The organism is Burkholderia sp. BCC1996 (genome assembly GCF_905339955.1).
Lineage (GTDB): Bacteria > Pseudomonadota > Gammaproteobacteria > Burkholderiales > Burkholderiaceae > Burkholderia.
Window position 1 is genome coordinate 112,329 of record NZ_CAJPHM010000011.1, and the last position, 55,928, is coordinate 168,256.

Annotated in this window: 51 protein-coding genes and 1 pseudogene (1 of these 52 only partly in view); 35 read left to right on the forward strand and 17 right to left on the reverse strand. The window is 67.9% G+C overall.

Translation table 11 applies throughout. From position 1 onward, the window contains the following. Window positions 1-66: 66 nt before the first annotated feature. Entirely contained in the window at window positions 67-420 is a 354-nt protein-coding gene (locus U4Z64_RS17995) for a DOPA 4,5-dioxygenase family protein (RefSeq protein ID WP_321809928.1), read from the reverse strand. 30 nt (window positions 421-450) lie between these two features. Here U4Z64_RS17995 and U4Z64_RS18000 point away from each other — a divergent pair, with 30 nt between their 5' ends. The 5 genes from U4Z64_RS18000 (at window position 451) to U4Z64_RS18020 (ending at window position 2,436) form a co-directional block, all read left to right on the forward strand. Beyond that, complete coding sequence (locus U4Z64_RS18000; RefSeq protein WP_321809927.1) at window positions 451-738, forward strand: hypothetical protein; 288 nt, start codon at window positions 451-453, stop codon at window positions 736-738. 176 nt (window positions 739-914) lie between these two features. After that, window positions 915-1,292 (forward strand): hypothetical protein, encoded by a 378-nt coding sequence (locus U4Z64_RS18005; RefSeq protein ID WP_321809926.1) that lies wholly within the window; start codon window positions 915-917, stop codon window positions 1,290-1,292. Between the two features lie 14 nt (window positions 1,293-1,306). After that, entirely contained in the window at window positions 1,307-1,519 is a 213-nt protein-coding gene (locus U4Z64_RS18010; protein WP_321809925.1) for a hypothetical protein, read from the forward strand. Then, window positions 1,516-1,995, forward strand: a complete 480-nt coding sequence (locus U4Z64_RS18015; RefSeq protein WP_124520107.1) for a hypothetical protein — start codon at window positions 1,516-1,518, stop codon at window positions 1,993-1,995. The genes U4Z64_RS18010 and U4Z64_RS18015 overlap by 4 nt, the downstream gene beginning before the upstream one ends. Window positions 1,996-2,175: 180 nt before the next feature. Continuing rightward, window positions 2,176-2,436, forward strand: a complete 261-nt coding sequence (locus U4Z64_RS18020) for a hypothetical protein (protein WP_044844978.1) — start codon at window positions 2,176-2,178, stop codon at window positions 2,434-2,436. A gap of 167 nt (window positions 2,437-2,603) precedes the next feature. Here the strand turns inward: U4Z64_RS18020 and hpnH are convergent, their stop codons facing one another. Continuing rightward, entirely contained in the window at window positions 2,604-3,764 is a 1,161-nt protein-coding gene (gene hpnH, locus U4Z64_RS18025; RefSeq protein ID WP_124520106.1) for an adenosyl-hopene transferase HpnH, read from the reverse strand. Between the two features lie 12 nt (window positions 3,765-3,776). Continuing rightward, window positions 3,777-4,718, reverse strand: coding sequence for a 4-hydroxy-3-methylbut-2-enyl diphosphate reductase (gene ispH / locus U4Z64_RS18030; protein ID WP_044844980.1), 942 nt, complete (start codon window positions 4,716-4,718; stop codon window positions 3,777-3,779). Between the two features lie 417 nt (window positions 4,719-5,135). On the opposite strand from ispH, the gene U4Z64_RS18035 reads away from it, so the two are divergent. After that, a complete protein-coding gene (locus U4Z64_RS18035; RefSeq protein WP_321809924.1) occupies window positions 5,136-6,323 on the forward strand; it encodes a glycosyltransferase in 1,188 nt (395 codons plus the stop codon). 124 nt (window positions 6,324-6,447) lie between these two features. On the opposite strand, the gene U4Z64_RS18040 is transcribed toward U4Z64_RS18035, so the two are convergent. Both U4Z64_RS18040 and hpnA read right to left on the reverse strand, forming a co-directional pair. Continuing rightward, window positions 6,448-7,881 (reverse strand): phage tail protein, encoded by a 1,434-nt coding sequence (locus U4Z64_RS18040; RefSeq protein WP_321809923.1) that lies wholly within the window; start codon window positions 7,879-7,881, stop codon window positions 6,448-6,450. A gap of 108 nt (window positions 7,882-7,989) precedes the next feature. Next, window positions 7,990-8,997, reverse strand: a complete 1,008-nt coding sequence (gene hpnA / locus U4Z64_RS18045) for a hopanoid-associated sugar epimerase (protein ID WP_044844982.1) — start codon at window positions 8,995-8,997, stop codon at window positions 7,990-7,992. A gap of 256 nt (window positions 8,998-9,253) precedes the next feature. Here hpnA and U4Z64_RS18050 point away from each other — a divergent pair, with 256 nt between their 5' ends. The 3 genes from U4Z64_RS18050 (at window position 9,254) to U4Z64_RS18060 (ending at window position 11,992) form a co-directional block, all read left to right on the forward strand. Then, window positions 9,254-9,550, forward strand: coding sequence for an acylphosphatase (locus U4Z64_RS18050; RefSeq protein ID WP_124486044.1), 297 nt, complete (start codon window positions 9,254-9,256; stop codon window positions 9,548-9,550). 19 nt (window positions 9,551-9,569) lie between these two features. Beyond that, window positions 9,570-10,469, forward strand: coding sequence for an EamA family transporter RarD (rarD, locus tag U4Z64_RS18055; RefSeq protein ID WP_321809922.1), 900 nt, complete (start codon window positions 9,570-9,572; stop codon window positions 10,467-10,469). A 398-nt stretch (window positions 10,470-10,867) separates the two neighbouring features. Further along, window positions 10,868-11,992 carry an OpgC domain-containing protein gene (locus tag U4Z64_RS18060; RefSeq protein WP_321809921.1) on the forward strand — a complete coding sequence of 375 codons (1,125 nt, stop codon included), beginning with the start codon at window positions 10,868-10,870 and terminating at the stop codon, window positions 11,990-11,992. A 49-nt stretch (window positions 11,993-12,041) separates the two neighbouring features. Here the strand turns inward: U4Z64_RS18060 and U4Z64_RS18065 are convergent, their stop codons facing one another. Both U4Z64_RS18065 and U4Z64_RS18070 read right to left on the reverse strand, forming a co-directional pair. Then, the gene (locus U4Z64_RS18065; protein ID WP_044844987.1) at window positions 12,042-12,248 is read right to left on the reverse strand and encodes a hypothetical protein; all 207 of its coding nucleotides are present in this window, start codon (window positions 12,246-12,248) and stop codon (window positions 12,042-12,044) included. A gap of 120 nt (window positions 12,249-12,368) precedes the next feature. After that, the gene (locus U4Z64_RS18070) at window positions 12,369-13,892 is read right to left on the reverse strand and encodes a peptide MFS transporter (RefSeq protein WP_044844988.1); all 1,524 of its coding nucleotides are present in this window, start codon (window positions 13,890-13,892) and stop codon (window positions 12,369-12,371) included. Window positions 13,893-14,391: 499 nt separating this feature from the next. On the opposite strand from U4Z64_RS18070, the gene U4Z64_RS18075 reads away from it, so the two are divergent. From U4Z64_RS18075 to U4Z64_RS18105, 7 genes are all read left to right on the forward strand, one after another. Further along, a complete protein-coding gene (locus U4Z64_RS18075) occupies window positions 14,392-14,970 on the forward strand; it encodes a cupin domain-containing protein (RefSeq protein WP_044844989.1) in 579 nt (192 codons plus the stop codon). 177 nt (window positions 14,971-15,147) lie between these two features. Then, a complete protein-coding gene (locus tag U4Z64_RS18080; RefSeq protein ID WP_321820588.1) occupies window positions 15,148-16,761 on the forward strand; it encodes a peptide ABC transporter substrate-binding protein in 1,614 nt (537 codons plus the stop codon). An 11-nt stretch (window positions 16,762-16,772) separates the two neighbouring features. Next, window positions 16,773-17,711: an ABC transporter permease subunit gene (locus U4Z64_RS18085; RefSeq protein WP_124486048.1), complete on the forward strand. Its 939-nt coding sequence runs from the start codon at window positions 16,773-16,775 to the stop codon at window positions 17,709-17,711. Between the two features lie 13 nt (window positions 17,712-17,724). After that, on the forward strand, window positions 17,725-18,627 hold the full coding sequence (locus U4Z64_RS18090; protein WP_044844992.1) for an ABC transporter permease: 903 nt from the start codon (window positions 17,725-17,727) through the stop codon (window positions 18,625-18,627). 2 nt (window positions 18,628-18,629) lie between these two features. Further along, the gene (locus tag U4Z64_RS18095; protein WP_044844993.1) at window positions 18,630-19,622 is read left to right on the forward strand and encodes an ABC transporter ATP-binding protein; all 993 of its coding nucleotides are present in this window, start codon (window positions 18,630-18,632) and stop codon (window positions 19,620-19,622) included. Continuing rightward, window positions 19,619-20,650 (forward strand): ABC transporter ATP-binding protein, encoded by a 1,032-nt coding sequence (locus U4Z64_RS18100; RefSeq protein ID WP_044844994.1) that lies wholly within the window; start codon window positions 19,619-19,621, stop codon window positions 20,648-20,650. Before U4Z64_RS18095 ends, U4Z64_RS18100 begins: the two co-directional genes overlap by 4 nt. 160 nt (window positions 20,651-20,810) lie before the next feature. Next, window positions 20,811-22,283, forward strand: a complete 1,473-nt coding sequence (locus U4Z64_RS18105) for an OprD family porin (protein ID WP_044845036.1) — start codon at window positions 20,811-20,813, stop codon at window positions 22,281-22,283. A 67-nt stretch (window positions 22,284-22,350) separates the two neighbouring features. Here U4Z64_RS18105 and U4Z64_RS18110 read toward each other — a convergent pair whose 3' ends face one another. Both U4Z64_RS18110 and U4Z64_RS18115 read right to left on the reverse strand, forming a co-directional pair. Next, window positions 22,351-23,343 carry a DedA family protein/thiosulfate sulfurtransferase GlpE gene (locus tag U4Z64_RS18110; RefSeq protein ID WP_044844995.1) on the reverse strand — a complete coding sequence of 331 codons (993 nt, stop codon included), beginning with the start codon at window positions 23,341-23,343 and terminating at the stop codon, window positions 22,351-22,353. Window positions 23,344-23,506: 163 nt separating this feature from the next. Further along, on the reverse strand, window positions 23,507-23,782 hold the full coding sequence (locus tag U4Z64_RS18115) for a hypothetical protein (protein WP_044844996.1): 276 nt from the start codon (window positions 23,780-23,782) through the stop codon (window positions 23,507-23,509). Window positions 23,783-24,118: 336 nt separating this feature from the next. Here U4Z64_RS18115 and U4Z64_RS18120 point away from each other — a divergent pair. Both U4Z64_RS18120 and U4Z64_RS18125 read left to right on the forward strand, forming a co-directional pair. Beyond that, a pseudogene (locus tag U4Z64_RS18120) lies at window positions 24,119-24,256 on the forward strand (GNAT family N-acetyltransferase); the annotation flags it as partial. A gap of 553 nt (window positions 24,257-24,809) precedes the next feature. Continuing rightward, window positions 24,810-26,405, forward strand: coding sequence for a thioredoxin family protein (locus tag U4Z64_RS18125; protein ID WP_321809919.1), 1,596 nt, complete (start codon window positions 24,810-24,812; stop codon window positions 26,403-26,405). Between the two features lie 48 nt (window positions 26,406-26,453). Here U4Z64_RS18125 and U4Z64_RS18130 read toward each other — a convergent pair whose 3' ends face one another. Next, the gene (locus tag U4Z64_RS18130; protein WP_321809918.1) at window positions 26,454-26,705 is read right to left on the reverse strand and encodes a DUF4148 domain-containing protein; all 252 of its coding nucleotides are present in this window, start codon (window positions 26,703-26,705) and stop codon (window positions 26,454-26,456) included. A gap of 465 nt (window positions 26,706-27,170) precedes the next feature. Beyond that, window positions 27,171-28,574, reverse strand: a complete 1,404-nt coding sequence (locus U4Z64_RS18135) for a GntP family permease (RefSeq protein ID WP_321809917.1) — start codon at window positions 28,572-28,574, stop codon at window positions 27,171-27,173. Window positions 28,575-28,900: 326 nt separating this feature from the next. On the opposite strand from U4Z64_RS18135, the gene U4Z64_RS18140 reads away from it, so the two are divergent. The 5 genes from U4Z64_RS18140 to U4Z64_RS18160 all read left to right on the forward strand — a co-directional run bounded on the left by U4Z64_RS18140 (window position 28,901) and on the right by U4Z64_RS18160 (window position 34,683). Next, window positions 28,901-30,388, forward strand: coding sequence for a sigma-54 interaction domain-containing protein (locus U4Z64_RS18140; RefSeq protein WP_321797890.1), 1,488 nt, complete (start codon window positions 28,901-28,903; stop codon window positions 30,386-30,388). Between the two features lie 66 nt (window positions 30,389-30,454). Further along, window positions 30,455-30,994 (forward strand): BON domain-containing protein, encoded by a 540-nt coding sequence (locus U4Z64_RS18145; protein WP_124486053.1) that lies wholly within the window; start codon window positions 30,455-30,457, stop codon window positions 30,992-30,994. Window positions 30,995-31,055: 61 nt separating this feature from the next. Beyond that, on the forward strand, window positions 31,056-31,340 hold the full coding sequence (locus U4Z64_RS18150) for a hypothetical protein (protein ID WP_235879175.1): 285 nt from the start codon (window positions 31,056-31,058) through the stop codon (window positions 31,338-31,340). Window positions 31,341-31,444: 104 nt separating this feature from the next. Continuing rightward, complete coding sequence (locus tag U4Z64_RS18155; RefSeq protein WP_044845003.1) at window positions 31,445-31,741, forward strand: H-NS family nucleoid-associated regulatory protein; 297 nt, start codon at window positions 31,445-31,447, stop codon at window positions 31,739-31,741. Between the two features lie 572 nt (window positions 31,742-32,313). Beyond that, the gene (locus tag U4Z64_RS18160) at window positions 32,314-34,683 is read left to right on the forward strand and encodes a GNAT family N-acetyltransferase (RefSeq protein ID WP_321809916.1); all 2,370 of its coding nucleotides are present in this window, start codon (window positions 32,314-32,316) and stop codon (window positions 34,681-34,683) included. Window positions 34,684-35,369: 686 nt separating this feature from the next. Here U4Z64_RS18160 and U4Z64_RS18165 read toward each other — a convergent pair. After that, a complete protein-coding gene (locus U4Z64_RS18165) occupies window positions 35,370-35,921 on the reverse strand; it encodes a hypothetical protein (protein ID WP_321809915.1) in 552 nt (183 codons plus the stop codon). A 244-nt stretch (window positions 35,922-36,165) separates the two neighbouring features. Next, window positions 36,166-36,990 carry an IclR family transcriptional regulator gene (locus U4Z64_RS18170; protein WP_185500306.1) on the reverse strand — a complete coding sequence of 275 codons (825 nt, stop codon included), beginning with the start codon at window positions 36,988-36,990 and terminating at the stop codon, window positions 36,166-36,168. Window positions 36,991-37,644: 654 nt separating this feature from the next. Between U4Z64_RS18170 and U4Z64_RS18175 the strand changes: the two genes are divergently transcribed. Then, window positions 37,645-38,493 carry an ureidoglycolate lyase gene (locus U4Z64_RS18175; protein ID WP_044845006.1) on the forward strand — a complete coding sequence of 283 codons (849 nt, stop codon included), beginning with the start codon at window positions 37,645-37,647 and terminating at the stop codon, window positions 38,491-38,493. Window positions 38,494-38,688: 195 nt separating this feature from the next. Here U4Z64_RS18175 and U4Z64_RS18180 read toward each other — a convergent pair whose 3' ends face one another. Further along, window positions 38,689-39,072, reverse strand: a complete 384-nt coding sequence (locus U4Z64_RS18180; RefSeq protein WP_044845007.1) for a VOC family protein — start codon at window positions 39,070-39,072, stop codon at window positions 38,689-38,691. 255 nt (window positions 39,073-39,327) lie between these two features. Here U4Z64_RS18180 and U4Z64_RS18185 point away from each other — a divergent pair, with 255 nt between their 5' ends. Beyond that, window positions 39,328-39,981 carry a CGNR zinc finger domain-containing protein gene (locus U4Z64_RS18185; protein WP_321809914.1) on the forward strand — a complete coding sequence of 218 codons (654 nt, stop codon included), beginning with the start codon at window positions 39,328-39,330 and terminating at the stop codon, window positions 39,979-39,981. A 54-nt stretch (window positions 39,982-40,035) separates the two neighbouring features. On the opposite strand, the gene prpR is transcribed toward U4Z64_RS18185, so the two are convergent. Continuing rightward, on the reverse strand, window positions 40,036-42,024 hold the full coding sequence (gene prpR / locus U4Z64_RS18190) for a propionate catabolism operon regulatory protein PrpR (protein WP_321809913.1): 1,989 nt from the start codon (window positions 42,022-42,024) through the stop codon (window positions 40,036-40,038). Window positions 42,025-42,194: 170 nt separating this feature from the next. Between prpR and prpB the strand changes: the two genes are divergently transcribed. The 7 genes from prpB (at window position 42,195) to U4Z64_RS18225 (ending at window position 50,331) form a co-directional block, all read left to right on the forward strand. Then, window positions 42,195-43,088: a methylisocitrate lyase gene (prpB, locus tag U4Z64_RS18195; protein ID WP_044845010.1), complete on the forward strand. Its 894-nt coding sequence runs from the start codon at window positions 42,195-42,197 to the stop codon at window positions 43,086-43,088. A gap of 116 nt (window positions 43,089-43,204) precedes the next feature. Next, window positions 43,205-44,377, forward strand: coding sequence for a 2-methylcitrate synthase (gene prpC / locus U4Z64_RS18200; protein ID WP_044845011.1), 1,173 nt, complete (start codon window positions 43,205-43,207; stop codon window positions 44,375-44,377). A gap of 81 nt (window positions 44,378-44,458) precedes the next feature. After that, on the forward strand, window positions 44,459-47,053 hold the full coding sequence (gene acnD / locus U4Z64_RS18205; protein WP_321809912.1) for a Fe/S-dependent 2-methylisocitrate dehydratase AcnD: 2,595 nt from the start codon (window positions 44,459-44,461) through the stop codon (window positions 47,051-47,053). Window positions 47,054-47,079: 26 nt separating this feature from the next. Continuing rightward, the gene (gene prpF / locus U4Z64_RS18210; protein WP_124520243.1) at window positions 47,080-48,270 is read left to right on the forward strand and encodes a 2-methylaconitate cis-trans isomerase PrpF; all 1,191 of its coding nucleotides are present in this window, start codon (window positions 47,080-47,082) and stop codon (window positions 48,268-48,270) included. 371 nt (window positions 48,271-48,641) lie between these two features. After that, complete coding sequence (locus tag U4Z64_RS18215; protein ID WP_321809911.1) at window positions 48,642-49,694, forward strand: CaiB/BaiF CoA-transferase family protein; 1,053 nt, start codon at window positions 48,642-48,644, stop codon at window positions 49,692-49,694. Between the two features lie 117 nt (window positions 49,695-49,811). Next, the gene (locus U4Z64_RS18220; protein WP_124529169.1) at window positions 49,812-50,060 is read left to right on the forward strand and encodes a type II toxin-antitoxin system Phd/YefM family antitoxin; all 249 of its coding nucleotides are present in this window, start codon (window positions 49,812-49,814) and stop codon (window positions 50,058-50,060) included. After that, window positions 50,050-50,331, forward strand: a complete 282-nt coding sequence (locus U4Z64_RS18225; RefSeq protein WP_321809910.1) for a type II toxin-antitoxin system RelE/ParE family toxin — start codon at window positions 50,050-50,052, stop codon at window positions 50,329-50,331. The genes U4Z64_RS18220 and U4Z64_RS18225 overlap by 11 nt, the downstream gene beginning before the upstream one ends. Before the next feature lie 64 nt (window positions 50,332-50,395). Here the strand turns inward: U4Z64_RS18225 and U4Z64_RS18230 are convergent, their stop codons facing one another. Continuing rightward, the gene (locus U4Z64_RS18230; protein WP_044845017.1) at window positions 50,396-50,839 is read right to left on the reverse strand and encodes a PaaI family thioesterase; all 444 of its coding nucleotides are present in this window, start codon (window positions 50,837-50,839) and stop codon (window positions 50,396-50,398) included. Between the two features lie 269 nt (window positions 50,840-51,108). Here U4Z64_RS18230 and U4Z64_RS18235 point away from each other — a divergent pair, with 269 nt between their 5' ends. Next, a complete protein-coding gene (locus tag U4Z64_RS18235; RefSeq protein ID WP_321809909.1) occupies window positions 51,109-52,737 on the forward strand; it encodes a methyl-accepting chemotaxis protein in 1,629 nt (542 codons plus the stop codon). Here U4Z64_RS18235 and U4Z64_RS18240 read toward each other — a convergent pair. Then, a complete protein-coding gene (locus U4Z64_RS18240; RefSeq protein WP_321809908.1) occupies window positions 52,710-53,819 on the reverse strand; it encodes an AGE family epimerase/isomerase in 1,110 nt (369 codons plus the stop codon). The two genes, U4Z64_RS18235 and U4Z64_RS18240, sit on opposite strands and share 28 nt — an antisense overlap. A gap of 114 nt (window positions 53,820-53,933) precedes the next feature. Between U4Z64_RS18240 and U4Z64_RS18245 the strand changes: the two genes are divergently transcribed. Continuing rightward, entirely contained in the window at window positions 53,934-54,632 is a 699-nt protein-coding gene (locus U4Z64_RS18245) for an MgtC/SapB family protein (RefSeq protein WP_321809907.1), read from the forward strand. Window positions 54,633-54,736: 104 nt separating this feature from the next. Next, window positions 54,737-55,928 carry the 5' portion of a flagellar hook-length control protein FliK gene (locus U4Z64_RS18250; RefSeq protein ID WP_321809906.1) on the forward strand. 269 nt of this gene lie beyond the right edge of the window, so the window shows 1,192 of its 1,461 coding nt (coding positions 1-1,192); its start codon is at window positions 54,737-54,739; the stop codon falls past the right edge of the window.

Sequence of the window (55,928 nt, forward strand, 5' to 3'; positions counted from 1 at the left end):
GCGTGCGCCGAGCGCAACCGCAGCCGCAACCGCAACCGCAACCGCAACCGCGTTCCGCCGTTCGCGTCAGCCCCCCAGCGCGCCGAGATTCAGTTCATGCGACTTGCCGATCCACACCGCGCTGTCGCGATGATCGCGTAGTTCGTCGTTGGTATTCGGATGCAGGAAGATGTCGAGCGCGCCGTGATTCAGCACGAGCCACGGCACGATGGTCTCGAACCGCGTGGCGTCGAACGCGATCTGGTACGACCAGGCCGGATGCGGGCCGACGAGGCGTTCGTGAAAGCGGCCGAGCTCGATGATCGCGCCGAACCGCTCTTCGACGACGAGGCGAAACGCCCAGGCCGCGTCGCGGCTGGCGGCGTCGAAGTAGACGTGTGCGTGCCAACTGTTGATCGCGGTGGAATCGATATCAGCCATGACGGGACTCGTGAGAGGAATAGGGAAGGCATGAGCGCCGTCACTTGCGGCGCGATGCGCAATTATCGCGCGTCCTTGTCGGACACGTCTTGTCGCGAAGCGATAAATCGGCGTGAAGAATGGTTGCGCGTCAAACAAACCGGCGGGTTCGTTGAGGTATTTCCCGCGCGGGCCGGCATGCGCGGCATCGCGCCGAAAGCCTGGCCGGCGCGGGTGCCGAGCGAAATCGCTTCGGCAATACGTCATTTCGAAAATGGCAAAAGCGATTCGCGCGCTGCATCGAATCGTCTGCAAAAACGCGATCAGGTCGTTGAATGAAATAAAGAAATTCCGCTCGGGCGGTATTGGCGAATCGCGCGCGTCACGCGCCGGCCGTCGGTGCCGAAAATATCAATTGCGGAATCGGCTATTCAAGCGTGCGGCCGCGCGACATACGATGGTTTCACCGCATCGACGTCGAAGATCGATGCGGACGCAACCATCTGGAGGCCATGATGCGAACCGTTGTTTCCCTTGCAGTGCTGTCCGGCGCGCTTGCCGCGCTGCCCGCCGCGAGCTTCGCGCAGTCCGTCGATACCGAATGGCAGTCGAACGTCGCGCCGTTGACCTGGTCCGCGGCGCGTGCCGAAACCGACGTGCAACTGATGCAGATGACGCGCGCCGGCTATCGCGCGACGACGGCCGGCAACCAGAACTATCCGCTCGCGATGCAGCGTGCGCTCGAACGCGTACGGAACCCGGTGCCCGACCGCTCGCGCGACGAGAAGGCCGCGATGGAAGCGCGGGCGGCCAGCGCCGCGCAGAGCGGCCATCCGGTAAAGGCGTTCTTCGTGAAGACCGCATACTACCTGAAAGGCGAGAACACGTTCTGATGCGGGAGACGAGCATGGCATGCGCGAACCGACTCGCCGACGCGTGGCGCACGTCGACGATCCGCCGGCCGCCGCACGCATGCGCGACGCGGCGGCGTGACGATCCGTACGCCGCGCGGCGCCGCGCGAACGGCCATCGCGCCGCGCGCCCCGGCGCCGTCGCGTGCCGCACCGGGTGGCCGCGCTTCGACGCGGACGACGTTGGCGCCAGCGAGAGCGGATCATGAAGGCCGTCCGGAAAAGCCGCCGCCATCCGCCGCTGACGCGCGAATGGCTGCTGCCGTTGCCGCCCGCACATGTGCGCGACATCTCGCTGAAATGCCACATGGCGCTCGTCGCGCTGCGCGGCGAGCACGGCAGCGAAACGTTGCTGATGCGGTTGCGCACGAGCGTCTACCTGGTGTTCCTCGCGCTCGACGACGCGGTATCGGCGGACGCGAGCATCGACCTGTGCGTCGATGCGGAGCGCATGCTCGATGCGAGCGTCGCGCGCGCGGCGGAAAGCGGCGCATGGACGCTGCACGACGACGAATGCGCGGTGCTCGAGCGCATCCTCGCCGCGAACGACGCATGCGTCGCGACGCTCACGCGGCACCGGCTCGCCGAGCTGTGGCGTCACGTCAGTGCGTTCGCGTCGGCCGACCAGCCGGCCCTCGTCGCGCAAGCCGCGGCGAAGATGCGGGAACCGGCCGTTCTGCATTGAGCGTCGTCGACGCGACGGGTGCCGCGCGATGTTTCATACCTGTCCCATTCCCCGGCGCCGACGCTCGCCGTCTAATGTCATGACAGGAACCGGACGGGTTCGGTCGATGACGAGCCATCCTCGCGTAGGCGATGATCGTGCGTGTCGGCGTGAACGCATCCGTTTCGATCAGGAGGAGCGATGGCGCTATACAGGATCGGCGGCTACTTCACGTGCGGAAGCGGCCGCGCCTTCAGCGAGAACCTGCCGCCGGGCAGCGAAGTGACGATCGCGGGTATCTATCGATGCACCGTATGCGGCGACGAGATCGGCATTGCGAAGCGGCAGACGCTGCCGTCCGAAGACGAGCATCGGCACGATCTCGATCCGCCGTCCGACCCGCTGCTCGACCCCGGCCCGACCGCCTGGCAATTGATCGCGGCCGCGGAGTCGAGACACTAGGCGAGCGGCGTTCGCCCGCTCATGCGTGCGCGGATGCGCGCCGCTCCCCGCATGAAGGCCGACACAATCCAAGCCCGACAAAACAAAAGCGCCACGGAGCGAACTCCGTGGCGCTTCTTCGATGCCGGCCGATGCGGAGGCGCGAACCTCCGCATGGCGACACGCGCTTAAGCCGCCGTTGCCGGCTTGGCCGGCTTCTGCAGCTTGCCCTTGCCGGCGCGCTGGATTTCCTCGAGCTTGATCTCGACGTGGCGCGAGAACACGTACTCGGCCGGACGCTGCTTCGCGATCGAGATGTCCGGCGCGAACGCGCCTTCGGTCTTGATGCCCTTCCGGCTCACGGCGAACGCCTTCAGCGGATGCGCGATCGTGTCCATCACGGCGGTGGCTTCGAAGCCGCAGTGGACCATGCAGTCCGCGCACTTCTCGTAGTTGCCGACGCCGTAGTTGTCCCAGTTCGTGTCTTCCATCAGTTCCTTGAAGGTCTTCACGTAACCTTCGCCGACCAGATAGCACGGCTTCTGCCAGCCGAACACGGTACGCGCCGGGTTGCCCCACGGCGTGCACTTGTACGTCTGGTTGCCGGCCAGGAAGTCGAGGAACAGCGACGACTGGCTGAACGACCAGCGCTTGCCGCCTTCGCCGCGCTTGAGGATTTCGCGGAACAGGTTCTTCGTCTTGTCGCGGTTCAGGAAGTGCTGCTGATCCGGCGCGCGCTCGTACGCATAGCCCGGCGACACGGTGATGCCGTCGACGCCGATCGGCCCCAGCGTATCGAAGAACTTCGCGACGCGCTCGGGGATCGCATCGTTGAACAGCGTGCAGTTGATGTTCACGCGGAAGCCGCGGCGCTTCGCTTCCTTGATGGCCGCGACCGCCTTGTCGTACACGCCTTCCTGCGACACGGAATGGTCGTGCATTTCCTTGTCGCCGTCGAGGTGGACCGACCAGACGAAGTACGGATTCGGCTCGTAGTCGTCCATCTTCTTTTCCATCAGGAGCGCGTTCGTGCACAGGTACACGAACTTCTTGCGCTTCATGATGCCCTTGACGATCTCCGGCATCTCCTTGTGGAGCAGCGGCTCGCCGCCGGCGATCGACACGATGGGCGCGCCGCACTCGTCGACGGCTTCCAGGCATTCCTCGACGGACAGGCGCTGGTTCAGGATCGGGTCCGGATAATCGATCTTGCCGCAGCCGTTACAGGCGAGGTTGCAGCGGAACAGCGGCTCGAGCATCAGCGCGAGCGGATAGCGTTTGTTGCCGGACAGGTGTTGGCGCATGATGTATGCGCCGACGCGGACTTGCTGGAGCAGCGGAATAGACAAGAGATGTCCTCCTTAAACTTCGCGGGCGACAGCTTGCGTAAGCTTCGCCGGCAACTTGAATTCGACTTTTTCCTCACGGCCCGCCATCGTCGTGACATCGACGGGCCCCAGCGCGCGCAGCGCGCCAATTACATCCTCGACCATTTCCTCGGGTGCCGACGCGCCGGCGGTCAGGCCGACCGTCTGCACGCCCGCGAACCATTCGGCCTTCACTTCCGAGCCGTCGGCGACGAGATAGCTCGGTACACCGCTTTCGGTGCCGATCTCGCGCAGGCGGTTCGAGTTCGAGCTGTTCGTCGCACCGACGACCAGCAGCACGTCGACCTGGCCGCTCAGCTCGCGCACGGCGGCCTGGCGGTTTTGCGTCGCGTAGCAGATGTCGCGCGTGTCCGGGCCGACGATGTCGGTAAACCGGCGCTGCAGCGCTTCGATGATGCCGCGCGTGTCGTCGACCGACAGCGTCGTCTGCGTGACGTACGCGACCGGCGTGTCGACCGGCAGCGTCAGCGTATCGACTTCGGCCTCGCTCTGCACGAGGATCACCTCGGCCGGGATCTGGCCGATCGTGCCCTCGACTTCCGGATGGCCCGCATGGCCGATCAGGATCAGCCGGCGGCCCGCCGCGACGTACTGGCGGCCCTGCACGTGCACTTTCGTGACGAGCGGGCAGGTGGCGTCCAGCACGTCGAGCCCGCGCGTTTCCGCGTCGCGTTCGACCGTCTGGGCGACCCCGTGCGCGCTGAAGATCGCCACGGCGCCGTGCGGCACCTCGTCGAGCTCCTCGACGAATCGAGCCCCTTTATTACGCAGGTTTTCGACGACGTGCCGGTTATGCACGATCTCATGACGCACATAGACCGGCGCGCCGTGCTGTTGCAGCGCGCGATCGACGATCTCGATCGCGCGGACAACCCCCGCACAAAAGCCGCGGGGCTGGGCAAGGATGACTCGCATAAGTGAGCGAACTCCGACGACAGACGCCGGGTTCGAAGAGCTGGCACCGCTCGCTCGCCCCGGCTTGATGTTATGAAGGCAGGAAACGAACCGGCCAGGCCAGGCCCCGGAACCCCGAATTAATCGCGCATTTTAACCCTATCGGGCCGTCCTTGCTCTGGTGCTGTATCGGCCGTGTTGCATCCGCCGCAGCGCCGCGTCGGCGCTCGCGCGCGCGGAACCCGGTAAACTGCGCGGTTTCGCGGGCAGCCCGTCCGGCTGCCCGGCGTCGCGCTCATTTCAAGGCCATTCGATGACCGTCGATTCTTACGCGTATTGCCCTGCCGCCGATGCGGTCAAGGGTGTTTTCACTCCGACCCTGATTGAGATCGAACGATCCGGGGCCGCCCGCACCGGCGTCCGGCAGGAGGCGTGCCGATGATGCTGGCGATTACCTTTCTGCTGTCCGGCCTGTCGCTGCTGATCTGGATCGTGCTGCTGGTCGCGCGCGGCGGCTTCTGGCGCGCGCGACCCGCGCGGGCCCTGCCGCCGGAAGCGCGCGGCGCCGCGGCCGAGGCCGCCTGGCCGGCGGTCGTCGCGGTCGTGCCGGCGCGCAACGAGGTCGACGTGATCGCGCAAGCGGCGACGTCGCTGCTCGAGCAGGATTATCCGGGCGACTTTCATCTGATCATTGTCGACGACCACAGCGACGACGGCACCGCCGCCGCGGCCCGCGCGGCCGCGCTCGCGATCAACCGCGCCGACCGCCTGACCGTGCTCGCCGCGAAGCCGCTGCCGGCCGGCTGGTCGGGCAAGGTGTGGGCGCAGTCGCAGGGCATCGCCGCGGTGCGCACGTTGGGGCTGCCGGCCGACTACCTGCTGCTGACGGATGCCGACATCGGCCATCCGCCCGACGCGGTGGCGCAGCTCGTCACGCGCGCGCAGGCCGAACAGCGCGATCTCGTGTCGCTGATGGTGCGGCTGCGCTGCGATTCGTTCTGGGAAAAGGCGCTGATCCCGGCGTTCGTGTTCTTCTTCGCGAAGCTCTATCCGTTCTCGTGGATCAACAATCCGCGCAACCGGACGGCCGGCGCCGCGGGCGGCTGCATGCTGGTCAAGCGCAGCGCGCTGGAAGAGGCCGGCGGCATCGAATCGATCCGCGGCGCGCTGATCGACGACTGCAGCCTCGCCGCGCAGATCAAGCATCGCGGCAGCGGCCGGCATCCGATCCGGCTCGACCTGGCCGAGCGCAGCGTGTCGCTGCGTCCGTACGACAGCTGGCGCGACATCTGGAACATGATCGCGCGCACCGCGTTCACGCAGCTCCATTATTCGCCGTTGCTGCTCGCCGGCACGCTGCTCGGGATGACGATCATCTATCTCGTGCCGCCTGTCGCCGCGCTCGCATACGGCGCGCGCGCCTGGCCGGCGTGGCTGGCATGGGCGTCGATGTGCACCGCGTATGCGCCGATGCTGCGCTATTACCGGCGCTCGCCGCTGTGGGCGCCCGCGCTGCCGCTCGTGGCGCTGTTCTACGTCGGCGCGACGTTCGCGTCCGCGTGGCGCTACTGGCGTGGCAAGGGTGGTCAGTGGAAGGCGCGCGTGCAGGCGCCGGTGGAGCGCTGAAGCGGGCCGGCGGATGCCGGCCGTCAGGACCACCGGCTTGCTGAAAACAGACAGCCCGAATCGACGTGAGCCGATTCGGGCTGTTTGCTTTCCGGCCGACGTCCGGTCGCCGCTGCGCGCGTGCTTACCGCTGTGTCAGCATCATGTACATCTGGATCACGACGTCCGGCGAGAACGTGAACGGCACCCAGCCGTAGCCGGTGTGGCGCGCGACCAGCAGACGATCGCCGTTCGACTGCTTCTGCACGGCCATCATCGGGTTCTTCGTCGTCACGAAGCGCCAGCCGGCCGGGATGCCCGGCGGCGGTTCCGGCTGCATCGACGCGCGCGCATGCGCGAGTTCCTCGATCAGCTGGCCCAGCTGTTCCGGGTGCAACGTGATCGACTGGCCGTTGACGGTCAGCGTCAGTTCGTTCTGCGACGGGCGCGCGACGTGCAGCGTCGCCTTGTCCGCGGGGGCGTCGGCGGCTGCTTCGGCCGCGGGCGCGACTTCGATCGCGGTGTCGGCGGCGGTGGTCGCGACGACGTCGGTGATCGCGACGACGTCGGTGATCGCGTCGGCCGCCGCAGCGGCGACTTCATCGGCGGCAGCCGGCGCGGTGGCGTTCGTCATCGGCTCAACGGCGGACCCGACGGCCGGTTCGATCACGTCAGCAGCGACGGCCGGCTCGGTGGCCAAAGCTGCCGCGTTCGTCGCGGCGTCCTTCACGACGGCTTCGACCAGCGCTTCCGCGTCGGCGATCGCCTTCGCGTGACGCTCGGCGGCCGCTTCGGCCTGCGCGATCGCTTCGGTATGGCGCTGCGCGACGGCCTCGGCCTCCGCGGTCGCCTCCGCATGGCGTTGCGCGGCCGCGTCGGCTTGCGCGATCGCTTCGGCGTGACGCTGCGTGATCGCTTCGGCTTCGGCGGTTGCCTCGACGTGGCGCTGCGCAGCCGCTTCCGCTTCGGCGATCGCCTGCGTGTGACGCTGCGCGAGTGCCTCGGCCTCGGCGATCGCGGCCGCGTGGCGCTGCGTCGCGGCCTCGGCTGCGGCGGTCGCCTCCGCATGGCGCTTCGCGGCGGCTTCGGCTTCCGCGGCGGCCGCTGCATGACGCTGCGCGGCCGCGTCCGCTTCGGTCGCGGCGGCGTGATGACGCTGCGCGGCGGCCTCGGCTTCGGCGATCGCGGCCGCATGACGCTGCGACGCGGCTTCGGCATCCGCGTGGCGCTGCGCGAGCGCCTCGGTCAGCGCGGTCGCTTCGGCGTGCCGCTGGACGGCGGCCTCGGCCTGCGCGGCGGCTTCGGTGTGGCGTTGGGCGGCGGCTTCGGCCGCGGCGGTGGCGTCGGCGTGGCGCTGCTGCGCGGCATCGGCGTCGGCGGCTGCGGCCGTGTGGCGCTGCGCGGCGGCCTGTGCTTCGGCTTCCGCGGCGGCGTGACGTGCGGCGGCGGCCTGGGCTTCCGCCGCGGCGGCGCGCGCGAACGCTTCCGCGCTGCGTGCCGCCTGCTGCGCGGCGTGGTGATCGTGGAGGAGCTGATCGACGCCCGCGTTGAGCGAATCGATCTGTTCGTTCAGGTTCATGCGTGTCTTCTCTGCGTAAGACCCGCGATTTTAACCGCTGCGCCGGTGCCGGTCCGTCAGCGACGTGTAACAAAGTGCGCAAAGCGGCGTGAAATACGCCGCTTTGTGTTACTTCAGGTAGCCCGCCGAGCCGAACCAGTCGAGCGCGTCACGCAGTCCTTCGCGGTACGGACGCGCACGGTAGCCGAGCTCGCGCTCGGCCTTCGCGGACGTGAAATACATCTTGTTCTTCGACATCCGCAGCCCGTCGACGGTCACGAACGGCTCCTTCTTCGTGAACTTCGCGACGGCTTCCGCACCGACGGCGAGCGGGTAGAGCGGCCAGCGCGGCAGCGCGATCGTCGGCGCCTTGCGGCCCGTCATCTGCGCGATGTCGGCCAGCATCTGCTGCAGCGGCAGGTTCTCGCCGCCGAGGATGTAGCGCTCGCCGATCCGGCCGCGCTCGAGCGCGAGGAAGTGGCCGTGCGCGACGTCGTCGACGTGCACCAGGTTCAGCCCGGTATCGACGAACGCGGGAATCTTGCCGAGCGCGGCCTCGACGATGATGCGGCCGGTCGGCGTCGGCTTCACGTCGCGCGGGCCGATCGGCGTCGACGGGTTGACGATCACGGCCGGCAGCCCTTCGTCGGCGATCATCCGCTCGACCGCGCGCTCGGCCAGCACCTTGCTGCGCTTGTACACGCCGATCGCCTGCTCGGCGGTCAGCGGCCGGTTCTCGTCGGACGGATCGCCGGCGCTCGTGACCTTCAGCGTCGCGACGCTGCTCGTGTAGACGATCCGTTCGACGCCTTCGGCTCGCGCCGCGCGCATCGTCGCGACCGCGCCTTCGAGGTTCGCGCGCTCGATCTCGTGCGGGTCCGGCGCCCACAGCCGGTAGTCGGCCGCCACGTGCAGCAGGTAGCGCACGCCGCGCAGCGCGGCGCGCATCGACGTCTCGTCGCGCATGTCGCCGGTGACGATCTCGGCGTCGAGATCCGCGACGTTCGTGCGCGGGCTGGTCGGGCGCACCAGCACGCGCACCGCATAGCCTTTCTGCTGCGCGATGCGTGCGACGGCCGAGCCGACGAAACCGGACGCGCCGGTGACGAGAACGAGATCGCGGGAGGTATCAGTCATGCGTTTCCTTCAGGGCCGCGCGCGGGCGGCGCGGCGGTTGTGCGTCGGCGAGATTGTACGTGGTCGGCGCGCCCGGCGACGCGAGCGCCGTCCTCCGGCACGCACGCATCGCCGGGCAGCAAACCCGCAGTTGCGTGCTCGCGCGGGCGGCTGCACTGGCGACGGCGCCGAGCCGGCCCGCCGGGCCCGTGTGCGAAGCGGCCGACGCGACTACAATGCCGGGCTTGAATGGATTGCACGACGGGAGGGCGACGCGATGAGCCGCAATGAACTGGACGAACGGATCGAGACCTACTACGTGCGGGTGCGCGGCGTCGTGCAGGGCGTCGGTTTCCGTCACGCGACGGTGCGCGAGGCGCATGCGCTGAAGCTGCGCGGCTGGGTCGCGAATCTCGAGGACGGCAGCGTCGAGGCGATGATCCAGGGCCCGGGCGCACAGATCGACCGGATGCTCGCGTGGCTGCGCCACGGGCCGCCGTCCGCGCGCGTGACCGAGGTGACGTTCGAGGAGCGCCACGTCGAAAAGCGCTTCGAGCGCTTCCAGCAGCAGTAACGCGCAAGGCTAAAACAACATGACGGGGTATCCGGAGGCCGGGCGCGGCATCGCGCTGTCGGTGATGGCGTCGACGCTGTTCGCGCTGATGTCCGCCTACGCGAAACTGCTCGCGCCGCTCACGGGGCTCGACATCTTCGCGTGGCGCATCCTGTGGACCGCGCCGGGCGCGCTCGCACTGATCGCGCTGCGCGGCCGCTGGCCGGCGCTCGTCGAACTCGTGCGGCGCGGCGTGCGCGACAGGCGCCTGCTGGTCGCGCTGCCCGCGAGCGCGGCGCTGCTCGGCCTGCAGCTGTGGCTGTTCCTGTGGGCGCCGCTGCACGGACGCATGCTCGAAGTGTCGCTCGGCTATTTCCTGCTGCCGCTGACGATGGTGCTCGTCGGCCGCTTCTACTATCACGAACGGCTCGATCCGCTGCAATGGGCGGCGGTCGCATGCGCGGCGCTCGGCGTCGCGCACGAGGTATGGGCGACGCGCGCGTTCGCGTGGCCGACGCTCGTCGTCGCGCTCGGCTATCCGCCGTATTTCGTGCTGCGCCGCCGGATCAACGCCGATTCGCTGGCCGCGTTCGCGCTCGAGATCGTGCTGCTGTGTCCGGTCGCGTTCGCGATGGTGTCGGCGAGCGCGACGCCGGTCGCCAGCCATCCGCTGCTGTGGGCCGTGCTGCTGCCGGGGCTCGGCGTGCTCAGCACGCTCGCGCTCGCGAGCTACCTGAAGGCGAGCCGGATGCTGCCGATGGCGCTGTTCGGGATCCTCGGCTACGTCGAACCGGTGCTGCTCGTCGCGGTGTCGCTGCTGCTGCTCGGCGAGACGCTGAGCGTCACGCAGCTCGCGACGTACGGGCCGATCTGGGCCGCCGTTGCATTGACCGCGTGGCACAGCGCGATGCTGATGCGGCGCTTGCCCGCGCGCGGCTGAGCATCGCCGCCCGGCCGCGCGACGGCGGCAACGAACGTGCCGCGCAGCGCGCATTGCTTGCGTCGCGTCACGCGATGCCGGCGTCGAACCGGCATCGCGCCGACATCCGGCTGACGTCTGGCTGGCGGCCTCGCCAGCGTTGCATCGCCGATGTCACGCCTGTAATCGAACAGAAGATTCCGTTGCACTTTGTTACTTAGGGTATCTCCCGACCGGCCGCTAGACTGATCTGACCGCCTCCTCTTCGTATGCGGCTTTTCCATGAACGGTCATTTCCGTGCCGGGCCGGCCGGGTTGGCGCGATACGAGCATACGCGTAGCGCCGCCGATCGCGTTCGCCTTCTCCCTTCCGAATCCTCCTTCGGTGCATGCCGCACCGTCGTCGTGCAGGTGCGGCCATGTCGTTGAACATGCCGCCTGCCGTCCCGATGCCGCCGACCCGCGGCGCGCGCCTGATCGAAGTCGATTTCTTCCGCGGCATCGTGCTGCTGATGATCGTCGTCGATCACATCGGCGCGAGCGTGCTGTCGCGCGTGACGCTCCATGCATTCGCGCTGTGCGATGCGGCCGAGGTGTTCGTGTTCCTCGGCGGCTTCGCGACCGCGAGCGCGTACGGCGCGATCGCCGACCGGCACGGCGCGCGCGCGGCGCAGCGGCGGTTCGTGCGCCGCGCGATGCAGATCTACCGCGCGTTTCTCGCGACGTCGACGCTGATGCTCGTCGTGTCCGCCGTGCTCGACCATTACGGGATCGACACGCCGAACCTCGCGCTCGACGACGTCAGCGTGATGCTCGCGTCGCCGGTCACGGGGCTCGCCGAACTGCTCACGTTCCAGCGCCAGCCGTATCTCGCGTCGGTGCTGCCGATGTACGTGCTGTTCGCGCTCGCGTCGCCGGTGATCGTGCCGTTCGCGCGCCGCCATCCGTGGCTGCTCGTCGCGTTCGGCGCGACGTCGTGGCTCGCGGCGGGCTGGCTCGGCCCCGAGCTGCTGGATACCGATGCGTTCCGCTGGAACTTCAACCCGTTCGCGTGGCAGCTGATGTTCGTCGCCGGCGTGCTCGCGCGCTGCCAGCCTTTCTACCGGTACGTCGCGCTCGGGCGGTGGAGCGCTGCGGCGACCGGCGTCGCGTGCGCGATCGTGCTCGGTTGTGCGAGCTACAAGCTGTTCTCGGGGCTGCCGTTGCCGGAAGGTATTCTCAAGCGCGATCTCGCGCTGCCGCGCATCGTGAGCTTCGCGGCGATTGCCTGGCTGATGGCCGACTGCGTGCGCTACGGCTGGATCGCGCGCATTGCGCGGGCCGTGCAGCCGGTCGTCGCGGTCGGCCGGCGCGGCCTGATCTGCTTCGTCGCGGGCGCGGCGATCTCGCTCGTCATCGATTCGCTGCTGCATCCGGTCGCGAACGGCGCCGAGCTGCGACATATCGGCGTGGGCCTCGCGGCCGACGCATGCGCGGTCGGACTGATGATGGCCGTGGCCGGTTCGGGAACGTGGTTCGCACGCCGGCGCGGCGCGGCCGCGTGAACGGTGCGGGAAAACGCGCGGGCGGCACGCAACGTGCCGCGCGGTGCGCTCAGTGAGGTGAGCCGATACGGGAGCGGGGGACGACGGTCGCGTCGTCGGATTCGGCGTCGTCGCGTTCGTCGGACTTCGGATCGTCCTGCTGCGCGAGCACCGCATCGGCTTCGGCCGCGGCCCGGGCGGCGCGCAATGTGGTGCAGCGCTGCGCGTGCCGGATGTCCGACAGTATCCTCAAGAGCCGAGTCGTCTTGTTTTTCATGATCTTCTCCCGCCAGTGCGCATCACGACGGAGCGGATGCGCCGTTGCAACCAGTGTAGGACGTGCTGGCCGCGCTGGCGGGAGAATGTGGCGTGCACGCCGCACGCCGAGGGATAGTACTTACTGCGCCGAGGCCATCGCCTGCGCCTGCACCGCTTCTTCCTCGCGGCGCTCTTCCGCGCAGCGCTGATGCTGGCGCGACAGGCGGTTCATCATCGGCAGCAGCAGCAGGGCGAGCAGCATGCCGATCGCGGCGAGCCAGCCGAGCTTCTCGAACAGCGACAGGTACAGCGGCAGCGATTCGGTGGCCGGCAGGTCGTGCGACGGCATCTGCGCGAAGTTCGCGACGACGCTGCCCAGATACTGCGACACACCCGTCGCGACGAAATACGCGCCCATCATGAAGCCGCTCATGCGCGCCGGCACGTAGCGGGCGATCATCGCGAGGCCGAGGCCGCTCACCAGCAGTTCGCCGAGCGAGTAGAGGCCGTAGCCCCACACCATGAACCACGACGACACGCGGCCGTCCACCGCGTAGCGGCCGCTGATCGTGAACACCAGGTAGCCGGCGGCTACCGCGCCGAAGCCGAACGCATACTTCGCGGCGACCGGCAGGTCACGGCCGCTCTTCGAGAACGCGTTGTAGACCCACACGAGCACCGGGCTCAGCATCATGATCCAGATCGGGTTCAGCGCCTGGAACTGCGCGGCGCTCCACGTGAACAGCGTCGTGCCGAACAGGATGAAGCGCGGATCGACGTTGCGCAGCGCGAACAGCGTGAGCGACGTCGACATCTGCACGTAGAAGATGAAGAACAGGATCACCTGGCCGATCAGCACGAGCGCCGCGATCAGGCCCGCGCGTTCCGAACGCTCCGACTTCGCGATCATGTACGCGAAGATCGCGAGGATCGCGAACGCCGCCGTCCATACGCTCGCGACCGCGAGCTGCTTGTGCTGCAGCACGTACAGCGTGACCAGCGCGAGCGCCACGCCGCCCGCCGCCACGCCGCCGAGGCGCTTCCAGCGGATCGGTTCGTCGTCGGGCTGCGAGCCGATGTGCGCGAGCGTGCGGTGCATCAGCATGAAGTTCAGGATCGCGAGCAGCATGCCGGCGCAGCAGACCGCGAACGCGGTGTGCCAGCCCCAGTGATCCTTGATCCACGGCGTCGCGAGCATCGACACGGTCGAGCCGATGTTGACCGCCATGTAGTAGATCGTGAACGCGCTGTCGATGCGCGCATCGTCGCCTTCGTAGATGCGGCGCACGAGGTTCGCCGCGTTGGCCTTGAACAGGCCGTTGCCGACGACGATCACGCCGAGCGATGCGTACATGTACGCCAGCGCGTCGTTCGGGATCGCCAGCATCAGGTAGCCGGCGCACAGCACGGCCGCGCCGATGATCATCGTGCGACGGGCGCCGAGTACCTTGTCGCCGATCCAGCCGCCGATCGACGGCGACGCGTAGACGAGCGCGGTGAACGCGCCCCAGGTCAGGTTCGCATGGCTGTCGGTGAAACCGAGCCGGTCGACCATGAAGAGGACCAGGAGCGCGGCCATACCGTAGTAGCCGAAGCGCTCCCACATTTCGATGAGGAAGACCGTCGTAAACGAACGGGTCTGTGAAACAGGTGCGTGCATCATCAATCTCGTTTGAAACGGACGGCGCGGATCGCGCGTCGCCTTGGGGGTCGAACTGGCGCCGGAGCACGGTGGCCGGGTAGGCTTTGCGTCGGCGATGGAGCAGTCGGGCGGGTTAGCCCGGGCCGGGGTCGGACTCCGCCCGATAAGGCGGTGCGAGGCCCCGACCGGCGCGCGAATGGTAACGTTTGCCGGCCCGGTGCGTCAGGTCCGCGCCACTCAGGGAAACTCCCGATATGGCAGCAGCTTTCAGGAAAATTTGTCTCATCATCTATTTGTAAGCTTCGCGCCCGTTCTCCGAAAATTCCCGGAGAGCCGCTTGCAGCTTGCCTGTGAAGCCGGCGAGTCTGGCAAGATAGCGCGTCGTTTCGCCCGCTTCGTGCCCTGTTTAGTGCACCGGGCTCAACACCGAAGACGTGTGCGAACCCGAAGATTAAGCTATCTCGTATTAACTTAGTTACTTTCCATCAAACATTTTTTGACGACCACTTTTCGGCCTGCTATGGTTCCCCCCACTGAAAACTCGCGAGCGGCAGACGCTGCCGCACTCGGCAGCAAGATTCGCGCGTTGCGCCAACGACTCAAGCGCACGCTCGACGACACCGCTACCGCCGCGGGGATTTCGAAGCCGTTTCTGTCTCAAGTCGAACGCGGGCTCGCGTCGCCGTCACTGACGTCGCTGGCCGGTATCGCACAGGCGCTCGGCGTGACGGTGCAGTACTTCGTGGATACGCCGAGCGAGGAACGCTCGGTCTGCAGAGGCGATCAGTTGCGCTTCTTCGGATTCGCCGATTCGGCGAACCTGTTCGCGAGGCTGACCAACGTGACCGAAGGGCGTCAGCTCGAGGCGATCCTCGTGCGGATGCCGCCGGGGCAGAAGCGGTCGGAGGTGACGACCCATGCAGGAGAGGAATTCCTGTATGTGATTGAAGGGGAAGTGTCGCTGACGCTGGAAGGCAAGACGTTCGTCCTGCAGGCCGGCGACAGTTCGCACTATCAGTCGACGGTCCCGCACAGCTGGGTCAACACCGCGAAGGTCGAGTCGGTGGTGGTCTGGGTCGGTACGCCGCGGCTGTTCTAACGCACAGGTATTCCTTCGTTTCCAAGACGGAATGCCTGTCGAAAGAAACGTAAGGAATACTAAGATGCAATACGAGAATCACGGGCCTCCTCAATCGCTGTACCCGTCAGCGTCTCACGCGTAACCGCGGCATCCGCCGCGCATCGCTCGCCGAACAACTTTCTCAAGACTGCCACGATGAAATCCTTGCATGCCATGTCGGCCGTGCTGGCCGCGCTCGCCCTGACGACGCCCGTCGCCCACGCCGTTACCGTTCCGTCGAACGTCACGCTCGCTCCTCAACAGGACCTGACGCGCCAGGTGCCCGCCGAAGTCGAGTCGCTCGACCCGGCGCACATCGAATCGTGGACCGGCAACACGATCGGCCTCGACCTGTTCGAAGGGCTTGCCCGCATCGACGCGGCCGGCCAGGTCGTGCAGGGTGTCGCGCAGTCGTGGGAGCGCAAGACGCCGCAGACCTGGATCTTCAAGCTGCGCCACGATGCGAAGTGGAGCAACGGCCAGCCCGTGACGGCCGCCGATTTCGTCTACTCGTGGCAGCGCCTCGTCGACCCGAAGACGGGCTCGAAGTACACGATCCTCGTCGAGTTCGTGAAGAACTCGAAGGACATCATCGCCGGCAAGGCCGCGCCGACGACGCTCGGCGTGCGCGCAGTCGACCCGTACACGCTGGAAGTGACGACCGACGTGCCGGTCGCGTTCTTCCCCGAACTGACCGCGATGGTGCCGCTCGCGCCGGTGAACAAGGACACCGTCGCGAAGTTCGGCGACGCATGGACGCGTCCCGGCAACATCGTCAGCAACGGCGCGTACCAGCTCGTCGACTGGCAGCCGAACAACCGCATCGTGATCTCGAAGGACGCGAAGTACTGGAACGCGCCGAAGGTCGTGATCAACAAGGTCACGTACCTGCCGATCGAAAGCGACGAAACGGCGATGCGCATGTACCAGGCCGGCCAGATCGACTACAGCTACTCGATCCCGTCGGGCATCTTCCAGCAGGTCAGCAAGCAGTTCGGCGGCGAACTGCGCCCGGGCCTGCAGCTCGCGACCTACTACTACTACCTGAACAACAGCGACGCGGCGCTGAAGGACAAGCGCGTGCGCCAGGCGCTGTCGATGGTGATCGATCGCGACGTGCTGACGTCGAAGCTCACGCAGGCCGGCGAGAAGCCGATGTACGGCCTGATGCCGAACGGCACGAAGGGCGTGCACCCGTTCACGCCGGAATGGGCGTCGTGGCCGATGGCCAAGCGCGTCGCGACCGCGAAGGACCTGCTGAAGCAGGCCGGCTTCTCCGATGCGAAGCCGCTGTCGTTCACGCTCACGTACAACACCAACGACCTGCACAAGAAGGTCGCGCTGTTCACCGCATCGGAATGGCGCACGAAGCTCGGCATCGACACGAAGCTCGAGAACGTCGAGTTCAAGGTGCTGATGAAGGAGCGGCATGACGGCAAGGTGCAGATCGCGCGCGACGGCTGGTTCGCCGACTACAACGACGCGATGACCTTCTTCGACCTGATCCGCTGCGGCAGCTCGCAGAATACCGTCGGCTACTGCAACAAGCAGGCCGACACGCTCGTCGAAGAAGGCAACCAGAAGCTCGACGACAAGGCGCGCGCCACGCTGCTCACGCAGGCGCACGACGCGGCGATGAACGACACGCCGATGGTGCCGCTGTTCCAGTATTCCGCGGACCGGCTCGTGAAGCCCTACGTGGGCGGCTACTCGCTGAAGAACGTGATCGACATGCGTGCTTCGCAGGACATGTACCTGATCAAGCACTGAGCGGAGCGATCATGCTGGCCTACGCATTGAGACGCACGTTGTGGGCGGTGCCGACGATTCTCGCCGTCATCACCGTCTGCTACCTGCTGCTGCACTTCACGCCCGGCGGTCCGTTCGATACGGAGAAGCAGCTGTCCGCGGCGACGCTCGCGAACCTGAACGCGAAGTACCACCTCGACGAGCCGCTGTGGAAGCAGTACCTGCTGTATCTCGGTTCGCTGCTGCACGGCGATCTCGGCCCGTCGTTCCGCTACGTCGACTGGTCGGTGAACGATCTCGTGAAGAAGGCGCTGCCCGTGAGTCTCGGCGTGGGCGGCATCTCGATCCCGCTCTCGATCGGGTTCGGCGTGCTGCTCGGCACCGTCGCGGCCGTGCGCCGCGACAGCGTGATCGACCGCTTCGTGATGCTGATCGGCAACTTCGGCAACGTCGTGCCGCCGTTCGTGCTCGGCCCGGTGCTGGTGTGGATCTTCGCGATCCTGCTGAAGACCTCCGCCGGCAACGGCTGGCTGCCGGCCGGCGGCTGGGGCGACGGCGGCTGGCAGTACCGGCTGCTGCCGATCGTGCTGCTGACCTTCATCAACGTATCGCTGCTCGCGCGCGTGATGCGCGGCTCGATGATCGAGACGCTGTCGAGCAACTTCATCCGCACCGCGCGCGCGAAGGGCCTGCCGGGCTCGACGATCGTGCTGCGCCACGCGCTCAAGCCCGCGCTGATGCCGGTCGTGTCGCTGTTCGGCACGGTCTGCATCACGTCGATCACGGCGGCCGTCGTCACCGAATCGGTGTTCGCGCTGCCCGGGCTCGGGCAGCTCGTCGTGAACGGCGCGATCAACCGCGACTACACGCTGGTGCTCGGCCTTGTCGTGCTGACGACCGTCTGTGCCGTGCTGTTCAACCTGCTGGTCGACCTCGCGTACGCGTGGCTCGATCCGCGCATCCGTTATTGAGCGAGGCACTGCGATGACTCCGACTACTCCCGTCGTCAGTCTGCCTGTGCAGACCGACTCGCCGCCGCGTTCGCGCTCGCCGCTCGCGCTCGCGTTCGCGCGCTTCCTTCACAACCGCGCGGCCGTGTTCAGCCTCGTGCTGCTCGCGCTGATCACGCTCGCATGTTTCGTCGGTCCGTGGCTGCTCGCGGCCGATCCCGCCGCGAGCGACTGGGGCTCGATCAGCCTCGCGCCGACGCTCGCGAACCAGCACTGGTTCGGCACCGACGAGCTCGGCCGCGACCTGCTCGTGCGCACGCTGATCGGCGGCCGCGTGTCGATCGAGGTCGGCCTGCTCGGCACGCTGGTGTCCGGCCTGTTCGGCGTGGCGTGGGGCGCGACCGCCGGCTTCGCGGGCGGCCGGGTCGACTCCGCGATGATGCGCGTCGTCGACATGATGTACGCGATCCCGTACCTGCTGATCGCGATCCTGATGATGACCCTGTTCGGCCGCTCGTTCATGTTGGTCGTGCTGACCATCAGCGCGTTCTCGTGGATCGACATGGCGCGCGTCGTGCGCGGCCAGACGCTGTCGCTGCGCAATCGCGAGTTCGTCGACGCTGCGCGCGCGATCGGCGTGTCGCCGGCGTCGATCGTGCTGCGCCACGTCGTGCCGAACCTGCTCGGCGTGGTCGTCGTGTACGCGACCGTGTCGGTGCCGAACATCGTGCTGACCGAATCGGTGCTGTCGTTCCTCGGCCTCGGCGTGCAGGAACCGATGACGAGCTGGGGCGTGCTGATCCAGGACGGCGCGCAGAAACTGGAATCGATGCCGTGGCTGCTGCTGGCACCGGCCGTCATGCTGTGCGTGACGCTCTACTGCGTGAACTTCGTTGGCGACGGCCTGCGTGACGCGCTCGACCCGAAGGATCGCTGAAGATGGCTGCTCTGTTGGAAGTAGAAAACCTCGGCGTGCGCTTCTCGCGCAAGGACGCACCGCCGATCGACGCCGTGAGCGGCGTGTCGTTCTCGCTCGAAGCCGGCAAGACGCTCGGCATCGTCGGCGAATCGGGCTCGGGCAAGAGCCAGACCGTGATGGCGCTGCTCGGCCTGCTGGCCGGCAACGGCGCGACGACGGGCGCCGCGCGCTATCGCGGCGACAACCTGCTCGAGATGGATACGCGTGCGCTGAACGCGGTGCGCGGCGACCGGATCGCGATGATCTTCCAGGATCCGATGACGTCGCTCAATCCGTTCCTGACGATCGAGCGGCAGATGACCGAGACGCTGCAGCTGCATCGCAAGCTGTCGCGCAAGGAAGCGACGAAGCGCGCGATCGAGGCGCTCGAGTCGGTGCGCATTCCCGACGCCGCGCGCCGCATCCGCATGTATCCGCACGAGTTTTCCGGCGGCATGCGCCAGCGCGTGATGATCGCGATGGCGCTCCTGTCCGAGCCGGAAATCCTGATCGCCGACGAGCCGACCACCGCGCTCGACGTGACCGTGCAGGCGCAGATCATCGACCTGCTGCGCGAGCTGAACCGTGAGCGCGGCACCGCGATCGTGCTGATCACGCACGACATGGGCGTGGTCGCGGGCCTCGCGGACGACGTGATGGTCATGTATGCGGGCCGCACCGTCGAATACGCGCCGGCCGACTCGATCTTCGCGGCGCCGTCGCATCCGTACACGATCGGCCTGCTCAACGCGCTGCCGCGCCTGACCGACGCCGACGACGCGCCGCTCGTCGCGATTCCCGGCAATCCGCCGATGCCCGGCACCGCGCCGGCCGGCTGCGCGTTCGCGAAACGCTGCACGTATGCGGAGGCGCGCTGCGGTACCGCGCGCCCCGCGCTCGAAACCTATGGCGCGGCGGGCGCGGTGCGCGCGTGCCACCGGCCGCTGGCCGATCTGACGGGAGGTCTGCGATGAGCGTCGATGAACGCCGCAATGCCGGCGCGACGGGCACGACGAGCGATACGCTGCTGTCCGTCGACGATCTGAAGGTGCATTTCCGCGTGCCGCTCGGCGGCTATCCGTGGTCGCCGAAGGGCACGCTGCGCGCGGTCGACGGCGTGTCGTTCGACGTGAAGCGCGGCGAGACGGTCGGGCTCGTCGGCGAGTCGGGCTGCGGGAAGTCGACGCTCGCGCGCGCGCTGATCGGCCTCGTGCCGATGACGGCCGGCACGGTGCGCTGGCGCGGCGAAGCCGTCGCGCCTGATCACCTGCGCGGCACCGCGATGCGCCGCGAAGTGCAGATGATCTTCCAGGATCCGCTCGCGTCGCTCGATCCGCGCATGACGATCGAACAGATCGTCGCGGAGCCGCTCGTCACGCACCACGCGGGCCTCGGCCGCGCCGAAGTGCGGCGCCGCGTGGTCACGATGCTCGAACGCGTCGGCCTGAACGCGCATCACCTGCTGCGCTATCCGCACGAGTTTTCCGGCGGACAGTGCCAGCGCGTCGGCATCGCGCGCGCGCTGATCGGCGAGCCGAAGCTCGTGATCTGCGACGAGCCCGTATCGGCACTCGACGTGTCGATCCAGGCGCAGATCGTGAACCTGCTGCGCGATCTGCAACGCGAACTGTCGTTGTCCTATCTTTTCGTCGCGCACGACCTGGCGGTGGTGAAGGCCATCAGCCAGCGCGTGCTCGTGATGTATCTCGGCCGCGTGATGGAGTTCGGCACGCGGCATGACGTGTACGGCGTGCCGCAGCACCCGTACACGAAGGCGCTGCTCGATGCGGCGCCGACGCCGGAGCCGGCGCGCGAGCGTGCTCGCCGTCCGATGCTGCTGGCGGGCGAGATGCCGTCGCCGCTCAACCCGCCGTCCGGCTGCGCGTTCCGCACGCGCTGCCCGGTCGCGATCGACGCGTGCGCGCAGGACGTGCCGCTGCCGGAAGTGCGGCAGGGCTCGCCGGCGCGTGTCGCGTGCATCCGGGCGGGCGTGGCGGCGTGAAGTGACGCAGCAAACATAACCAGGCAGGTCAACAGGGGTAGGGTGCGGCGCGAATGATCTTCGCGCCGCGGGTAAAGGCGCGTCCTTAACCGGGCTCGCCGGGGGGCTGGAAGCGGATCGCAACCGGCGTGGACGACATCAACACAAGACGAGAATGACGATGAACAAGCAAAAGACGATCGGGACGGCATCGAAGATGCTGCTTGCATGGGGCTTGCCGGCGCTAGCCGGCGTATCGCTGAGCGGCGTGGCGTACGCCGACGACGCGGCCCCCGCACCGCTGACGGTCGCGCAGGCGGCGCCGTCCGCCGGCGCAGGCACATCGGTTGCGCAGGCAACGACCCCGAACGCCATTATCAACGCCGAGGCGACCCAGGCCGTCACGCCGCCCGACGAGCCTTCGGCACAGTCGAAGTCGAACGGCTTCATTGCCGACAGCCACCTGAATTTCCTGTTCCGCAACTATGCGGACACGCTCGACAACAAGGGCGGCCCGCACCGTCACGCGTGGGTCCAGGGCGCGATGGCGAACTTCGAGTCGGGCTACACGACCGGCCTGATCGGCATCGGCTTCGACGCGTCGCTGTATGCGGCGCTGAAGCTCGACGGCGGTGCCGGCGCGGGCAGCATGGTGCACATCGCGAAGGGCGGCGGCGGTTCGAACCAGCTCGCATGGGCCTATCCGGGCATCTACGACGTGAAGGCGCGCATCTCGAACACGGTGGTCAAGTACGGTCTGCAGGCCGTCGACAACCCGTTCATGGAACAGCACGACAACCGCGCGCTGCCGCCGACGTTCCTCGGCGCGACGATCGTCAGCAACGAATTCAAGAACGTGATGCTCGAGGCCGGCAGCTTCACGAAGACCGATGCGCGCGGCCACACGACGCTCACCAACCTCACGACGCAATACGGCGGCACGCGCATCAATCGCCTGACCTACGTCGGCGGCACGTGGGACTATTCGCCGGACGGCGAAGTCGCGCTGTACGCCAACCAGGCCGACGACGTGTGGCACCAGTACTACGCGTCGGTGAAGCACAGCATCGGCGATACGAAGTCGATCAAGTGGACCGGCTTTGGTAACGTTTACTCGACGCACGACACGGGCGACGCGCTGCAGGGCAAGATCAACAACAACGCGTACAGCCTGTCGGTGGCCGCGCAGCACGGCCCGCACGAACTGCTGCTCGGTTATCAGCAGGTGCTCGGCGACCAGTTCTTCGACTACCTGAACGAAACGAACGGCATCTTCCTGACCAACTCGATGGACGTCGACTACAACGCGCCGCACGAAAAGTCGCTGCAGCTGCGTTACACGTTCTACGGCAAGGAAGCGGGCCTGCCAGGCTTCAAGGCGATGGTCTGGGGCGTGACGGGCTGGGGCGCGGACGGCAGCGCAGGGGCTGCGAACGATCCGAGCAAGTCGAGCATCTACTGGAGCAACGGCGCGCCGGTGCAGGGCCGTCACCACGAGTTCGGCTTCATCCCGTCGTACACGTTCCAGAGCGGCAAGCTGAAGGACACGAAGGTCACGTTCATCGCGATGTGGCACACCGGTTCCACGCATACCGCGGACGCGACCAACAAGGAGTACCGCCTGGTCGTGAACGTGCCGCTGCACGCGTTCTGATCGAACGGGGACGCAACGTCCCCTTCAGTCGTTTTCGTCTCGCGCGGCCGGCCTGCGACCCGTTCGATCAGGCCGGCTTGTGCAACCCCGCCACCGGATCGTTCGCGGCGGGCATGTCCTCCACCAGCGACGTGAGCTGGCGGCCCGTGTCGCGCCAGGCATCGAGGCCGCCGCGCAGCGGCAGCGCATCGGTGAAGCCTGCGTCGAGCAGGCGCTTGGCCATCAGCGCGGCCGTCACTTCGTTCGGGCACGAGCAATACACGACGAACTTCTGCGAGAACGGATAGCGCGCGACGATGTCCTCGATGTGCCGTTCGTCCGCGAACTGCGCGCCGGGAATCGTGAACGGGTCGAGCTTGCGGTGTTCGGGCGAACGCACGTCGAGCACCACCGGCGCGGCCGCATCGCGCAGCAGTTCTTCGAGCTCGTCGACGCCGATCCGCGCAGTCGCGAGCTGGCGGATCAGCGCGCGGCGGCGCATCCAGCGCACGGCCGCGTAGACGGCCAGCAGTGCGACGATCACCAGCAGTACCGCGCGGCCGAGCCGGCTCGCGCCGGCGAACAGCCAGTCGATCTGCCGATAGAACACGAGCCCCGCGAGGAGGCCGACGATCGTCCACAGCGCGGCGCCGAGCGCATCGTAGCCGGCGAACGTGCGATAGCGCGTGCCGAGCGCGCCGGCCATCGGCACCGACACGAGCGACAGCCCGGGAATGAAGCGGGCGACCGCGAGCACGCGCACGCCGTAGCGGCCGAAGAATCGTTCGGTCTTCTTCACGCAGGTGTCGCGCGACAGCGACAGCCGGCAGATCGTCTTCAGCGTCGTGCCGCCGTAGCGCCGCCCGGCGACGTACCACACGGTGTCGCCGATCAGCGCGCCGAGCACCGACAGCGCCAGCACCGTCAGGAGCTGCGAGCCGATCATCGCCGGATTCATCGCGGCCATCGCGCCGAACAGCACGAGCGTCGGCATCGCCGGTACGGGCAGGCCGATGGCCGCCGCGAGCACGTTGGCGAAGACGAGAAGCGGCCCGTATTGGGCGACGAGGTCACGGAGCATGACGGCTGGCCGAAAAGGAAGCGCGTGTGGAAGGTACGAAGATGGGCCGATTATCGGCCATTTTCAAGCGGACGGCGGGGAATGACGCAAAGCGCCTGACGGCGGCAGGGTGATGCGGGCGGATCGGTGAGCCGGTGCGTTGTGCGCGGCTCACCGGTCGACATCACGAAGGGGTAGGGGTGCGGACGAGCGAGGCGGCGCCGTGGTTTTCGCCAGGCAGTTCGGCGCCGTGCGAGCGGATCGCCGCGATCAGCTCGGCCGGCGTGATCTCGTAGCGAACCTCGCGGTGAATGCCGGGCTTGCGCTCGTCGATGTCGATCAGCAGCACGCTCTTGCCGTCGTCGGTCGATTCGAGCCGGAGCGAGCGCAGTTCGCGGCCGTCGGCCGGGTCATGTTCGGTGAGCAGGGTCATTGCCCCGGATGAGCCGGTAGTGCGCATCGAACCTATCCTCGTATCGTGTGTGCCAGGTTGGCGAAGATGTCGTTGTTGAATGCAGCTTGACGAAGTTTAACGCGAATGGGCCACAACACGGAGCATTTTCGTGGTCCCTGAATGAGGGCTGCACCGGCCATCCTTCTGATGTTTGAGCCGCGCCGGGCGGGCGTTTTGGCCGGATCGGACCGATCCGCGCCCGGCGCCCGGCCGGTGCGCGGCCGGGCGGCGCGGGCGCCGTCAGAAGCGGTCGGCGAGGCCCATCGCCGGGTCGCTGACCGAGTGGCGGCCCGTTTCGACGCGGCCGGCCACGCGGCTGGAGAAGCTGGCGTCGCTGTCGGTTTCATCGACAACCCGGCGGCGATCGCACTGTACGAAAAGCACGGCTTTCGGATAGAAGGCGAGGCGCCGGACTATGCGCTGCGCGACGGCGCGTATGCATCGGTGTTTCAGATGGCGCGGATCAAGGGGCGGCTGTAATGGAAGCGTGCTGAGGCGCGTGTGGGCCGGCGCGCGTCGTTGCATCGGCCGCGGCATGTGCATGCATTGGCCGTGTCGTGCGCCTTGTCGTGCCCGCCTCTGTGTACCCGATCGCGTGCAGCGACCGACGGCAGTCAATGCAGCGCCGCATGCAGCGCAGTGGGTGGTCGCGTCGACCGCGCAGGCGCGCACGTCGGCGACGCCACACTTCATATCCATTCGAGAATTCGTTCGTTTTCAACCGGCCGCGCGAATCGTATCGTCGAATGATTTGCCGGTCGCTGTGGTAGCCGCAGTTGGTACTGCTGCGCGGTGTGCGCATGCAGCGGCTGGTCGGGGCTTTTCGCGTCGATGCCTGCGTGATCCCTACGCGATGCCCACGGCCGATGCCGGCATGCGTCGTGCCATTCGTCGATGCCCTTCGTTGTTGCGTCGCTTCGTCGAGTTTTCGCTTCGCCGTTTCGTGCGCATGGGCCGGCCGTCGCAGCGTACCGGTTCCGCCGTCGCGCGCCGCCGCTATCCGCAACCGTCTCTTTCAACGGAACCCGCCTTGATGAAAACCGTCCTCCGTAACCTGACTGCCGCCTGCCTGTTCGCCGCCGCGGGTGCGGCGTTTGCCACCAACGCGCCGCAGGGCGCTCCCGTATCGGGCCCGTCGAGCGGCGGCGCGCATCTGCCGCCCGGCATCGCTTGGCAGCAGGGCGACGTCGATGCCGCGTTCGCGCTCGCGAAGCGCACCGGCAAGCCGCTGCTGCTGTACTGGGGTGCCGTATGGTGCCCGTCGTGCAACCAGGTGAAGTCGACGATCTTCAGCCAGCAGGCATTCAAGGCTCGCTCGTCGTTCTTCGTGCCCGTGTATCTCGACGGCGATACCGAAAGCGCGCAGAAGCTCGGCGAGCGCTTCAAGGTGCACGGCTATCCGACGATGATCCTGTTCCGTCCGGACGGCACCGAAGTGACGCGGCTGCCGGGCGAGGCCGATCTCGAGCGCTACATGCAGGCGCTGTCGCTCGGGATGACGGCCGCGCATCCGGTGCGGCAGACGCTCTCGACCGCGCTGAACAACGGCGCGGCGCTGACGCCGGCCGAATGGCATCTGCTGGCCGACTATTCCTGGGACACCGACGGCGCGCTGCCGGTGCCGGCCGATCGTGTCGCGCTGACGCTGCAGACGCTGTCGCAACGTGCGCGCGCCGCCGGCGCGAAGGCGGACGCCGCGCGCTTCGCGCTGAAGTCGGCGGTGGTGGCGGCATCGGACGATCCCGCACAGGCCGGCGCGCTCGACAAGGCGGCGCTCGCCGACGCGCTGCGCGCGGTGTTGCGCGAACCGGCGCTGGCGCGGGCGGATTCGGACGTGCTGGTCGCGGCGCCCGCGCGCGTGGTCGCATACCTCGGCGGCGACGCCGCGCAGCGCACGACGTTGCGCGACGCGTACGACACGGCGCTCGCGCGCCTGTCGACCGATTCGACGCTGTCGTCGATCGACCGGCTGATGGCGCTGCACGGCCGCGTGCTGCTCGCGCGCAACGACGCGCACGGTGGCGCGCCGCTCGCCGCGCCGGCGCTGGTCGATACCGCGCGCAAGCAGATTGCCGCATCGGTGCAGGGCGCCGCGAACGCGTACGAGCGGCAGGCGCTCGTCAGCGAAGCGGCGGACACGCTGACCGACGCGGGGCTGTACGACGAATCCGACGTCTTGCTGAAGGCCGAGTTGCCGCGTTCGGCGACGCCGTACTACTTCATGTCGGGGTTGGCCGCGAATGCGAAGGCGCGCGGCGACAAGGCCGCGGCGCTCGACTGGTACCGCAAGGCATACGACTCGGCGAGCGGACCGGCGACCAAGCTGCGCTGGGGCGCGACCTATTTCGCGAATGCGGTCGCGCTGGCGCCGGACGATTCGGCGCGTATCGAAGCGATCGCCGCGAGCGTGCTCGCGCAGGCCGGCAAGACCAAGGATGCGTTTTATGGGGCGAACCTGCGCGCGCTGACCAAGGTCGTCACGCAACTGAATCGCTGGCGCGGCGGCGGCGCGCACGATGCGTCGGTCAGGTCGGTCGTGAAGCAGTTCGACGGAGTGTGCGCGAAGCTGCCGCCGGGCGATCCGCAGGCAGCGGCATGCGCGAAACTGATCGAGCCGGTGAAGGCGTGACGGCTCGCGACGGAGCGGTCGGGCGGGACGGCCGCGTCGTTGCGGCGATTACCGGGCCGACTCCGGTGATGCACCGCGGTCGTTGCCATATCCGGCACCTTGCTGGCGCGCGATCTTCGCTTCGGCGGAAACGATGCTGGCCGGATAGAACCAGTCGCTCGGCTGGAAGCCGGCCTGCTTGAGCGCCTTCACTTCGGCGCGGACCTGCGCGCGCGTGAGCGGCGGGTTCGACTGCGCGTGCGCGGCGAGCGGGGCCGATACGGCCAGGGCAACGGCAACTGCGTGAATCAGGCGCTTCATGATCGTGACCTCCATGTTTCCAGCTGGGCGGCCGGACTTCGTTTGACGAAGCGGCGACGGTTGAAAGCAGTGTAGGCCCGACCACGCGCGGGAAAAATGCGATCGCTCCCAACGCAGTGTTCTGCTGCCGGAAACAATGAACGGTGGAGCGGACGGCGCCGGATGGCGGCGCGTGACGGGCGACAGGTCGTCCGGTCTGCACCGCAATGTGGCGTCGAGCGATTCCGGTCGGTCGGGGACGAAGTGGCGGATGCGAATCCCGGCGATCCGTGCTGGTTTGCAAGCGCAGGTATCGGGAAGGTGCGGCGCGTCGCGACAAGCATCGCGCTGTGATGCCGCTGCCCCGCTGCGGCAATGCCGGACGGTCGAACAGCCGGGAACCCGCGGAGGCAGGAAGGCGCGCCGGCCGCGTCGATGCGGCCGGCAGGGTTGGGCGGCGCTCGGAACGCCGCCCGATGCGTGCGCTTACACGAGGCCCGTCGTGTAGTACACGGCGATCACGAAGAACACCGCGAGCGTCTTGATCACGGTGACCGCGAAGATGTCGCGATACGACTCGCGGTGCGTGAGGCCCGTGACCGCGAGCAGCGTGATGACGGCGCCGTTGTGCGGCAGCGTGTCCATGCCGCCGCTGGCCATCGCGACGACCCGGTGCAGCACCTCCATCGGTATGTTGGCGGCCTGCGCGCCCTTGATGAACAGGTCCGACATCGCGGCGAGCGCGATGCTCATGCCGCCCGACGCCGACCCGGTGATGCCGGCGAGCGAGCTGACCGACACGGCCGCGTTCACGAGCGGGTTCGGAATGCTCTTCAGCGCGTCGCTGACGACGAGGAAGCCCGGCAGCGCGGCGATCACGCCACCGAACCCGTATTCCGATGCGGTATTCATCGCGGCGAGCAGCGCACCGCCGACGGCGGCCTTCGAACCGGCCGCGAAGCGGTCGCTGACGCGCTTGAACGCGGTCAGGACGACCAGCACGATGCCGAGCAGCAGCGCGGCCTCGACCGACCAGATCGCGACGACGGTCTTGATCGACGTCGTGACCGGCGTGTGCACGCCGGGCAGCACGTCCGGCGCGACCGTGTACGACGCTGCGCCGTACCACTGCGGAATCAGCTTCGTGAACGTGAAGTTCGACGCGCCGACGAGGAGCAGCGGCAGGATCGCCAGCGCCGGATTCGGCAGTGCCGTCGCTTCGATGCGCTCCGGCTCGTTGACGAGCGACGTGCCGTAGCCTTCGCCCTTCGCCATCGCCGAACGGCGGCGCCATTCCAGGTACGCGAGGCCGACGACGATGATGAACAGCGAGCCGATCGTGCCGAGTGCGGGTGCCGCCCAGGCGGTCGTCTTGAAGAACGTGGTCGGGATGATGTTCTGGATCTGCGGCGTGCCGGGCAGCGAATCCATCGTGAACGAGAACGCGCCGAGCGCGATCGCGCCGGGCATCAGCCGCTTCGGAATGTTGCTCTGGCGATAGAGCTCGGCCGCGAACGGGTACACCGCGAACACCACGACGAACAGCGACACGCCGCCATAGGTGAGCAGCGCGCACACCGCGACGATCACCGCATTCGCGCGCGAGCGGCCGATGTAGCGGATCGCGGCGTGCACGATCGACTCGGAAAACCCGGACAGTTCGATCACCTTGCCGAACACGGCGCCGAGCATGAATACCGGGAAATACAGTTTGACGAAGCCGACCATCTTCTCCATGAAGATGCCGGAGAAGACCGGTGCGACGGCGGCGGGTTCGATCAGCAGGACTGCGCCGAGCGCGGCGATCGGCGCGAACAGGATCACGCTGTAGCCGCGATACGCGGCGAACATCAGGAACGCCAGCGCGGCGAGGACGATCACGAAAGACAAGGGAGTCTCCTAATAGCTTGGAATGGCTTTGGTTGTTGTTCGATCGCGGAGCGCGCCGCGGACCGGCCCAGGTTCTTGCAGATTTCGTGCCATCGGCCGCATTGCGCCGCCGGACATGGGTCCGGCGCGGACCGGCGGGCCCGCGCCGGCCAATGTCTGAAGATTCTACATAAATCGTCTCCATCCGGAGACGCTTTGGCCGTCGGGACAGCCGATCGAATCGGGCAGGGCTTTCCCGGACAAGGCATTCCGGCGTGTCTCCAAAATGAGATACTGCGTCCCGTTCCGGAGACATCCGGCCAAGCATACGCGGAGACGACGACACGATGATGAACGACTGGGCGCGCCTGCCCGTCAATTACGGCGACGTGCTGCTGCGCGCCGCCGAGTCGCTGTTTCGGACCTTCGAGGATTCGAGTGCGGGCACGGTGGTCGTCGATCGCGACGCGCGCGTCGTGTGGATGAACGAGCGTTATGCGGCGCGCTTCGGGTTCGCCGATCCGCAGCAGGCGGTCGGCCTCGACTGCGAGGCGGTGATTCCGAACAGCCTGATGCGCGAGGTCGTGTCGACCGGACAGCCGATCCTGCTCGACATCATGGAGACGGGCCGCGAGCCGCTCGTCGTCACGCGCCTGCCGTTGAAGAACGAGGCGGGCGAGACGGTCGGTGCGATCGGCTTTGCGCTGTTCGACCAGTTGAAGACGCTCACGCCGATCTTCTCCCGTTACGCGCAGCTTCAGCAGCAACTGATCGCGACGCAGCGTTCGCTCGCGCAGGCGCGCCGCGCGAAATACACGTTCGCGAGCTTCGTCGGCACGAGCGCCGCAAGCCTCGAAACCAAGCGGCAGGCGCGGCGCGCGGCACAGGTCGATTCGCCGGTGCTGCTGCTCGGCGAGACGGGGACCGGCAAGGAACTGCTCGCGCATGCGATCCACGCGGCGTCGGCGCGCGCGCTCCAGCCGCTCGTGACCGTCAACGTCGCGGCGATTCCCGACACGCTGCTCGAAACCGAATTCTTCGGCGCGGCGCCGGGCGCGTATACCGGCGCCGACCGCAAGGGACGCGTCGGCAAGTTCGAACTGGCCGATCGCGGCACGCTGTTTCTCGACGAGATCGGCGACATGCCGTTGCCGCTGCAGGGCAAGCTGCTGCGTGTGCTGCAGGACAAGGAGTTCGAACCGGTCGGCTCGAACCGGATCGTGCGCGCCGACGTGCGGATCATCGCCGCGACGTCGGCCGACCTGCCGGCGCTGGTCGAGGCCGGCCGCTTTCGCGCGGATCTCTATTACCGGCTCAACGTGCTGACGATTCACGCGCCGCCCTTGCGCGAGCGCGCGTCCGACATCGCGGCGCTCGTCTATGCGACGCTCGAGGAACTCGCCGCGCAGCACGGCCGTGCCGCGCACTGCGAACTGACCGACGATGCGCTGCGGATGCTGTGCGCGTACCCGTGGCCGGGCAATGTGCGCGAGTTGCGCAATACGCTCGAGCGCGCGCTGATGCTGTCGGATCGCTCGGTGATCGATGCGGGTGCGCTCGCGCCGTTCCTCGGGCCGGTGCGCGTGGCGCCGGACAGCGTGCCGGCGGGCACGCGGGCTGTTCCGTTGCCGCTCGGCCGGGACGCGGGCGACGCATCGGGTGCCGCCGGTGTGCCGGTCGTTTCGTATGCCGATGCATTGGCCGCGTGGGAGCGCCAGTTCCTGATCGACGCGCTCGCGGCCTGTGACGGGAAGGTCGTGGAAGCGGCCGCCCGCATCGGCATTGGCCGGGCGACGCTCTACAAGAAACTCGCGGCGCTCGGGATCGACCGGTAGCAAGCGGCGGCGGATGCGCCCGGACATGACGAACGGCACCGGTGAAGTGCCCGACAGGAGACAACGATGAAGCGAATCGGCATGGCCGGATGGCTGGCCATACTGGCGGCGACGTCCTCGTTCGCTCAGTCGGGCGACGAGGATTCGCCTGCGGTGCGGCGCAACTGGTACAACGATCCGTTCGTCGCGTTGTCGCGGGGCTTCGCGGAATGCCCGCTGCCGCTCGGCCCGTGGATGACGCGTGCCGAGATGACGGACGACGCGCATTACCGCGCCGAGCGCGGGACCACCTGCTGGCTCGCTCACCGCTGCACGAAACCGAATTCCTATATGTATGACGCGCCGATCGCCGAGGCGGCGAAAGCGCATTTCGCGGGCACCGATCGTCTGCAGGGCACGAGCCTGTGGATCACCGTGCAGCGGCGCTTCATCTATGTCGAAGGGTGCGCCGATCCGGCATTCGATCGGGAGGCGCTGGCGCGCGAACTCGGCGCGCTCCCCGACGTCGAGCAGGTGTTCGTTCGCATCACCGACGATCCGCACCGGGCCGTGCCGTACAAGACGCGCGGACGCCCGGACCGGACGCCGGACCGAGCGCGGGACTGAACGTGTGACGACGGTGCGTGGCATACTCGCGGCATTCAAAAATCGGTTGACGGAAAGAACAATGAATCACATGCTTGCGTCGGTCTGTCGGTGGCCTCGAACGCATTGGCGTCGGGCCGGATTGTTGGCCCTGGTTGCGGGGCTCGGCGGCTGCGGCGGTGGGGCGCCGCTGTTCACTTCTGACGGGCGCCCGACTACGCAGGTGCAGTGCACCGGCAGCGACTGGAGCAATTGCACGGACAATGCCCGTGCCATCTGCAATGGGGAATACGACGTTCTCCAGCAATCGACCGATGACGCCGTGCGAAATCTTCTCTTCGCATGCAAGAGGAAAAGCGGCTATTGATCCCGATATGCCTGGATAAGGAGACCATAATCGGGTGAAGCGCTTTTCCATTCGCTTGGAGTCGGCTATTTTTCATGAATAACACTCACGGAGTCCCATCCAATATGGCGACCTACAGGCAACTGACAGCGCAGCTCGAAAGACTTCAGCAAAAGATCGACAAGGAACGCGAAAAGGCGATTGCCGATGCGATTGCCGCCATTCGGGCGAAAATCGAGGAGTTCGACATTACCGCGGAAGAGCTCGGTTTCCGGCCGATCGGCACTGCTGCCGCCGCGAAACCGAAGCGTCCGTTGCCGCCGAAGTACCTGAATCCGAAGACGGGCGAAACGTGGAGTGGCCGCGGGCGTGCGCCGGCATGGCTCGGCAAGAACCGCGCGCGTTTCCTGATCAAGGACTGACTCCCGAAAATTCTCACCTTTCGTGCGCTGACTGACGGTGCGAACGGCCATGCGGCCGTCGCACCGTTTTGTTTTTGGGTGGCGGCAGCACGACTTGAAACCGCGAATTGAACGCCAATGCCGCGCGATTGACGGATGCCGTTTTGCGAATTCACCGCGATTCGACCGGATATCGCCGCGAATTCCGGTAAACAACCCCGCAATTACGCGGCATGCGCGCATTGGCGTTGTCGATCGCCGCGGTGCTGACGTACCGCCGATTGCCGTCACCTCTCGCGCATTGGCGCATTGCGCCGTGCAATTCCCGAAGTTGCTCACCATGGTTCCTGTAAATCCTCACCTTTGAAGTGACGGCCGGATGACCGCATCGTGTCGCCTTCGCCCATTGCGTCGTGCGAAGGCGTCGGCGACCGGCCCATGTTGCGGGCATTGATGCGCGTCGCACAGTCGGCCGTTCGGCATATAGGCAGCCGCACCGGGTTCGCCTATGCTTGGAGTTCGCGTCGACCGGTGCACGGCCATCCGTGCCCGTGTGCCGGTCGTGTCGTCTTTCGTTACCGTATGGAGCCGATGTGACCGTCCGCCATCTCGATGCGTTGTTCCAGCCCAGCTCCGTCGCGGTCGTCGGTGCATCGTCGCGCGCGGGCAGTATCGGCGCGATGGTGTGGGCGCGCGTGCTCGACGGCGCGTTCGAGGGGCCCGTGTGGCCCGTCAATCCGAAGCATCGCGAACTGAACGGGCACACGGTCGTGGCCGATGTCGACCGGCTGCCCGCGCCGCCGTCGGTCGCCGTGATCTGCACGCCGCCTGCCACGTGGGCCGGCATCGTACGCAAGCTCGGCGAGATCGGCACGCGCGTCGCGGTGATCGTCGGCGAGGCGCGCACCGACGCCGATCGCGCCGCGCTCGATCGCACGCTCAAGGCCGCGAAACCGTTCGTGCTCCGAATCGTCGGGCCCGGCAGTCTCGGCGTGCTGTCGCCCGCGCGGCATGCGCATTTCGGCGCGCCGGCCTATACGGCACGATCGGGCGGCGTCGCGTGGGTGTCGCAATCGAACGCGCTGACGAACGCGGTACTCGGCTGGGCCGATGCGCGAGGCCTCGGTTTTTCGCATGTCGTCGCGCTGGGCCGCGAGGCCGACGTCGATGCGGGCGACGTGCTCGACTACCTCGCCAGCGATCCCGGCACGCGCGCGATCCTGCTGGAACTCGACACCGTGTGCGCCGCGCGCAAGTTCATGTCGGCAGCGCGCGCGGCGGCGCGCAACAAGCCGGTGCTCGCGCTGCGTACCGGGCGCGCCGATCCCGGCGACGCGCTTTACACGGCGGCGTTCCAGCGCGCGGGGTTGGTGCGTGTCGATGCGCTCGACGATCTGCTCGACGAGATCGAGACGCTCGGCGTCGGGCGCGTCACCGCGCGCGGCGCGGCGACGCTCGTGACGAGTGACGCAGGCGTCGCGAAACTCGCGGTCGATGCGGTCGCGGAGGTGCGCGACGTGCTGGCCGACTGGCCGGCGGCGGCCACGTCGGCGGTCGCGGCCGCGCTGCCGCATCTGGCCGCCCCCGGCAATCCGCTGACGCTCGGCGACGATGCGCGTCCCGAACATTTCGGCGCCGCCATCAAGGCGCTCGCGCCGTTTCCGCAAACGGGCACGCTGTTCGTCGTGCATTCGACGTCTCACAGCGCGCCGGCCGACGCGGTCGCGCGCACGCTGATCGAATCGCGGCAGTACGCGTACCGCGGCATCCTCGCGTGTTTCTTCGGTGCGGTCGACGCGGCGACGCGCGACGCACTGCACGCGAACGGCATTCCCGTGCACACCACGCCGCAGCGGCTTGCGCGCGCATACGCACGGCTCGTCGACTACAACCTCGGGCGGCAGTTGCTGATGCAGACGCCCGAGGGCACGCCGCAGCAGCCGGCCGAATGCGTTGCATCCGCGCAGGCCGAGGCGCGACGGATGGTCGAGGCCGGCGAGCATGAACTGGCCGGCGAAGCGGCGTTGCATTGGCTCTCCCACTTCGGCCTGCACGGCGAGCCGGCCGATTCACCGGCCGACGAATCGGCCGGAGCCAGAATCGTCGACGTCACGGTCGACATGTACGACGATTCGAACTTCGGCCCGGTGTTCCGTTATGCCGTGCCGCCGGCGGATGGCGTATCGGCGCCGTTCGTCGTGTACGGGCTGCCGCCGTTGAATACGGTGCTCGCCCGCGCGGTGATGGAGCGTTCGCCATATGCGCGCCGCACGCCCGTCGAACCCACGCTCGATGCGCTGACGGCACTGTCGCAAGTCGTTTGCGACGTGCGCGAAGTCGTCGCGATGTCGGTCACGCTGCGCGTGCTGTCCGATCGGGCATACGTGGTCGGGCCGCGCATCACGGTGGCGGCCGGGCGCAGCCGGCTCGCGATCATGCCGTATCCGCGCCATCTCGAGCAGACGCTCGAATGGCGCGGCGAGACCGTGACGATCCGTCCGATCCGTCCGGAAGACGAGGAAGCACACAACGAACTGCTCGGCGCGATGACGCCGGACGATCTGCGGATGCGGTTCTTCGGCGCGGTGCGCAGCTTCGATCATTCGCAAGTCGCGCGCATGACGCAGATCGACTACGACCGCGAGATGGCCTTCATCGTGTCGTTCACCGACGTGTCGGGCCGGTCGCACACGCTCGCGGTGGCGCGTGCGGTTACCGATCCCGACAACGAGACGGCGGAGTTCGCGATCGCCGTGCGGCCCGATCAGAAGGGCAAGGGCCTCGGGCGGCTGATGATGACCCGCATCATCGACTATGCGCGGTCGCGCGGCACCGGATGGATGATCGGCGAGGCGCTGCGCGAGAACACCGCGATGATCTCGCTGGCGAAGGCGTGCGGCTTCGCCGTGTCGACGACGGAGGAACCCGGCGTGGTGGGGTTCAGGATGAAGCTGCAACCGTAATTGCGTGGGTGAGCGTGCTCGCGCGTCCGGCGGCAGCGTGCAGAGCCGGTACGGCATGCATGATGTCGATGATGCACAGGCGCTGCCGAGCGAATTCGTCGTCGTTCGGTGTGCCGATCGTTCGGCTGGTTCTCTCGACTGCGCGGATCGGTACAACGTTCGCTCGGTGACCGGCGGGGAATGTCGAGCGCGTCGAGTCACGGCATCCGCGGCGGGCGCGTTGCGTGCGCCGATGACCTCCGCGTACCACCGGTTCCGGGGCCGTGGTCGAGCGCACGAACTCCGGCATTTCGCACGCGCAGCATCGGAAACAGAGCAAAGGTGAGACTTTTCGGGAGCCGCGATTGAGCTTTTCCGGGAGCTGTCGGGTGAGCCGATACGGGAGTGCTCGGTGAGCCTTTCCGGGGACCTGCCGGTGAGCCCTTGCAGAAAGCCCTGGTGAGCCTTTCCGGGAGGGCCCGGTGAGCATCTCCGGGAGGCATCGGTGAGAACGTTCGGGAAGGGGTTGGTGAGCGTCTCCGGGGGCTTCAGGTGAGCTTTTCCGGGATGCCAAGGTGAGCGCTTACGGGACGCTTCGGTGAGATTTTTCGGGAGCTTGCGAACGCAGTGCTCCGGCTGGCGCGGCGCCGGCTTTTGCCGGCGTCCGCGCCGGTGCGGGCACGCATGAACCGTGCCCGCAGCAGCGTTTATGCGGCGAGTTTCGACGCCGCGTCGTTCACCTGCTCACGCGAAATCGCGAGTTCTTCGAGGTGCGCGTCGGCATAGACGCCGCCGGTTTCGCGCTCGAGGCGGGCGATCGTCAGCGCGCAACGCGCGATGTCCTTCGGCATCGCGATGAAGCGCTTGACCGATTCGCCGGACGTGAATGCATCGAACAGCGCGCCGCGCACGTCGTCCGGAAGCGTCTTGGTCCATTGGTACGGCTTGCCGTTGAACGTGATCGACGGCGGCAGCGTGCGTTCCTTCTTGGTGGCCGTGATGAGGCCGTAGGTACGTGCGGCGTCGCCGATCTGCTCGGGCGAAAAGAGTTCGTCGGGCGTGATGTCGAACTGCTCGATGTAGTTCTCGATCGCCCGCATCGCTGCGGCACGGTCGTCGCGCTTCTTCTGCGCGCGCGCGACGATGTCGCGCAGCTCGTCCGCTTCCTCGGACGTGATCGTGAAGCTCGCCTGCTTCTGCTGAAGTTCGGAGAAACGCTGGAATTCTTGATCGTTCAGAAGTTTGGCCATGACATCCATCGGATACGACGGCCGCGACAGCCGGCCGCCGTAGTTTTTGAGAGGGCCGCTATTCTAGCGTAGCGCGGCGTCCGCGCATCCGGAAACGGTCTGCGGAATGCCGGTACGAACGCCTGCGCGACCGGCGCGCATCGCATACCGCGTGGGCGGCGTCGCACTGGCCTGCCCGACCCGCTGACCGAACGACCGCCCGCCGCGCCCGACCGCCCGACCACTTTCAACGCGGTCGCCCGCTCAACCACATTCAGCAAGTCTCCGCGCGGCACATCGACAACTGGCCTGCCGTATCGCGCAGCCTTGCGACGACCACCTCCACGGACGGCGCCATGTGCGCGTCGATCCGGCGCATGTACGGGCAGGTCAGCACCGCGATCGCATGGCCGGCCGGGCCGAGGATCGGCGCGCTCAGGTCGGTGACGCCGTATGCCTGGCGGCTGTCCTGGCGCACGTAGCCGGACTGGCGGATGGACTGGCACGCGTGCGCGAGTTCCTGCTCGTTCATCGGCGTTTCACCCTTGACCTTGCGATGCTCGACCAGCATGTGTGCGCGCTGCTCGGTACCCTGGAACGACAGCATCACGCGTCCCGACGCCGTATCGGCAAGCCCGACGCGCGAGCCGAGCCGCACCGACACGCCCCACGGGCCGGGGCCGTCCACCTGTGCGATCACGAGCAGGTTGCCGCGATCGTAGACGGTCAGATGGCACGACTGTTCGGCCGCATCGGCGAAGCGCTGCATCAGCGGCAAGGCCTCGGCGATCAGCCGGTTCATCGGCGGATGGCGGTGCGCGAGCGCGAACAGTTTCAGGCTGAGCGTGTAACGGTCGCCGCCGCTCGAGCGCATCACGTAGCGGCGCGCGACGAGACGTTCGAGCATCCGGTAGATCTCGCTCGCGTTGCGGCCGAGCTCCTTCGTGATTTCGGTGCGGGTGAGTCCTTCCTTTTGTTCCGACAGGAGTTCGAGAATGTCGAGCCCCTTGTCGAGGGCGGGTGCGCGATAGCGGTCGGCTGCGCCCATCGACGCCCGTGCGTCGCTGCCGGGGAGCGGGTTATTGGTCGTTTGCGTCATGGTAGGAAGTCCGGGAATAGCCAATCGGTTGGCGACGCACGCTGGCCGGTTTGCACGCAGATTCGCGAAGCCGCATGCGGATGTGACTGCCGTCCGGACGAGCCTGACAATAAACGTTCAGTGTGCAATGCGGCGTCTTTTTGCCGATCGTTGTCCAGCAAGAACGGATCACGTGCCGTTCCCGATGACAGGGTCGTAAGAAATATTCGACATTCATCTTTCGGTATCGAAGGACCGCAGCATTGGGCGTAAAGCCGATGGTTCGGCGGCCCCGATGCTGCTGTGCAATCTCCGCAGGCGCACCAATAGTCGGTATCCGTCGCGCGCCACTTCACGGCGGGCCGCCGATGGTACAAAGAGCGGCGGGCCAGCGACGGTGCGGCCGCGCGTGAAGCCGACCGGCATCGGCCGGCACATGGCGCGGATGCCGGGCCGTCGTCGCCGATGCGCAGACCGGCGGCCGCCCGTTCGATGCGCGTCGCACCCGGTGCGGCGCCGCGATCGCTGCGCCTGCGCGAGCCTCGCGTGTCGATTGGCCTGCCGGATTCGGGGGCCGACGCGCGTCATCGACGATCGGCATTCAGTCCGGCGCGTGGCCGTCAGCGGCCGCGTCGGCCGGTATCCTGTCACATTCGACAACAGAGGTTGAGCACGATGAAACTGCTTCGCTATGGCCCGTCGGGCCAGGAAAAGCCCGGTATTCTCGACGCGGACGGCCGGATTCGCGACCTGTCCGCGCACGTGCCGGATCTTGCCGGCGACGCGCTGTCCGACGCCGGTCTCGCGCGCCTGCGCGCGATCGACCCGGCCACGCTGCCGCTCGTCTCCGGCGAGCCGCGCATCGGCGCCTGCGTCGGGCGCGTCGGCAAGTTCATCGGCATTGGTCTCAACTATGCCGATCACGCAGCCGAAGCCGGCATGCCGGTGCCGAAGGAACCCGTGGTGTTCGGCAAGTGGACCAGTTCGATCTGCGGCCCGAACGACGGCATCGACATCCCGAAGGGCTCCGTGAAGACGGACTGGGAAGTCGAGCTGGGCGTCGTGATCGGCGCGACGTGCAAGGACGTCGACGAAGCGCGCGCGCTGGATTACGTCGCCGGCTACTGCGTCGTCAACGACGTGTCCGAGCGCGAGTGGCAGATCGAGCGCGGCGGCCAGTGGGACAAGGGCAAGGGCTTCGACACGTTCGGCCCGATCGGCCCGTGGCTCGTCACGCGCGACGAGGTGCCCGATCCGCAGCGCCTCGACCTGTGGCTCGAGATCGACGGCCACCGCTATCAGAACGGCAACACGCGCACGATGGTGTTCACCGTCGCGCAACTGATCGCCTACCTGTCGACCTGCATGACGCTGCAACCGGGCGACGTGATCACGACCGGTACGCCGCCGGGCGTCGGGATGGGCATCAAGCCGTCGCCGGTGTTCCTGAAGGCCGGTCAGACGGTGCGCCTCGGGATCGCGGGGCTCGGCGAGCAGTTACAGAGCACGCGCAACGCGCAGTGAGCGCTCGCGCGGCGCGGGCGAGGCTGGCGGACGTAACCGGCTGGCTATCCGCCAGCGCCGCCGGACCCGTCGCCGGATCGCCGGCGGCGACCGACGCGAGTCGAGCGCCGACCCCGATGCAACAAAGACAAGGGCCCGGTTCCGCATGACGCGGAAGCGGGCCCTTGTCGTTCATCCGCGTTGGGACTCGGCGGATCAGACGACGTTGCCCAGCTCGCAATGGGCTTCGAGGCGATACCCGTCGGGATCGACGACGAACGCCGCGTAATAGCCGGGGCCGTAGTGCTCGCGTTTGCCAGGCCCGCCGTTGTCCTGTCCGCCGTGCTGCAGCGCGGCGCGGTAGAACGCATCGACTTCCACCGGCGACGCTGCGCGAAACGACAGGTGCAACCCTGAATCGGGATCGGCGACGACCGGACGCGCCGCGTGCTGCAACCACAGCACCGGTTCGCTGGTGCCGTAGCCGAGGGATCCGTCGTCGCTGTACAGCCGCTTGTAACCGAGCGCGCCGAGCGTGCTGTCGTAGAACGCGCGGCTGCGGTCGATGTGGGCAACGCCGAACGAAAGGTGATCGATCATCTGTGGCTCCTTGAACTGAAGGGGGGCATCAGTGCAGCAAACCTGCTTACAACCACCAGGCCATCCGCTTGTGGCGAAGCGCGCCCAGCATGCTGTCGTGGAACGCGCGGCTGCGGCCGGTGTGGACAACGTCGTGCGAAAAACGATCGATCATCTGTGGCTCCTTGAACTAAAGAGGGGACATCACAGCAGCAAACCCGTTTTTAACCACCATGCTGGTTATGTTAGGAAGCGCCCGGATGCTTGTCAACCGGCATGGTGGTTAGATACGATCGCGTCATGAGCAAAACGCAACCTTCCGTCACGACGGACTGCCTGGTTCCGGCGCCGTCCGAAACGCTGAGCATCGATTTCGCGAACACGCTGTACTGGCGTGGCGCCGACGTGCCGACCGAAACCTTCGGCACGCTGGACGACCTGTTCACGTGGTGCCGCGAGCAGGCTGGCGTGCCGGCCGGCCTGGCCGACGCGTGTCGCGCACAAGCACAAGAGACCGAGAAGGAGGACGCGCCGGCGATGCTGACGCGCGCGCTCGCGCTGCGCGAGGCGTTGTACCGGCTCTTTCACGCGCAGGCCGAGCGGCGCGAGCCGCAAGCCGACGATCTCGCGCTGCTGGGCGGTTTTCTGGCGGAAGCGGCGCCGCGCGTCGCGCTCGCGCGGATCGACGGCGGTTACGCGTGGCGGATCGGGGCAGCGGGCGCGACGCTCGCGGGGCTGCTGAGCCCGGTGCTGTGGTCGGCGACCGACCTGCTCGGCGGCGCGCGCCTCGCGAAGGTCAAGCGCTGCGCGAACGACGCATGCCAGTGGCTGTTCATCGACGACAGCAAGAACGGCAGCCGCCGCTGGTGCTCGATGTCGTCCTGCGGCAATCGCGCGAAGGCGTACCGCCACTATCACAAGGCCGATTGACGGCAGCGCGCGTCCCTGTGCGTCACGCGTCGATCGCGCCCATCCCGCCCGAACCTATTTCGCCGACAGCTTCCGCCACAGCGTCGTCTTGCTGATGCCGAGTATCGCGCACGCGCGATCGCGATCGCCGCCGCACGCATCGAGCACCGCGCGGATCTCGTCTGCTTCCGCGCGACGGCGGCGCGCGTGGAGCGTCTGCGCGTCGGTGGCGTCGGCATCGGCCGCATCGGGCGGCGCCGCGAACAGCTCGGGTGCGATCGCCTGCAGCGCATCGGGCGCGAGTGCCGCGCACGCGGCGCCCGGATCGTGCTCGTCGACCTCCTCGGCGAGTTCCACCGCGATCCGCTCGACCACGTTCTGCAGTTCCCGCACGTTGCCGGGCCAGCGGTAGCGCGCGAGCGTCGCCTGCGTCGCGCCGATCACGCGCATCGCATCGTCGGCCTCGCGTATGCGTTCGGCCAGCCGCGGCTCGCGCCGCGCGGCCTGCACGAGCAGCGTGGCCGCCAGCGCCGGAATGTCGGCGGCGCGCTCGCGCAGCGGCGGCAGGCCGACGTTCAGGATGTTGAGCCGGTAATACAGGTCCGCGCGGAACGTGCCGGCCTCGACGGCCGCGAGCAGCGGCCGGTGCGTCGCGGCGATCACGCGCACGTCGATGCGGATCGGCTCGGTCGAGCCGAGACGGATCACCTCGCGCTCCTGCAGCACGCGCAGCAGCCGGCTTTGCAGCGACGGCGGCATCTCGCCGATCTCGTCGAGAAACAGCGTGCCGCGGTGCGCGGCCTCGAACAGCCCGGTCTTGCCGCCGCGCCGCGCGCCGGTGAACGCGCCTTCCTCGTAACCGAACAGCTCGCTCTCGAGCAGCGCCTCCGGAAACGCGCCGCAGTTGATCGCGACGAACGGATAGCTGCGCCGCACCGACAGCGCGTGCAGGCTCTGCGCGATCATTTCCTTGCCGGTGCCGCTTTCGCCGAGCACGAGCACGGTCGCATCGGATTTCGCGTAGCGGCGCACGAGATCGCGCACGCGCGCCATCGGCGCGGACGCGCCGACCACGTCGTCGAGCGTGTAGCGCGCCGCGAACTGCTGCGTGTTCGGCTGCGAACGCAGCGCGCGGTCGAGCCGTTCGACCGCGCGCGATTCCTGGAACGTCAGCACGCTGCCCGACGTGACGCCGCGATCGACGAGCGGCCCGCGATGCACGACGTAGCGCACGCCGCGCACGGTCGCGAGCGCGTCGCCGTCCTCGCCGCGCAGCGTGCGCAGTTCCGGACGCAGGTCGACGAGCGCGCGGCCGACGGCCGCCGCGGGTTCGACCCCGAGCGCCGACGCGAGCCGCTCGTTGATGGCTTCGACGCGGCCGCGCGCGTCGAGCGCGACCACGCCGTCGCGCAGGTGCTGCAGCAGGTTGTCGAGCCGCTGGCGGCGAAACGCCTCGGCGTGCGTCGCGTACGCGACCTCGAGCGCCGTCTCGACCGCCTTGCGCACCGACGCGTGCGAATACAGGAACACCGCGCCCATGCCGGCGCTCGCCGCGAGATCGGTGACGAGGCCGGGGCCGACGATCGTCTCGATGCCGCGGTCGTGCAGGTCGTGCACGCAGGCTTCCGCTTCCTGCGCGGACTGATATGACGCAAACTGCACGTCGAGGCCGTAGGCGGCGACGAAGCGGCGCACTTCGGGCGGCGTCTCGCCGGCGCTGACGAGCGCGATCCGCGACGCGTCGCGCCGCGCGCGCGCGAGCGCCTGCATCACGTCGAAGCCGGTCGGCGACACGACCACGACCGGCACCTGCGCACGCGTTTTCAGGAAGCCGCCGTTGGAGCCGGCTGCGACGATCACGTCGGGGCGCGCGGTGCCGGCCTCCGCGATCGCGCTCAGCGCGTCTTCATAGGCCCGCGTGACGATGCGCACGTCGGCGCGTTCGTCGAATTCGCCGGCGATCTCGCGAAACAGGTCGCGCAGGCGGCTGATGCCCATCGCCCAGATGCGCGGACGCACCGTGCGGTCGGCCGGGCCGACGGGCTTGGTCGAGGAGAGGTCCATGGCGACCGATTATGCGCGCGCGATTTCATTTTTGAAACCTGAAATTGCTGAAATGAAATCATTGGGCGCTGCCTCGCCCATGCCGGTTGCTTAAAAATCAGTGGGTTAGCCCCGCTTCACAAGCTGGCCCGGTCCTTGCTGTTCATGGTCATTCCTTCAGGAGGCCGTTCATGAGCAACACGCATCTTCAGAGCGCCGGCGCGAAATTCCGCGCGGCAGTCGCGGCCGAGCAGCCGCTGCAGGTGGTCGGCGCGATCACCGCGTACGCAGCCAAGATGGCGCAGGCCGTCGGCTTCAAGGCCGTGTACCTGTCGGGCGGCGGCGTCGCCGCGAATTCGCTCGGCATTCCCGATCTCGGCATCAGCACGATGGAAGACGTGCTGATCGACGCGAACCGGATCACCAACGCGACCGACCTGCCGCTGCTCGTCGACATCGATACGGGCTGGGGCGGCGCGTTCAACATCGCGCGCACGGTTCGTTCGTTCATCAAGGCCGGTGTCGCGGCCGTCCACCTCGAGGACCAGGTCGGCCAGAAGCGTTGCGGCCACCGTCCGGGCAAGGAAGTCGTGCCGACCGACGAAATGGTCGATCGCGTGAAGGCCGCGGTCGACGCGCGCACCGACGACCAGTTCGTGATCATGGCCCGCACCGACGCGGCCGCTGCAGAAGGGATCGACGCCGCGATCGAGCGCGCGATCGCCTACGTGGAAGCCGGCGCGGACATGATCTTCCCGGAAGCGATGAAGACGCTCGACGACTATCGCCGCTTCAAGGCCGCGGTGAAGGTGCCGATCCTCGCGAACCTGACCGAGTTCGGCTCGACGCCGCTGTTCACGCTCGACGAGCTGCGCGAGGCGAACGTCGACATCGCGCTGTACTGCTGCGGCGCGTATCGCGCGATGAACAAGGCCGCGCTGAATTTCTACGAGACGCTGCGCCGCGACGGCACGCAGAAGGCGGCGGTGCCGACCATGCAGACCCGCGCCGAGCTGTACGACTTCCTCGGCTATCACGCGTACGAGCAAAAGCTCGACGAACTGTTCGCGCAGGGCAAGAAGTAACGCGGCCCGCGCGCCGGGACACGGTTCCCGGAACGCTTTGCATGAAGCCGGGCCGCGCGCACGAGCGCCGCGCCCGGCCGACGTGACACCCCAGATACCCATTGGAGAACGGAAACATGAGCGAGACGAAAGACGCAGCAGCACCGGCCGCCGCAGGCGCATTCAAGCCGAAGAAGTCGGTGGCGCTGTCGGGCGTGACGGCCGGCAACACGGCGCTGTGCACGGTCGGCAAGACCGGCAACGACCTGCACTATCGCGGCTACGACATTCTCGACGTCGCCGAATCGTGCGAGTTCGAGGAAATCGCGCACCTGCTCGTGCACGGCACGCTGCCGAACCTGACCGAACTCGCCGCATACAAGACCAAGCTGCGCGCGCTGCGCGGCCTGCCGAGCGCGCTGAAGGCCGCGCTCGAGCAGATCCCGGCGTCGGCTCATCCGATGGACGTGATGCGCACCGGCGTGTCGGTGCTCGGCACCGTGCTGCCGGAGAAGGACGATCACAACCTGCCGGGCGCGCGCGACATCGCCGACCGCCTGATGGCGTCGCTCGGCTCGATGCTGCTTTACTGGTATCACTTCTCGCACAACGGCAAGCGCATCGAGACGGAAACCGACGACGACTCGATCGGCGGCCACTTCCTGCACCTGCTGCACGGCAAGACGCCGTCGAAGTCGTGGGTCGACGCGATGCACACGTCGCTGATCCTGTACGCGGAGCACGAGTTCAACGCATCGACGTTCACCGGCCGCGTGATCGCGGGCACGGGTTCGGACATCTATTCGGCGATCACCGGCGCGATCGGCGCGCTGCGCGGGCCGAAGCACGGCGGCGCGAACGAAGTCGCGTATGAAATCCAGAGCCGCTACAGCTCGCCGGACGACGCCGAGGCCGATATCCGCCGCCGCGTCGAGAACAAGGAAGTCGTGATCGGCTTCGGCCACCCGGTCTACACGATCTCCGATCCGCGCAACAAGGTGATCAAGGGCGTCGCGCACAAGCTGTCGAAGGAAGCGGGCGACCTGAAGCTGTACAGCATCGCCGAGCGCCTGGAATCGGTGATGTGGGACGCGAAGAAGATGTTCCCGAACCTCGACTGGTTCAGCGCGGTGTCGTATCACATGATGGGCGTGCCGACCGCGATGTTCACGCCGCTGTTCGTGATCTCGCGCACGTCCGGCTGGAGCGCGCACATCATCGAGCAGCGCGTCGACAACAAGATCATCCGCCCGAGCGCGAACTACACGGGTCCGGAAGACCTGCAGTTCGTGCCGATCGAGAAGCGCTGATCTTCGGCCGCGCGCGCCGGCGCCCGTGATGCGGGCCGCCGGCGCGCGCGCAACGTCTTACCCCGAATTCCGCCCCACATCATGAATACCGCCAACCGCAAACCCCTGCCCGGCACGTCGCTGGACTACTTCGACGCACGTGCCGCGGTCGAAGCGATCGCCCCCGGCGCGTACGACACGCTGCCGTACACGTCGCGCGTGCTCGCCGAAAACCTCGTGCGCCGCTGCGATCCGGCGATCCTCGCCGAGTCGCTGAAGCAGATCATCGAGCGCAAGCGCGAACGCGACTTCCCGTGGTTCCCGGCGCGCGTGGTGTGCCACGACATCCTCGGCCAGACGGCGCTCGTCGACCTCGCGGGCCTGCGCGACGCGATCGCCGAGCGCGGCGGCGACCCGGCTAAGGTGAACCCGGTCGTGCCCGTGCAGCTGATCGTCGACCACTCGCTCGCCGTCGAGTGCGGCGGCTTCGATCCGGACGCGTTCGCGAAGAACCGCGCGATCGAGGATCGCCGCAACGAGGATCGCTTCCACTTCATCGAATGGACCAAGCGGTCGTTCGAGAACGTCGACGTGATCCCGCCGGGCAACGGCATCATGCACCAGATCAACCTCGAGAAGATGTCGCCGGTGATCCAGGCGCAGGACGGCGTCGCGTTCCCGGACACCTGCGTCGGCACCGACAGCCATACGCCGCACGTCGACGCGCTCGGCGTGATCGCGATCGGCGTGGGCGGGCTGGAAGCGGAGAACGTGATGCTCGGCCGCGCATCGTGGATGCGCCTGCCCGACATCGTCGGCGTCGAACTGACCGGCAAGCGCCAGCCCGGCATCACGGCAACCGACGTGGTGCTCGCGCTGACCGAGTTCCTGCGCAAGGAAAAGGTGGTCGGCGCGTATCTGGAATTCCGCGGCGAAGGCGCGGCGAGCCTCACGCTCGGCGATCGCGCGACGATCTCGAACATGGCGCCTGAATACGGCGCGACGGCCGCGATGTTCTTCATCGACGGCCAGACGACCGACTACCTGCGCCTCACCGGCCGCAGCGACGAGCAGGTGAAGCTGGTCGAGACCTACGCGAAGGCGGCGGGCCTGTGGGCCGATACGCTGAACAATGCGCAATACGAGCGCACGCTGACGTTCGACCTGTCGAGCGTCGTGCGCAACATGGCCGGCCCGTCGAACCCGCACAAGCGGCTGCCGACGTCCGACCTCGCCGCGCGCGGCATCGCTGGCCAGTGGGAAGAGAAGGCGGGCGAGATGCCCGACGGTGCGGTGATCATCGCCGCGATCACGAGCTGCACGAACACCAGCAACCCGCGCAACGTGATCGCCGCGGCCTTGCTCGCGCGCAACGCGAACGCGCGCGGCCTCACGCGCAAGCCGTGGGTGAAGAGCTCGCTCGCGCCGGGCTCGAAGGCGGTCGAGCTGTATCTGGAAGAAGCGAACCTGCTGCCGGAGCTCGAGAAGCTCGGCTTCGGCATCGTCGCGTTCGCGTGCACGACCTGCAACGGGATGTCGGGCGCGCTCGATCCGAAGATCCAGCAGGAGATCGTCGATCGCGACCTGTACGCGACGGCCGTGCTGTCCGGCAACCGCAACTTCGACGGCCGTATCCACCCGTATGCGAAGCAGGCGTTCCTCGCGTCGCCGCCGCTCGTCGTCGCGTATGCGATCGCCGGCACGATCCGCTTCGACATCGAGAAGGACGTGCTGGGCCACGACCAGGACGGCAAGCCCGTCACGCTGAAGGACATCTGGCCGACCGACGAGGAGATCGACGCGATCGTCGCGTCGAGCGTGAAACCCGAGCAATTCCGCAAGGTCTACGAACCGATGTTCGCGCGCGCGGCCGATGCGGGCGAGCGCGCGGCGCCGCTGTACGACTGGCGCGCGCAGAGCACGTACATCCGCCGCCCGCCGTACTGGGAAGGCGCGCTGGCCGGCGAGCGCACGCTCAAGGGCATGCGCCCGCTCGCGGTCCTCGGCGACAACATCACGACCGACCACCTGTCGCCGTCGAACGCGATCCTCGCGAACAGCGCGGCCGGCGAATACCTCGCGAAGATGGGCCTGCCGGAAGAAGACTTCAACTCGTACGCGACGCACCGGGGAGACCACCTGACCGCGCAGCGCGCGACCTTCGCGAACCCGACGCTGATCAACGAGATGGCGGTCGTCGACGGCGCGGTGAAGAAGGGCTCGCTCGCGCGCGTCGAGCCGGACGGCAAGGTCATGCGGATGTGGGAAGCGATCGAGACGTACATGAATCGCAAGCAGCCGCTGATCGTGATCGCGGGCGCCGACTACGGCCAGGGCTCGTCGCGCGACTGGGCCGCGAAGGGCGTGCGGCTCGCGGGCGTCGAGGCGATCGTCGCCGAGGGCTTCGAGCGGATCCACCGCACGAACCTGATCGGGATGGGCGTGCTGCCGCTCGAGTTCAAGCCGGGCACGAACCGCACGACGCTCGGCATCGACGGCACCGAGACCTTCGACGTGATCGGCGAGCGCACGCCGCGTGCCGATCTCACGCTGGTGATTCACCGCAAGAACGGCGAGCGCGTGGAAGTGCCGGTGACGTGCCGGCTCGATACGGCCGAGGAAGTGTCGATCTACGACGCGGGCGGCGTGCTGCAGCGCTTCGCGCAGGACTTCCTCGAATCGTCGCAGGCGGCTTGACCGGGTCACACAGGGACAACACAAACATGGCTCACATTCCTCAAATCAGGATTCCGGCGACCTACATGCGCGGCGGCACCAGCAAGGGCGTGTTCTTCCGGCTGCAGGACCTGCCGGACGCCGCGCAGGCGCCGGGCGCCGCGCGCGACGCGCTGCTCTTGCGCGTGATCGGCAGCCCCGATCCGTACGGCAAGCAGATCGACGGGATGGGCGGCGCGACGTCGTCCACCAGCAAGACGGTGATCGTGTCGAAGAGCACGCGGCCGGGGCATGATGTCGACTACCTGTTCGGACAGGTCGCGATCGACCGCGCGTTCGTCGACTGGACCGGCAACTGCGGCAACCTGTCGGCGGCGGTCGGCCCGTTCGCGATCAGCGGCGGCCTCGTCGATGCGTCGCGCGTGCCGCGCGACGGCGTCGCGACCGTGCGGATCTGGCAGGCGAACATCGGCAAGACGATCGTCGCGCACGTGCCGGTCACGAACGGCGCGGTGCAGGAGACGGGCGATTTCGAACTGGACGGCGTCACGTTCCCGGCCGCCGAAGTGCAGCTCGAGTTCATGGACCCGGCCGCCGACGAAGAGGGCGCGGGCGGCTCGATGTTCCCGACCGGCAACCTGGTCGACGACCTCGCCGTGCCGGGTATCGGCACGCTGAAGGCGACGATGATCAACGCGGGGATTCCGACCATCTTCGTCGAGGCGGAAGCGATCGGCTATACGGGCACGGAGCTGCAGGACGCGATCAACGGCGACCCGAAGGCGCTCGAGAAGTTCGAGACGATCCGCGCGCACGGCGCGCTGCGCATGGGGCTGATCGACACGCTCGACGAGATCGCGACGCGGCAGCACACGCCGAAGGTCGCGTTCGTCGCGAAGCCGGCCGACTATGTCGCGTCGAGCGGCAAGCGCGTGAATGCGGGCGACGTCGACCTGCTGGTGCGGGCGATGTCGATGGGCAAGCTGCACCACGCGATGATGGGCACGGCGGCGGTCGCGATCGGCACGGCCGCGGCGATCCCTGGCACGCTCGTCAACCTTGCGGCGGGCGGCGGTGAGCGTAATGCGGTGCGCTTCGGGCATCCGTCGGGCACGCTGCGCGTCGGCGCGGAAGCGCAGCTCGAGAACGGCGAATGGACCGTCACGAAGGCGATCATGAGCCGCAGCGCGCGCGTGCTGATGGAAGGCTGGGTGCGGGTGCCGGGGGATGCGTTCTGAGCTTTCCGCGGTTCGTGCGTGCAGCCCTGCAGCGCTGAACCGGACCGATCCCTGCGAAGCGGACCCGCTGCGCAGGGATTTTTTCGTTTGGCGCATGCGTGACGAAGGCAATTCGCTATTCAACGCGTGGGATCGGTGACCGTACCGGTGCGCGGAAGCGCACTCCGGTCGTGATGCACGGATCCGCGCTGGCGTGAGTCATCGCAGATCGATCCCAAAGCATGGGACCCACGTGAGCACTAAAGCGCTAACGTGGATCGACCGCGAAGAACGGGACCCGCGTAAGCGCTAAAGGGCTAACGCGGATCGACCGCGAAGCATGGGATCCACGTAAGCGCTAAAGCGCTAACGTGGATCGACAGGAGAATCGCATGTCGCTTGATGCGCCGCTTGCCGGCGTCCACATCGTCGAATTCGAAGGCCTCGGCCCCGGCCCGCTCGCGGGCTGGATGCTCGCCGGGATGGGCGCGCGCATCACGCTGATCGCGCGTCCGGCGGGCCGCACCAGCGCACCGGACGCGCTGCAGGGCCGCGACGGCGACCTGCTGCGCGAAGGCAAGACGATCGTCGAACTCGATCTGAAGACGCCGGCCGGCCGCGATGCGGCGCTCGCGCTGATCGCCCAGGCCGACGCGCTGATCGAGGGCCTGCGTCCCGGCGTGATGGAACGCCTCGGCCTCGGGCCCGACGATTGCGCGCGCCACAACCCGAAGCTCGTGTATGGGCGCATGACGGGCTGGGGCCAGGGCGGCCCGCTCGCGACGGCCGCCGGGCATGACCTGAACTACGTCGCGCTGACGGGGCTGCTGTCGCTGTCGGCACCGCGCGACGGCCGGCCCGGCGTGCCGCCGACCGTCGTCGGCGATGCGGGCGGCGCGCTCGGGCTCGCGTTCGGGATCGTCTGCGCGCTGTTCGACGTGCGCGGCGGCGGCCCGGGGCGCGTGGTCGACGGCGCGATCGTCGACATCGTGTCGATGCTCGGCTCGCTCGCGTTGTGGGCACGCGCGAACGGGCAGCTCGATGGCGCGCAGCCGAGCCTCTTCCACGATGCGCCGTTCTACGACGTGTATCGATGCGCGGACGGCGAATGCGTGACGATCGGCGCGCTCGAGCCGCCGTTCTATGCGTTGCTGGTCGAGCTGCTCGGTTTGAGCGACGTCGATCCGGCGTCGCAGTACGATCGCGCGCGCTGGCCGGCGCTGAAGGCACGTTTCGCGGAGGTGTTCGCGCAACGGCCGTCCGCGCACTGGCGCGCGCTGCTCGAAGGGACGGACGCGTGCTTCGCGCCGGTGCTGAGCGTGGCCGAAGCACTGGAGCATCCGCACAATGCGGCGCGCGGGATCTATCGAACTGACGAGAACGGGAACGTGCGGGCGCGTGTGGCGCCGCGTTTTTTGCCACTGGCGGGCGATGGGGCCGAGTAGCGCGTCGAGCCTCACGGTTCGGGAGCAAACCTGGCGCGGTCAGTAGGGCATTCAGGATAGAGCTAAATTTGGTGCTAAATAAGGTACAGTAAAAATTCAGTCAAACCAGGAGCGAGCATGCCCCACACCATTCTGGCCAGCGTGACGGCGAGCGTTTCGGAGCTGAAGCGGAACCCGATGGGAACCGTGGCGGCGGGCGAGGGCTTCCCGGTCGCGATCCTGAATCACAACGAACCCGCGTTCTACTGCATCCCGGCGAAGACATGGGAGGCGATGGTCGAACGTCTCGAAGATATAGAAGACAACGCGCTCGCCGATTCACGCGCCAAGGGGAAAGTCGTCAAGGTCAACCTGAATGACCTTTGAACTCGCCTTTCTCGAACCTGCATTGAAGGAGTGGAAGAAGCTCGATCGCACCGTTCGCGATCAGTTCAAGGCGAGAATTGCCGAACGGCTCGAAAATCCTCGCATTCCTTCGGCGAAACCGCACGGTCATCCGGACCGCTACAAGATCAAGCTGCGCAGTGTCGGCTATCGCCTCGTGTACGAAGTGCGCGAGGCGGAGGTCGTCGTGCTGGTGGTCGCTGTGGGGCGTCGCGAGTGCGATGCCGTCTATCTCGCTGCGATGAAACGCTAGCGCGACACGCGTTGCGGCTTCGGCGTTTCGCGGCTTATCTCATCGAGCCGGCCGGCGGCGCCCGTCACGCCGTTTCCTCCCGCGCATCCGGCATCTTGCCGTCGCCGACGCGGTTGATCGTGCCTTGCGCGATCGCGACGAGCCGCTCGTGGTCCCCGTCGATGACGAACACATGACACTGGCAGGTCGCCTGGTGCCGGCCCGCGTAGACGACCTTCGCGCGCGCAACGAGCGTGCCGTTCACGGCCGGCCGCAGGTAGTTGATCTTGTATTCGGCGGTGATGACGCGCGGGCCGAGCACCAGCGCGCCGGCGAACGTCAGCGCGTTGTCGGCGAGATAGCCGATCACGCCGCCGTGCACGAAGCCGTGCTGCTGCCGCAGTTCTTCCCGCACGGGCAGGCACAGCGACACTTCGTTGTCGCCGATATGCATCAGCTCCGTGCCCAGCAGCATGCTGAACGGTTGCGCGCGCAATGCGCCGCGCGCGTGGTCCGTGATGTCCGTCATCGACTTCCCCAATGCGTGTCCGCTTGCGCTGAACTCTAGGAAGGGGGCCGCGGATAAGCAAGGAAATTCGTCCGCATTTCATGCAGATGCCAGCGCGATGCGACGTGATGATTGCGTCGAACGCGCATGTTGTCCTCGTTTGCCGGCGATTCGACGGGAATGGTGGGGACTGGCCGGGCGCCGCTCGCCGGATGTTCCTAAAGTCCGACGAAGAAATGCCGCTAATGCCGGGGCATTGCTTCATCGTCGGCTCTCCAGGAATCTCCCCCATGTTCGGAAAAATCAAGCTCGCGTCGGGTCTGCTCGGCGTGTTGACCGTGTTTTGCCTCTTTCTGTTCGCGATCGAGGCGCTCGGCTTCTGGGCGCTCGCGTCGACGCGCAGCGGCGTCGACGATCTGTCGAACGTCGCGATCGCGCAGGTCGACGCGGCCAGCCAGGCGACCGAGCGCCTGCTCGACGCCCGCGTGAACCTGTCGCGCGCCGGCACGCGGATGGTGCGCGGCGGCCCGAAGCCCGACGAGATCATCCGTCATGCCAGCGCTTCGCTCGGCGAAGCGGACAAGGCGTTCGCCGCGCTGACGGCCGCACAGGCCGTCGACGCGACGAACCGCGCGCGCGTCGCGGCGCTCGCCGAGCGCTATCGCGCGCTGCGCGGCGCGCTGGGCGAACTCGTGCAGTTCCTCGACGCCGACAACATCCAGGCGTTCCTCGACCAGCCGACCCAAGGCTTCCAGGACGCGTATCTCGCCGAACTGCACCGCTTCGCCGACTACGGCGGCGCGTCGAGCCGCGACGCGCTCGCCACGATCGACAGCGGGATGCAGTGGTTCAAGTGGGTCGGCATCGTGCTGCTGGTGGCGATGCTTGCGGCAAGCGCGGCCATCTACGCGGCCGCGCGGCGCGCGGTCGTCGCGCCGCTGGACGAAGCCGGCCGCCATTTCGAGCGGATCGCGCAGGGCCGGCTCGACGAAGCCGTGCGGGCGGGCGGCGTGTTCGAGATCGACCGGATGCTGCGCGGCCTCGCCGCGATGCAGGCGAGCATCGCGGACACCGTGCGCACCGTGCGTCACGCATCCGACGCGATCCACCTCGGCGCGGGCGAGATCGCCGGCGGCAACGCGGACCTGTCCGCGCGCACGGGCACGCAGGCCGCGTCGCTCGAGGAAACCGCCGCGAGCATGGAGGAACTGACCGCGACCGTGCGCCAGAACACCGACAGCGCACGTGCGGCCAGCGCGCTGGCCGACGCGGCGCTCGACGCGACGCGCCACGGCGGCGGCGTGGTCGACAGCGTGATCGACCGGATGCGCGGCATCGCGCAGAGCTCCGGGCGGATCGCGGAGATCATTTCGGTGATCGACGGCATCGCGTTCCAGACCAACATTCTCGCGCTGAACGCGGCGGTCGAGGCCGCGCGGGCCGGCGAGCAGGGTCGCGGTTTCGCGGTGGTCGCGGGCGAAGTGCGCTCGCTCGCGCAGCGCAGCGCGCAATCGGCGAAGGAGATCAAGGCGCTGATCGAGGAGTCGGTCGCGCAGATCGACGGCGGCTCGGAACTCGTCGAACGGGCCGGCGACGCGATGCGGACGGTCTCGGCGTCGATCACGCGGGTCGTGCAGACGATGTCGGAGATTACGGCCGCGTCGGTCGAGCAGACCGTCGGCATCGAGCAGGTCAACCAGGCCGTCACGCAAATGGACCAGCTGACGCAGCAGAACGCGGCACTGGTGGAGGAAGTCGCGGCGGCGGCTGCGTCGCTGAACGACCAGACCGCGCACCTGATGCAGGCGGTGTCGGTGTTCGAACTGGGCGACGCGCGCGCGGCTCGCGGGGTTCGCGACGAGCGCGGGTCGGCGTCGCCGGCCGACGCCGGTTACGAAACGGCGGGCAGCGCCGCGTAAGCGGTCGCGAGGTGGTAGGGCGTCGTCGACGGCATGTCGGCGCGCGACACCTGCCCGTCGGCCGTCTTGCACTCGAACCAGCCGCGCGGATGCAGGAAGCGCGCGGCGAAGCGCTCGATCTGCCGCGCGAGCGGCGCGGACGCCGGCGTGCCGCCGTGCGTCGCGAGCGCGCGCAGGTATTCGGTCTGCGCCCAGATCCGCTGCGTGCCGTCGATACAGGCCCCGTGCGCGTCGACCGCCGCGCACACGGCGCCCGTCTGCGGATCGACGCCGTGCTGCTCGGCGAACGCGAACGCGCGCGCGAGTGCGCCGGGCAGCCCGGTTTGCGCGAGGCGCGCGCCGGCCGCGTCGACCAGATAGAACCACTCGAACTGATGGCCGGGCTCGAAGCGGTTGTCGGCCGCCCCGAGCGGCAGCTCGGCGACGCAGCCGGTCGCGGTATCGACGAACGTGCGTTCGACGGCCTGCGCGGTGCGCGCGAGCGCATCGTCGAACGCCGCGTCGCCGAACGCATCGGCGGCCGCGAGCCACGCTTCGGTCAGGTGCATCAGCGGGTTCTGCAGCGCGCCGCTGCCCGACGACGAGAAATCGGCGTGACGCGCGGCGTCGAGCAGCGCGTCGCCCGGCTGCGGCGCGAAGCGGTCCTGGATCAGCGCGGCGGTGTCCTCGGCGGCCGCGCGCGCCGCGGCGTCGCCCGACGCCGCATGCCACGCGGCACACGCGAACACGACGAACGCGTGCGTATAGAGGTCCTTGGTCGTGTCGAGCGGCGCGCCCTGCGCGTCGACGCTGTAGAACCAGCCGCCGTGGCGCGGATCGCGGAAGCGGCTGCACAGCGAGTCGAACAGCGTGGCCGCGTGCGCGATGTTGCCGGCCTGCGCGAACACGAACAGCTGCCGCGCGCAGGCCATGGCGCGATAGCGGGTGACGGGCAGCGGTGCATGGCTGGCCGGGTCGACGGCCTCGAACGGTAGCCGCAGCGTGTGGTCGAACCCTGAACCCTGCCAGATCGGCAAGACGACGTGCGCGAAATGACGGCGCAGCTGGGCGGCCTGGGCGGAAGCGGAGTCGGAAACGGACATGACGGGGTTATGCGCTTGGATCGAAACGTGTCGGCGCGGCCCGGAGGATCGGCGCGGCCGGGGCCAAGGATAAAACATTCCGCGCGGCCGACGCCAAAAAAGGAGAGAAATCGGATGCTCGGCAACCTGGAACTCGTGATGCGGCTGGTTCTCGCGGCTGCGCTCGGCAGCGTCATCGGCTTTGAGCGCGAGCGCCTTTCCTGGGCGGCCGGCCTGCGCACGCACATGCTGGTCTGTGTCGGTTCGACGCTCATCATGATCGTGTCGGCATTCGGTTTCGCCGATGTGCTGGGCAGTAGCGACCACGTCGTGCTCGATCCGTCGCGGATCGCCGCGCAGGTGGTATCGGGGATCGGTTTCCTCGGCGCGGGCTCGATCCTGCTGCGCGGCGAGATCGTGCGCGGGCTCACGACGGCCGCGAGCCTGTGGTCGGTCGCCGCGATCGGCCTCGCGGTAGGCGGCGGCCTGTACGTCGCGGCGATTGCCGCGACGCTCATCATCCTGATCATCCTGGCCGGCATCAAGCCGCTCGAGCGGCGGTACTTCACTGTGCGGCAGCGGCGCCAGCTCGCGCTGACGGTGGTGAGCGGCGCGCTGACGTTCGATTCGCTGCACGCGGCGCTCGGCCCCGACAGCGCGCGCGTGAAGCAATTCATCGTGCAGCGCGCCGACGACACGGGCGAGCACGACGAGGTGCGCATCGCGCTCGGGCGCGTGTCGGATCTCGAATACCGCGCGATCTGCGACAAGCTGCGCGGGCTGTCGTGCGTGACGCGATTCGAGCAAGGCGGCGGGTTGCCGGGCGACGAATAGACGGCATCCGATCGGCCGGATCGGCGATCGGTCATGCGACAATGGCCGGTCACTGATTCCGTTCGACCTTCGGTTCCGCGCTCGCGGGCCTGCAATCCGACTCCATGACCGAATCCGTTTCCGTGCCTCGCTCCCGTTCCCATTCCCGCTCCGACCGTTCATCGGCCCGTTCGCGCCCGCGTTCCGCCGCGGCCGCGGCAGACACCGCCGCCAAGGCAACCGCGCGGTCCGGCAACGCGGGCGGCGATGCGCCGCGGGACGAACACACGCTCGACCTGTTCGGCGATCCGGTGCGCGAGCCGGCTGCGCGTGCGCCGGCCGTCACGCGTGATGACGCGGTGGTGGACGCCGAGACGGTGGCCGCCGTTGCGGACGGCGAGGACGCCGCTCGGCAGGCGACGCTGGACGGATTCGCGACGCCGGGCGCCGCTGCCGATGCGGCCGAGCCGGCTCCCGACGTCGCGACGACGACGGAGTCTGCTTCGACGCGTGGAACCGGCGATGCGCTTGATGCCGATGTCGTGCCTGCGCCCGCTGCCGACACGACGAAGCCGGGCGGGGCGCGGCTGTCCGATGATGGCGCCGCGCGCGCAGCCGGTGAGCCGGCAACCGACGGCGGCCCGATGAAGGCCGGCAGCGTGTCGGAAGCCGGCGGCGCGGCCGGGACGAACACCGATCGTTCGACCGCGAATGCCGATGCGGTGCGGGGGGCGGTCGATGCGGTCACCGCCGATCGTCTCGTGAAAGCGGGCGGCGAGGCCGAAGGCGCCGCCGTGCCGGTCACACTCGATGACGCGGCGCGGGCGCCCGGCGAGACCACGAAGGAGCGTCGCGCATCCTCCCGCGGCAAGCGACGTGCGACTGCCGGCACGCGCGAAGCGGCAGCGCTAGCGGTGCGTAGTGCGCCGGGAGCAGTGGCTGTCGGCGCCGGGTCGGAAGCGGCTCCGGCGCAGCACACTGCGCCGACCGCCGAACCGCAGGCGAGCGCCGAACCGCAAGCGACCGCCGAACCGCAAGCGACCGCCGAACCGGCCGAGCCGGTCGCTGCCGCGATTGCCGCGAGTACCCGTGATGCTGCGCGAGCAGCCGCAGCGCCGGCCTCGCCGGTCGTGCAGCCGGTGGCTTCCGCGGCGTCGTTCGTGACGAAGCCGTCGGCGGATCGCGCGCAACCGGCCGCGTCGAGCGGGCCAGCCTTCGATCCCGACACGCATCTGCGCCCGCTGTCGGATCGGCTCGCCACCCTGCAGGCCGACACGGCCGGCATGAAGCAGGCGGCCGATCGCGAGATGCGTCGCG

Coding starts and splice junctions, on each gene's coding strand:
- U4Z64_RS17995 (WP_321809928.1), bottom strand. CDS start 420: ATGGCTGATATCGATTCCACCGCGATCAACAGTTGGCACGCACACGTC.
- U4Z64_RS18000 (WP_321809927.1), top strand. CDS start 451: ATGAGCGCCGTCACTTGCGGCGCGATGCGCAATTATCGCGCGTCCTTG.
- U4Z64_RS18005 (WP_321809926.1), top strand. CDS start 915: ATGCGAACCGTTGTTTCCCTTGCAGTGCTGTCCGGCGCGCTTGCCGCG.
- U4Z64_RS18010 (WP_321809925.1), top strand. CDS start 1,307: ATGGCATGCGCGAACCGACTCGCCGACGCGTGGCGCACGTCGACGATC.
- U4Z64_RS18015 (WP_124520107.1), top strand. CDS start 1,516: ATGAAGGCCGTCCGGAAAAGCCGCCGCCATCCGCCGCTGACGCGCGAA.
- U4Z64_RS18020 (WP_044844978.1), top strand. CDS start 2,176: ATGGCGCTATACAGGATCGGCGGCTACTTCACGTGCGGAAGCGGCCGC.
- ispH (WP_044844980.1), bottom strand. CDS start 4,718: ATGCGAGTCATCCTTGCCCAGCCCCGCGGCTTTTGTGCGGGGGTTGTC.
- U4Z64_RS18035 (WP_321809924.1), top strand. CDS start 5,136: ATGATGCTGGCGATTACCTTTCTGCTGTCCGGCCTGTCGCTGCTGATC.
- U4Z64_RS18040 (WP_321809923.1), bottom strand. CDS start 7,881: ATGAACCTGAACGAACAGATCGATTCGCTCAACGCGGGCGTCGATCAG.
- hpnA (WP_044844982.1), bottom strand. CDS start 8,997: ATGACTGATACCTCCCGCGATCTCGTTCTCGTCACCGGCGCGTCCGGT.
- U4Z64_RS18050 (WP_124486044.1), top strand. CDS start 9,254: ATGAGCCGCAATGAACTGGACGAACGGATCGAGACCTACTACGTGCGG.
- rarD (WP_321809922.1), top strand. CDS start 9,570: ATGACGGGGTATCCGGAGGCCGGGCGCGGCATCGCGCTGTCGGTGATG.
- U4Z64_RS18060 (WP_321809921.1), top strand. CDS start 10,868: ATGTCGTTGAACATGCCGCCTGCCGTCCCGATGCCGCCGACCCGCGGC.
- U4Z64_RS18065 (WP_044844987.1), bottom strand. CDS start 12,248: ATGAAAAACAAGACGACTCGGCTCTTGAGGATACTGTCGGACATCCGG.
- U4Z64_RS18070 (WP_044844988.1), bottom strand. CDS start 13,892: ATGATGCACGCACCTGTTTCACAGACCCGTTCGTTTACGACGGTCTTC.
- U4Z64_RS18075 (WP_044844989.1), top strand. CDS start 14,392: ATGGTTCCCCCCACTGAAAACTCGCGAGCGGCAGACGCTGCCGCACTC.
- U4Z64_RS18080 (WP_321820588.1), top strand. CDS start 15,148: ATGAAATCCTTGCATGCCATGTCGGCCGTGCTGGCCGCGCTCGCCCTG.
- U4Z64_RS18085 (WP_124486048.1), top strand. CDS start 16,773: ATGCTGGCCTACGCATTGAGACGCACGTTGTGGGCGGTGCCGACGATT.
- U4Z64_RS18090 (WP_044844992.1), top strand. CDS start 17,725: ATGACTCCGACTACTCCCGTCGTCAGTCTGCCTGTGCAGACCGACTCG.
- U4Z64_RS18095 (WP_044844993.1), top strand. CDS start 18,630: ATGGCTGCTCTGTTGGAAGTAGAAAACCTCGGCGTGCGCTTCTCGCGC.
- U4Z64_RS18100 (WP_044844994.1), top strand. CDS start 19,619: ATGAGCGTCGATGAACGCCGCAATGCCGGCGCGACGGGCACGACGAGC.
- U4Z64_RS18105 (WP_044845036.1), top strand. CDS start 20,811: ATGAACAAGCAAAAGACGATCGGGACGGCATCGAAGATGCTGCTTGCA.
- U4Z64_RS18110 (WP_044844995.1), bottom strand. CDS start 23,343: ATGCTCCGTGACCTCGTCGCCCAATACGGGCCGCTTCTCGTCTTCGCC.
- U4Z64_RS18115 (WP_044844996.1), bottom strand. CDS start 23,782: ATGCGCACTACCGGCTCATCCGGGGCAATGACCCTGCTCACCGAACAT.
- U4Z64_RS18125 (WP_321809919.1), top strand. CDS start 24,810: ATGAAAACCGTCCTCCGTAACCTGACTGCCGCCTGCCTGTTCGCCGCC.
- U4Z64_RS18130 (WP_321809918.1), bottom strand. CDS start 26,705: ATGAAGCGCCTGATTCACGCAGTTGCCGTTGCCCTGGCCGTATCGGCC.
- U4Z64_RS18140 (WP_321797890.1), top strand. CDS start 28,901: ATGATGAACGACTGGGCGCGCCTGCCCGTCAATTACGGCGACGTGCTG.
- U4Z64_RS18145 (WP_124486053.1), top strand. CDS start 30,455: ATGAAGCGAATCGGCATGGCCGGATGGCTGGCCATACTGGCGGCGACG.
- U4Z64_RS18150 (WP_235879175.1), top strand. CDS start 31,056: ATGAATCACATGCTTGCGTCGGTCTGTCGGTGGCCTCGAACGCATTGG.
- U4Z64_RS18155 (WP_044845003.1), top strand. CDS start 31,445: ATGGCGACCTACAGGCAACTGACAGCGCAGCTCGAAAGACTTCAGCAA.
- U4Z64_RS18165 (WP_321809915.1), bottom strand. CDS start 35,921: ATGGATGTCATGGCCAAACTTCTGAACGATCAAGAATTCCAGCGTTTC.
- U4Z64_RS18170 (WP_185500306.1), bottom strand. CDS start 36,990: ATGACGCAAACGACCAATAACCCGCTCCCCGGCAGCGACGCACGGGCG.
- U4Z64_RS18175 (WP_044845006.1), top strand. CDS start 37,645: ATGAAACTGCTTCGCTATGGCCCGTCGGGCCAGGAAAAGCCCGGTATT.
- U4Z64_RS18180 (WP_044845007.1), bottom strand. CDS start 39,072: ATGATCGATCACCTTTCGTTCGGCGTTGCCCACATCGACCGCAGCCGC.
- U4Z64_RS18185 (WP_321809914.1), top strand. CDS start 39,328: ATGGTGGTTAGATACGATCGCGTCATGAGCAAAACGCAACCTTCCGTC.
- prpR (WP_321809913.1), bottom strand. CDS start 42,024: ATGGACCTCTCCTCGACCAAGCCCGTCGGCCCGGCCGACCGCACGGTG.
- prpB (WP_044845010.1), top strand. CDS start 42,195: ATGAGCAACACGCATCTTCAGAGCGCCGGCGCGAAATTCCGCGCGGCA.
- prpC (WP_044845011.1), top strand. CDS start 43,205: ATGAGCGAGACGAAAGACGCAGCAGCACCGGCCGCCGCAGGCGCATTC.
- acnD (WP_321809912.1), top strand. CDS start 44,459: ATGAATACCGCCAACCGCAAACCCCTGCCCGGCACGTCGCTGGACTAC.
- prpF (WP_124520243.1), top strand. CDS start 47,080: ATGGCTCACATTCCTCAAATCAGGATTCCGGCGACCTACATGCGCGGC.
- U4Z64_RS18215 (WP_321809911.1), top strand. CDS start 48,642: ATGTCGCTTGATGCGCCGCTTGCCGGCGTCCACATCGTCGAATTCGAA.
- U4Z64_RS18220 (WP_124529169.1), top strand. CDS start 49,812: ATGCCCCACACCATTCTGGCCAGCGTGACGGCGAGCGTTTCGGAGCTG.
- U4Z64_RS18225 (WP_321809910.1), top strand. CDS start 50,050: ATGACCTTTGAACTCGCCTTTCTCGAACCTGCATTGAAGGAGTGGAAG.
- U4Z64_RS18230 (WP_044845017.1), bottom strand. CDS start 50,839: ATGACGGACATCACGGACCACGCGCGCGGCGCATTGCGCGCGCAACCG.
- U4Z64_RS18235 (WP_321809909.1), top strand. CDS start 51,109: ATGTTCGGAAAAATCAAGCTCGCGTCGGGTCTGCTCGGCGTGTTGACC.
- U4Z64_RS18240 (WP_321809908.1), bottom strand. CDS start 53,819: ATGTCCGTTTCCGACTCCGCTTCCGCCCAGGCCGCCCAGCTGCGCCGT.
- U4Z64_RS18245 (WP_321809907.1), top strand. CDS start 53,934: ATGCTCGGCAACCTGGAACTCGTGATGCGGCTGGTTCTCGCGGCTGCG.